Origin of the sequence: Roseateles amylovorans (assembly GCF_025398155.2) — a bacterium.
Taxonomy (GTDB): Bacteria; Pseudomonadota; Gammaproteobacteria; order Burkholderiales; family Burkholderiaceae_C; genus Roseateles; species Roseateles amylovorans.
In genome coordinates this window covers 1,662,395-1,718,526 of sequence record NZ_CP104562.2, presented here as the reverse complement: position 1 = coordinate 1,718,526, position 56,132 = coordinate 1,662,395, and the positions used below count along the sequence as shown (strand labels likewise).

The 56,132-nt window shown below is 67.2% G+C and carries 53 protein-coding genes and 2 pseudogenes (2 of these 55 running past the window's edge); 17 read left to right on the top strand and 38 right to left on the bottom strand.

Translation table 11 applies throughout. The annotated features are described in order from the left end of the window. Nucleotides 1-1,114, top strand: the 3' portion of a protein-coding gene (locus tag N4261_RS07450) for a trypsin-like peptidase domain-containing protein (RefSeq protein ID WP_261759556.1). 56 nt of this gene lie to the left of the window's left edge; only the last 1,114 of its 1,170 coding nucleotides appear in the window; its start codon lies off the left edge, out of view; its stop codon occupies nt 1,112-1,114. Between the two features lie 239 nt (nt 1,115-1,353). Here N4261_RS07450 and tatC read toward each other — a convergent pair whose 3' ends face one another. The 14 genes and pseudogenes from tatC to argB all read right to left on the bottom strand — a co-directional run bounded on the left by tatC (nt 1,354) and on the right by argB (nt 10,253). Further along, nucleotides 1,354-2,151 carry a twin-arginine translocase subunit TatC gene (gene tatC, locus N4261_RS07445; protein WP_261759555.1) on the bottom strand — a complete coding sequence of 266 codons (798 nt, stop codon included), beginning with the start codon at nt 2,149-2,151 and terminating at the stop codon, nt 1,354-1,356. Beyond that, a pseudogene (gene tatB / locus N4261_RS26225) lies at nt 2,148-2,294 on the bottom strand (Sec-independent protein translocase protein TatB); the annotation flags it as partial. The gene tatC and the pseudogene tatB (N4261_RS26225), both read right to left, overlap by 4 nt. A 140-nt stretch (nt 2,295-2,434) precedes the next feature. After that, nucleotides 2,435-2,636: pseudogene (gene tatB, locus N4261_RS26220) on the bottom strand (Sec-independent protein translocase protein TatB); the annotation flags it as partial. Between the two features lie 11 nt (nt 2,637-2,647). Next, entirely contained in the window at nt 2,648-2,875 is a 228-nt protein-coding gene (gene tatA / locus N4261_RS07435; RefSeq protein ID WP_261759553.1) for a Sec-independent protein translocase subunit TatA, read from the bottom strand. 159 nt (nt 2,876-3,034) lie between these two features. Beyond that, entirely contained in the window at nt 3,035-3,382 is a 348-nt protein-coding gene (locus tag N4261_RS07430; RefSeq protein WP_261759552.1) for a histidine triad nucleotide-binding protein, read from the bottom strand. A 67-nt stretch (nt 3,383-3,449) separates the two neighbouring features. Beyond that, the gene (locus N4261_RS07425) at nt 3,450-3,812 is read right to left on the bottom strand and encodes a DUF4870 family protein (RefSeq protein ID WP_261759551.1); all 363 of its coding nucleotides are present in this window, start codon (nt 3,810-3,812) and stop codon (nt 3,450-3,452) included. Nucleotides 3,813-3,905: 93 nt separating this feature from the next. Then, nucleotides 3,906-4,292 carry a phosphoribosyl-ATP diphosphatase gene (locus N4261_RS07420; RefSeq protein WP_435532055.1) on the bottom strand — a complete coding sequence of 129 codons (387 nt, stop codon included), beginning with the start codon at nt 4,290-4,292 and terminating at the stop codon, nt 3,906-3,908. 22 nt (nt 4,293-4,314) lie between these two features. Then, nucleotides 4,315-4,707 carry a phosphoribosyl-AMP cyclohydrolase gene (gene hisI, locus N4261_RS07415; RefSeq protein ID WP_261759549.1) on the bottom strand — a complete coding sequence of 131 codons (393 nt, stop codon included), beginning with the start codon at nt 4,705-4,707 and terminating at the stop codon, nt 4,315-4,317. Between the two features lie 16 nt (nt 4,708-4,723). Then, nucleotides 4,724-5,200, bottom strand: coding sequence for an NUDIX domain-containing protein (locus tag N4261_RS07410; protein ID WP_261759548.1), 477 nt, complete (start codon nt 5,198-5,200; stop codon nt 4,724-4,726). Then, nucleotides 5,193-6,200, bottom strand: a complete 1,008-nt coding sequence (locus N4261_RS07405) for an ATP-binding protein (RefSeq protein WP_261759547.1) — start codon at nt 6,198-6,200, stop codon at nt 5,193-5,195. Before N4261_RS07405 ends, N4261_RS07410 begins: the two co-directional genes overlap by 8 nt. A 406-nt stretch (nt 6,201-6,606) precedes the next feature. After that, complete coding sequence (gene slmA, locus N4261_RS07400) at nt 6,607-7,245, bottom strand: nucleoid occlusion factor SlmA (protein WP_261759546.1); 639 nt, start codon at nt 7,243-7,245, stop codon at nt 6,607-6,609. A 166-nt stretch (nt 7,246-7,411) separates the two neighbouring features. Beyond that, nucleotides 7,412-8,101 (bottom strand): response regulator, encoded by a 690-nt coding sequence (locus N4261_RS07395; RefSeq protein ID WP_261759545.1) that lies wholly within the window; start codon nt 8,099-8,101, stop codon nt 7,412-7,414. 346 nt (nt 8,102-8,447) lie between these two features. Next, nucleotides 8,448-9,173 carry a pyrimidine 5'-nucleotidase gene (locus N4261_RS07390; RefSeq protein WP_261759544.1) on the bottom strand — a complete coding sequence of 242 codons (726 nt, stop codon included), beginning with the start codon at nt 9,171-9,173 and terminating at the stop codon, nt 8,448-8,450. Nucleotides 9,174-9,338: 165 nt separating this feature from the next. Further along, nucleotides 9,339-10,253 (bottom strand): acetylglutamate kinase, encoded by a 915-nt coding sequence (argB, locus tag N4261_RS07385; protein WP_261759543.1) that lies wholly within the window; start codon nt 10,251-10,253, stop codon nt 9,339-9,341. Between the two features lie 128 nt (nt 10,254-10,381). Here argB and N4261_RS07380 point away from each other — a divergent pair, with 128 nt between their 5' ends. From N4261_RS07380 to N4261_RS07370, 3 genes are all read left to right on the top strand, one after another. Further along, nucleotides 10,382-11,395 (top strand): cation diffusion facilitator family transporter, encoded by a 1,014-nt coding sequence (locus N4261_RS07380; protein ID WP_261759542.1) that lies wholly within the window; start codon nt 10,382-10,384, stop codon nt 11,393-11,395. After that, nucleotides 11,392-11,829, top strand: a complete 438-nt coding sequence (gene dtd / locus N4261_RS07375) for a D-aminoacyl-tRNA deacylase (protein WP_261759541.1) — start codon at nt 11,392-11,394, stop codon at nt 11,827-11,829. The genes N4261_RS07380 and dtd overlap by 4 nt, the downstream gene beginning before the upstream one ends. A gap of 103 nt (nt 11,830-11,932) precedes the next feature. Beyond that, nucleotides 11,933-12,316, top strand: coding sequence for a VOC family protein (locus N4261_RS07370; RefSeq protein WP_261759540.1), 384 nt, complete (start codon nt 11,933-11,935; stop codon nt 12,314-12,316). Between the two features lie 264 nt (nt 12,317-12,580). On the opposite strand, the gene N4261_RS07365 is transcribed toward N4261_RS07370, so the two are convergent. The 9 genes from N4261_RS07365 to N4261_RS07325 form a co-directional block, all read right to left on the bottom strand. Beyond that, the gene (locus tag N4261_RS07365) at nt 12,581-13,546 is read right to left on the bottom strand and encodes a tripartite tricarboxylate transporter substrate-binding protein (RefSeq protein ID WP_261759539.1); all 966 of its coding nucleotides are present in this window, start codon (nt 13,544-13,546) and stop codon (nt 12,581-12,583) included. Between the two features lie 315 nt (nt 13,547-13,861). Then, nucleotides 13,862-15,175 carry a phenylacetate--CoA ligase family protein gene (locus tag N4261_RS07360; RefSeq protein WP_261760642.1) on the bottom strand — a complete coding sequence of 438 codons (1,314 nt, stop codon included), beginning with the start codon at nt 15,173-15,175 and terminating at the stop codon, nt 13,862-13,864. Next, the gene (locus N4261_RS07355; RefSeq protein ID WP_261759538.1) at nt 15,175-15,474 is read right to left on the bottom strand and encodes a hypothetical protein; all 300 of its coding nucleotides are present in this window, start codon (nt 15,472-15,474) and stop codon (nt 15,175-15,177) included. The genes N4261_RS07360 and N4261_RS07355 overlap by 1 nt, the downstream gene beginning before the upstream one ends. 526 nt (nt 15,475-16,000) lie before the next feature. Continuing rightward, entirely contained in the window at nt 16,001-16,795 is a 795-nt protein-coding gene (locus N4261_RS07350) for an ABC transporter ATP-binding protein (protein ID WP_261759537.1), read from the bottom strand. A gap of 182 nt (nt 16,796-16,977) precedes the next feature. After that, nucleotides 16,978-18,324: an ABC transporter substrate-binding protein gene (locus N4261_RS07345; protein ID WP_435532021.1), complete on the bottom strand. Its 1,347-nt coding sequence runs from the start codon at nt 18,322-18,324 to the stop codon at nt 16,978-16,980. Nucleotides 18,325-18,491: 167 nt separating this feature from the next. Then, on the bottom strand, nt 18,492-19,556 hold the full coding sequence (locus N4261_RS07340) for a branched-chain amino acid ABC transporter permease (protein ID WP_261759536.1): 1,065 nt from the start codon (nt 19,554-19,556) through the stop codon (nt 18,492-18,494). A gap of 30 nt (nt 19,557-19,586) precedes the next feature. Further along, complete coding sequence (locus tag N4261_RS07335; protein WP_261759535.1) at nt 19,587-20,516, bottom strand: branched-chain amino acid ABC transporter permease; 930 nt, start codon at nt 20,514-20,516, stop codon at nt 19,587-19,589. A gap of 15 nt (nt 20,517-20,531) precedes the next feature. Continuing rightward, nucleotides 20,532-21,344 (bottom strand): ABC transporter ATP-binding protein, encoded by an 813-nt coding sequence (locus tag N4261_RS07330; protein ID WP_261760640.1) that lies wholly within the window; start codon nt 21,342-21,344, stop codon nt 20,532-20,534. A gap of 131 nt (nt 21,345-21,475) precedes the next feature. Next, nucleotides 21,476-23,452 (bottom strand): AMP-dependent synthetase/ligase, encoded by a 1,977-nt coding sequence (locus N4261_RS07325; protein WP_261759534.1) that lies wholly within the window; start codon nt 23,450-23,452, stop codon nt 21,476-21,478. Nucleotides 23,453-23,918: 466 nt separating this feature from the next. Between N4261_RS07325 and N4261_RS07320 the strand changes: the two genes are divergently transcribed. Continuing rightward, nucleotides 23,919-24,608, top strand: a complete 690-nt coding sequence (locus N4261_RS07320; RefSeq protein ID WP_261760639.1) for a Crp/Fnr family transcriptional regulator — start codon at nt 23,919-23,921, stop codon at nt 24,606-24,608. Between the two features lie 15 nt (nt 24,609-24,623). Here the strand turns inward: N4261_RS07320 and N4261_RS07315 are convergent, their stop codons facing one another. Continuing rightward, nucleotides 24,624-25,214, bottom strand: a complete 591-nt coding sequence (locus N4261_RS07315; protein WP_261759533.1) for a GNAT family N-acetyltransferase — start codon at nt 25,212-25,214, stop codon at nt 24,624-24,626. Between the two features lie 171 nt (nt 25,215-25,385). On the opposite strand from N4261_RS07315, the gene imuA reads away from it, so the two are divergent. The 4 genes from imuA (at nt 25,386) to N4261_RS07295 (ending at nt 32,987) form a co-directional block, all read left to right on the top strand. Beyond that, complete coding sequence (imuA, locus tag N4261_RS07310; RefSeq protein ID WP_261759532.1) at nt 25,386-26,531, top strand: translesion DNA synthesis-associated protein ImuA; 1,146 nt, start codon at nt 25,386-25,388, stop codon at nt 26,529-26,531. Next, complete coding sequence (locus N4261_RS07305; RefSeq protein ID WP_261759531.1) at nt 26,479-28,059, top strand: Y-family DNA polymerase; 1,581 nt, start codon at nt 26,479-26,481, stop codon at nt 28,057-28,059. Before imuA ends, N4261_RS07305 begins: the two co-directional genes overlap by 53 nt. A 14-nt stretch (nt 28,060-28,073) precedes the next feature. Further along, on the top strand, nt 28,074-31,412 hold the full coding sequence (locus N4261_RS07300) for an error-prone DNA polymerase (RefSeq protein ID WP_261759530.1): 3,339 nt from the start codon (nt 28,074-28,076) through the stop codon (nt 31,410-31,412). Nucleotides 31,413-31,520: 108 nt separating this feature from the next. Then, entirely contained in the window at nt 31,521-32,987 is a 1,467-nt protein-coding gene (locus N4261_RS07295) for a hypothetical protein (RefSeq protein ID WP_261759529.1), read from the top strand. Nucleotides 32,988-33,177: 190 nt separating this feature from the next. Here N4261_RS07295 and N4261_RS07290 read toward each other — a convergent pair whose 3' ends face one another. Next, nucleotides 33,178-33,378: a hypothetical protein gene (locus N4261_RS07290; RefSeq protein WP_261759528.1), complete on the bottom strand. Its 201-nt coding sequence runs from the start codon at nt 33,376-33,378 to the stop codon at nt 33,178-33,180. Further along, nucleotides 33,378-34,406 carry a hypothetical protein gene (locus N4261_RS07285; RefSeq protein WP_261759527.1) on the bottom strand — a complete coding sequence of 343 codons (1,029 nt, stop codon included), beginning with the start codon at nt 34,404-34,406 and terminating at the stop codon, nt 33,378-33,380. The genes N4261_RS07290 and N4261_RS07285 overlap by 1 nt, the downstream gene beginning before the upstream one ends. 105 nt (nt 34,407-34,511) lie before the next feature. On the opposite strand from N4261_RS07285, the gene N4261_RS07280 reads away from it, so the two are divergent. The 3 genes from N4261_RS07280 (at nt 34,512) to blaOXA (ending at nt 37,732) form a co-directional block, all read left to right on the top strand. Next, the gene (locus N4261_RS07280; RefSeq protein ID WP_261759526.1) at nt 34,512-34,883 is read left to right on the top strand and encodes a hypothetical protein; all 372 of its coding nucleotides are present in this window, start codon (nt 34,512-34,514) and stop codon (nt 34,881-34,883) included. 300 nt (nt 34,884-35,183) lie between these two features. After that, nucleotides 35,184-36,647, top strand: a complete 1,464-nt coding sequence (locus tag N4261_RS07275) for a hypothetical protein (RefSeq protein WP_261759525.1) — start codon at nt 35,184-35,186, stop codon at nt 36,645-36,647. 173 nt (nt 36,648-36,820) lie between these two features. Continuing rightward, nucleotides 36,821-37,732 carry a class D beta-lactamase gene (gene blaOXA, locus N4261_RS07270; protein ID WP_261759524.1) on the top strand — a complete coding sequence of 304 codons (912 nt, stop codon included), beginning with the start codon at nt 36,821-36,823 and terminating at the stop codon, nt 37,730-37,732. A 5-nt stretch (nt 37,733-37,737) separates the two neighbouring features. Here blaOXA and N4261_RS07265 read toward each other — a convergent pair whose 3' ends face one another. Next, nucleotides 37,738-38,169, bottom strand: coding sequence for a VOC family protein (locus tag N4261_RS07265; protein WP_261759523.1), 432 nt, complete (start codon nt 38,167-38,169; stop codon nt 37,738-37,740). Between the two features lie 110 nt (nt 38,170-38,279). On the opposite strand from N4261_RS07265, the gene N4261_RS07260 reads away from it, so the two are divergent. Beyond that, complete coding sequence (locus N4261_RS07260) at nt 38,280-38,762, top strand: copper chaperone PCu(A)C (RefSeq protein WP_261759522.1); 483 nt, start codon at nt 38,280-38,282, stop codon at nt 38,760-38,762. Between the two features lie 179 nt (nt 38,763-38,941). On the opposite strand, the gene N4261_RS07255 is transcribed toward N4261_RS07260, so the two are convergent. Then, nucleotides 38,942-39,898, bottom strand: a complete 957-nt coding sequence (locus tag N4261_RS07255) for a LysR family transcriptional regulator (protein ID WP_261759521.1) — start codon at nt 39,896-39,898, stop codon at nt 38,942-38,944. Nucleotides 39,899-40,247: 349 nt separating this feature from the next. Between N4261_RS07255 and N4261_RS07250 the strand changes: the two genes are divergently transcribed. Together N4261_RS07250 and N4261_RS07245 are read left to right on the top strand one after the other, a co-directional pair. Further along, on the top strand, nt 40,248-41,282 hold the full coding sequence (locus N4261_RS07250) for a zinc-binding alcohol dehydrogenase family protein (protein ID WP_261760638.1): 1,035 nt from the start codon (nt 40,248-40,250) through the stop codon (nt 41,280-41,282). Between the two features lie 794 nt (nt 41,283-42,076). Next, nucleotides 42,077-43,021 carry an ABC transporter substrate-binding protein gene (locus tag N4261_RS07245; protein ID WP_261759520.1) on the top strand — a complete coding sequence of 315 codons (945 nt, stop codon included), beginning with the start codon at nt 42,077-42,079 and terminating at the stop codon, nt 43,019-43,021. A 22-nt stretch (nt 43,022-43,043) separates the two neighbouring features. Here the strand turns inward: N4261_RS07245 and N4261_RS07240 are convergent, their stop codons facing one another. After that, complete coding sequence (locus N4261_RS07240; RefSeq protein WP_261759519.1) at nt 43,044-44,108, bottom strand: zf-TFIIB domain-containing protein; 1,065 nt, start codon at nt 44,106-44,108, stop codon at nt 43,044-43,046. A 415-nt stretch (nt 44,109-44,523) separates the two neighbouring features. On the opposite strand from N4261_RS07240, the gene N4261_RS26140 reads away from it, so the two are divergent. Both N4261_RS26140 and N4261_RS07230 read left to right on the top strand, forming a co-directional pair. Beyond that, on the top strand, nt 44,524-45,495 hold the full coding sequence (locus N4261_RS26140) for a phasin family protein (RefSeq protein WP_354005402.1): 972 nt from the start codon (nt 44,524-44,526) through the stop codon (nt 45,493-45,495). A gap of 306 nt (nt 45,496-45,801) precedes the next feature. Further along, complete coding sequence (locus tag N4261_RS07230) at nt 45,802-46,413, top strand: DUF642 domain-containing protein (RefSeq protein ID WP_261759518.1); 612 nt, start codon at nt 45,802-45,804, stop codon at nt 46,411-46,413. A gap of 219 nt (nt 46,414-46,632) precedes the next feature. Here the strand turns inward: N4261_RS07230 and N4261_RS07225 are convergent, their stop codons facing one another. The 9 genes from N4261_RS07225 to N4261_RS07185 all read right to left on the bottom strand — a co-directional run. Further along, nucleotides 46,633-48,138: a tripartite tricarboxylate transporter permease gene (locus tag N4261_RS07225; RefSeq protein ID WP_261759517.1), complete on the bottom strand. Its 1,506-nt coding sequence runs from the start codon at nt 48,136-48,138 to the stop codon at nt 46,633-46,635. Between the two features lie 13 nt (nt 48,139-48,151). After that, a complete protein-coding gene (locus N4261_RS07220) occupies nt 48,152-48,619 on the bottom strand; it encodes a tripartite tricarboxylate transporter TctB family protein (protein ID WP_261759516.1) in 468 nt (155 codons plus the stop codon). A gap of 159 nt (nt 48,620-48,778) precedes the next feature. Next, nucleotides 48,779-50,689: a type IV pilus assembly ATPase TfpB gene (gene tfpB, locus N4261_RS07215; RefSeq protein ID WP_261759515.1), complete on the bottom strand. Its 1,911-nt coding sequence runs from the start codon at nt 50,687-50,689 to the stop codon at nt 48,779-48,781. 4 nt (nt 50,690-50,693) lie between these two features. Continuing rightward, on the bottom strand, nt 50,694-51,488 hold the full coding sequence (locus tag N4261_RS07210) for a spermine/spermidine synthase domain-containing protein (RefSeq protein WP_261759514.1): 795 nt from the start codon (nt 51,486-51,488) through the stop codon (nt 50,694-50,696). 190 nt (nt 51,489-51,678) lie between these two features. Further along, a complete protein-coding gene (locus N4261_RS07205) occupies nt 51,679-52,248 on the bottom strand; it encodes a DNA-deoxyinosine glycosylase (RefSeq protein ID WP_261759513.1) in 570 nt (189 codons plus the stop codon). A 97-nt stretch (nt 52,249-52,345) separates the two neighbouring features. After that, nucleotides 52,346-53,269 (bottom strand): TatD family hydrolase, encoded by a 924-nt coding sequence (locus N4261_RS07200; protein WP_261759512.1) that lies wholly within the window; start codon nt 53,267-53,269, stop codon nt 52,346-52,348. A 31-nt stretch (nt 53,270-53,300) separates the two neighbouring features. Next, nucleotides 53,301-54,242, bottom strand: a complete 942-nt coding sequence (gene purU / locus N4261_RS07195; protein WP_261759511.1) for a formyltetrahydrofolate deformylase — start codon at nt 54,240-54,242, stop codon at nt 53,301-53,303. 112 nt (nt 54,243-54,354) lie between these two features. After that, on the bottom strand, nt 54,355-55,137 hold the full coding sequence (locus tag N4261_RS07190; protein ID WP_261759510.1) for an ABC transporter ATP-binding protein: 783 nt from the start codon (nt 55,135-55,137) through the stop codon (nt 54,355-54,357). Then, nucleotides 55,130-56,132 carry the 3' portion of a lipoprotein-releasing ABC transporter permease subunit gene (locus N4261_RS07185; RefSeq protein WP_261759509.1) on the bottom strand. 257 nt of this gene lie beyond the right edge of the window, so the window shows 1,003 of its 1,260 coding nt (coding positions 258-1,260); its start codon lies off the right edge, out of view — the gene reads right to left on this strand; the stop codon is at nt 55,130-55,132. The genes N4261_RS07190 and N4261_RS07185 overlap by 8 nt, the downstream gene beginning before the upstream one ends.

The window sequence follows — 56,132 nt, the reverse complement described above, 5'->3', positions numbered from 1 at the left end:
GGCGCTGGCTGCGTATTTTGTGGTGTCCACACTCAAGCCACAGTGGCTGCATCAGGGGCCGGCCGTGCTGGCCACCCTGCCCGCCGCTGCGGGTGCGCCGCCACGCGCCGCTGTGCAGTTCAGCTATGCAGCCGCCGCACAGGCGGCCTCACCGGCGGTCGTGGCCGTGATGGCCAACAAGCCGGCCCTGACCCAGCGTGAAATCGATGCCGACCCCTGGCTGCGGTTTCACTTCGGTCGCCGCGTGCCGCAACGGCAGCAGATGGGGCTGGGGTCCGGCGTGATCGTCTCGCCGGAAGGTTACGTGCTGACCAACAACCATGTGGTCAACGGCGCCTCGGAAATCCGGGTGCAGTTGCCGGACGGTCGAGAGACCGAGGCCAAGCTGGTCGGCACCGATCCGGAAACCGACTTGGCGGTGCTGCGGATCACCGTCGCACCGCCGCTGCCGGTCATCCATCCCGGACGGGCCGAAGACCTGCAGGTGGGCGACGTGGTCCTGGCCATCGGCAATCCGTTCAATGTCGGCCAGACGGTGACCTCCGGCATCGTCAGCGCGCTGGGTCGCACCCAGCTCGGCCTGAGCACTTTCGAGAACTTCATCCAGACCGATGCCGCCATCAATCCCGGCAACTCGGGCGGCGCGCTGGTGGATGCGCAGGGTCGGCTGGTCGGCATCAACACCGCCATCTACTCGCGCACCGGCGGCGGCAGCCTGGGCATCGGCTTCGCGATTCCGGTCGATTCAGCCTATCAGGTGCTCGAAGCCCTGATCAAGGACGGCAAGGTCTCGCGCGGCTGGATCGGCGTCATCACCGGCGACATCAATGCAGAGGTCGTCGAGACGCTGAAGCTGAGCGTCGACCACGGCGTATTGGTGAAGGAGGTCTTCAAGGGCAGCCCCGCCGCCAAGGCCGGACTGGAAGCGGGCGATGTGGTGACCGAAGTCGAGGGCCGGCAGGTGCGCAACCCGCGCGAGCTGATCAATGTGGTGGCCGGCCTGAAGCCGGAGAGCCAGACCGTGGTTCAGGTGCAACGGGGCGGACAGACGCTCAAGCTGCCGCTGCAGGTGGGACTGCGCAGGCCTCAGACGGAAGACGGCGCGCCGGAATAAGCGGGCCGGCGAACGGTGCGGCGACACGTCGATCGCTGCACCGCTCCGTTCCGGGCATGGTCAGACTCACGGGGAGGCGCGCTTCCTGCACGCCGGGCCAACTCGGGGCGGTCAGATCGATCCAATCCATCAGACCTGTGAGATGCATCGGGCCCGCCAGCTCCATCAGTCAGATCCATCAGTCAGAGCCGACACCAGCGAGCCGATTTGGCCGATGAGGCCGATGAGGCCGAAGGCGATCAGGTCGAGCTCTTGCTGCTTTCTTCTGCGGGGTCCGCATCCGGCGGCCGCGAATATCGCGCGAACGCCCCTGCAGCCCAGATCCCCACCTCGTAAAGCAGGCACATCGGCACCGCCAGCGCGAGCTGGGAGACGACGTCCGGCGGTGTGATCACGGCGGCAATCACGAAGGCCAGCACGATGAAGTAGCCGCGGAACTGCTTGAGCTGCGGCACCGTCACCAGGCCCATGCGGGCGAGCACCACCACCACCACCGGCACCTCGAAGGCCGCACCGAAGGCAATGAACATGTTCATCACGAAGCCGAGATAGGCCTCGATGTCCGGCGCGGCGGTGATGCTCTTCGGCGCGAAGCTCTGGATGAAGGTGAACACCTTGCCGAAGACGAAGAAGTAGCAGAACGCCACCCCTGCAAAGAACAGCAAGGTGCTGGACACCACCAGCGGCATCACCAGACGCTTCTCGTGGGAATACAGGCCCGGCGCCACGAAGGCCCAGACCTGATAGAGCACCACTGGCAGCGCCAGCAGGAAGGCCGCCAGCAGCGTGATCTTCAGCGGCACGAGGAAGGGCGACAGCACATTGGTCGCGATCATCGACGAGCCCTGCGGCAGGTGCGACACCAACGGCACCGCCAGCAGGTCGAACAAACCGCCGGGACCGGGATAGAAGCACAGCAGACCGAACGCCACGCCGACGGCCAGCAGCGCCCGGATCAACCGGTCGCGCAACTCCATCAGGTGGGACACAAAGGGCTGTTCGGTACCGGCCAGTTCGTCGTCTTGGGGGCTGCTCATGAAGCTCGGCGTGGGGGACGGAAGCGCGCCACACGGGCGGCGCCGGATTGGGCATGTCGACGCACGCCCTGCCGCTGCTTGTACCAGAGCGGGGTGGCGCCGCGCTTGAGGCGCCAGTTCTTGCCGGGATGGGCGTAGGTGGGTGTCGGTGCGGTCAGGTCGCCGTAGGCGTCGGACGACGAGGACGAGCCCTCCACCGACAGGTCGGACCAGGTGGAGTGCAGGGTCTGGTTGGCGGAATCCACGCCTTCCCGGACGCTGTTGTGCACGTCGTTGACGGCGGTCTCGAACTGGCCCTTCATCTTCTGGAGTTCTTCCAGTTCGATGGACCGGTTCACTTCCGCCTTCACATCGGCCACATAACGCTGCGCCTTGCCCAACAGGTGACCCACGGTGCGGGCCACGCGCGGCAGGCGCTCAGGGCCGAGCACGACCAGCGCGACCGCGCCGATCAGTGCCAGCTTGTCGAAGCCGAAATCGAGCATGCGCGACGCGCTCAGCTACGGGTCTTGGCGTCAACGTCGACCGTGTTCGGGTCTGCGGCCTTGTTGCTGTTGGACACCTGTTGAGGGGTGTCGGTCGAACCACCGTCCTTGACGCCGTCCTTGAAACCCTTGACCGCCGCGCCGAGGTCGGAACCCACGTTGCGCAGCTTCTTGGTGCCGAACACGGCGATCACCACCACCAGCACGATCAGCCAGTGCCAGATGCTCAAACTTCCCATGACAATCTCCAGAGTCGATGCCGAAATTCTAGTGGGCCCGCATGACAAGCATGGGATGAATCACCCTCATCCCCTGCCCGCATGAGCGCCTTATGCCTCCAAGGAGGCAGAAAACCGTCCCGGGAACCTCGCCCGGTGGCCGGCATATGGGGTCAAGGCTCAGCCTTTCAACCAGGGGCGCGGGCCGCCCATCGCATGCATGTGCAGATGGAACACCTCCTGGCCGCCATCCGAACCGGTGTTGATGACCGTGCGAAAGCCGTTTGTCACGCCCAGTTCCTTCATCAGTCGGGGCACCAGGATAGACATCTTGCCTAGCACCGCCGCATGTTCGGGCTGCAGGTCGGCCATGCTGGCGATGTGCAGCTTGGGAATCAGCAGGAAATGAACCGGGGCCCAGGGGTGGATGTCGTGGAAGGCCAGGACCTCGTCGTCCTCATAGACCTTTTTGGACGGGATCTGGCCCTGGATGATCTTGCAGAAGAGGCAATTCGGATCGTGGCTCATGGTCAAACCTGTTGAGGCGCAAGGCCGGCGACGGACGGCAAGCAGCGGGAGATGAGCGGCTGCCGGATCAGACCGGCATCGGCTTGTTGTCGTTCCAGTTGAGGATGCCCTTCACCAGACGGTAGATCACCCAGATCGAGTCGACGATCAGGATCACGAAACCGACGCCCACGATGACCAGCAAGCCACCCAGGACGAACCACAGCAGGCTCCACCAGAAGGTGCGGATCTGCCAGGTGAAGTGGCTGGCGTAGATCGTCCCGGCCGTGTCTTCACGCTTGATGTAGTTGATGATCACCGCCACGATGCCGGTGAACCCGGTGAAGAAGCTCAGGGCATACAGGATGTAGGTGATCAGCGTCAGCTGCTTCAGGCTGGCGAGCTGCTCCGCGGGCATGGGGCTGGCGGTCACGGTGAGATCGTCATTCATGTCGGGCTTCTCCCTGCGTTTTGATGGTGATGGTGATGGTGATGGTGGCAATCCACAGGCTGACGCCGGCACGATGCACCGGCGCCACACCCGTCACCTGGTGGACGGCACGCCCTCGATCCCCTGATCGGGACGACTCGCCGGCGCGGACCGTGCGGCGAACTCCTCGAGGCCGGACAATCCCTCGCGCCGGGCCAGCTCCGCCAGCACCTGTTCGGGGCGGACATCCAGCGCCGCCAGGGCGACGATCGAATGAAACCACAGGTCGGCCACCTCATAGACCAGCTTCTGGGGGTCGCCATCCTTGGCGGCGATGACCACCTCGGTGGCTTCCTCGCCGACCTTCTTCAGGATCTGGTCCAGGCCCTTGGCGAACAGCTTGGCCACATAGCTCTTGTCGGGGTCGCCCTGGTCGCGGCGCTGGGCGACGACCTCACCCAGTTGGGCCAGGATGTCGTTGCCGGTCAGCGGGGCGTTCATGGTGTTGCTCATGGACGGGCGCTCATGCCTTGTAGATGGTGGCCGGATCCTTGATCACCGGCTCGACGGCGGACCACTGACCATCCCGCAGCGCCTGGAAGAAGCAGCTGTGCCGGCCGGTGTGGCAGGCAATGCCGGGCTCGTGGCCGTGCTGGGTGATGGTGAGCAGCAGCACATCGTTGTCGCAGTCCATGCGGATCTCATGCACCTGCTGGATGTGGCCGGATTCCTCGCCCTTGTGCCAGAGCTTCTGGCGCGAACGGCTCCAGTACACCGCCTCGCCGCGCTCGGCGGTGCGGGCGAGTGCGTCGCGGTTCATCCAGGCGAACATGAGGATGTCGCCGGAGCCGAGTTCCTGGGCGATGACGGGCACCAGCCCATCGCGGTCCCACTTGATCTGATCCAACCATTGCATGGCGGCAGTGTAGCCCTCAGCCCACATGGGTGGCCCCGACATGGGCCCGCTCCACCGCGAACCACTGCAGCACCGGAATGGTCCCCGGCAGCACCGGCTGCACCTGCACCGGCAACTGCTGCCAGCTCATGGCCTGCTGCTCGCGCATCTCGAACTCGCCCTGCCAGTCGTACACCTTGCAGAAGTGCAGACGCACCTTCGCATGCGGGTACTCCATCAGTTCGATCTTCCAGGGATGCGCGGCACCAATGGTGATGCCCAGCTCTTCCTGCAACTCTCGACGCAGCGCCTGCTCCACCGTCTCGCCGGACTCGAGTTTGCCGCCGGGAAACTCCCAATAACCGGCATAGACCTTCCCTTCTGGGCGGGAGGTCAACAGGAACTCGGTGTCACGCCCGTGCGCGTCGCGTCGCACCAGCACGCCGACGGCCACCTCCACCGGGACCCGATCCGTATTGCCCACCGGGCTGTGGGCGTTCGCGGTCTCAGACATGGTCCAGGCCCTCCGGGGCGTTGTCGTCGGAAGAAGTCGATGGGGGCTGTGGCGTTGTTGCGGTCGATGCCCCCGCCAATGTCGCGGACGGTGACGTCGAGGCGGCGGCGTCCTGGGGACCGGCGCCGGCACCACGTCCGGCCAGATCGCGAGCGAACTGATAGGCCACTCGGCCTGAACGTGAGCCGCGTTCCAGCGCCCAGACCAACGCGGGCTGCCGGGCGGCATCGATCTGGGTGGAGGTCAGTCCGAAATGGGTGAGCCACTGGGCGACGATGGCCAGGTATTCCTGCTGGCTGAAGCTGTAGAAGCTGATCCACAGGCCGAAGCGTTCGGACAACGAGATCTTTTCTTCCACCGCTTCACCGGGATGGACCTCGACATTGCCGTCGCGTTCGCTATGGGTGTAGGCGAGGTTGTCCTTCATCTGTTCGGGCAACAGATGGCGGCGGTTGCTGGTGGCGTAGATCAGCAGGTTGTCGGTGGCGGCGGCGACGGAGCCGTCCAGCATGGATTTGAGTGCCTTGTAGCCGGCTTCGCCCTCGTCGAAGCTGAGGTCGTCGCAGAAGATCACGAAGCGTTCGGGGCGGTCGGCGACCAGGTCGGCGAGATCGGGCAGGTCGACCAGATCGGATTTATCGACCTCGATCAGGCGCAGACCCTGGCTGGCGAACTCATTGAGACAGGCCTTGATCAGCGAGCTTTTGCCGGTGCCGCGGGCGCCGGTCAGCAGCACGTTGTTGGCGGGTTGGCCGTGCACGAACTGGCGGGTGTTCTGCAGCAGACGCTCCTTCTGCGGCTCCACCTCTTTCAGATCGGCCAGCCGGATCGACGACAGATGTCGCACCGGCTCCAGCCGGGCGCTGGCGCCGCGTTTGCGATAGCGAAAGGCGACGGCGGCACTCCAATCGGGCGCGACCAGCGGCTGGGGCAACACGGCCTCCAGGCGATTGAGCAGCGCATCAGCGCGCCGCAGCAAGGCATCAAGGGCTTCGGACATCCGCGAAGTGTAGAAGCAGCCGACCTCCTCAGTCAGGGCGCCCAATCACACGAAAGTCGAGCGCCAGCCCACCGACTGATCAAGCGGAGCCCAGCGACCGGCTCTGGGCGCTCGGACTCGCCCCCTTGAAGGGGCAACCAAAGACGGTAGGGGTAGGCCCGCCCCACCAGAGGTGCGCCCCAGCGCCACCGACCTATCAAGCGGAGCCTAGCGATCCGGCTCTGCCGGGCGCTCGGGCTCGCCCCCTTGAGAGGGGCGACCGACGACGGTAGGGGTAGGCGCCCGCCCCACGAGAGGTGCGCCCCAGCGCCACCGACCTATCAAGCGGAGCCCAGCGATCCGGCTCTGCCGGGCGCTCGGGCTCGCCCCCTGAGGGGGCCGCCGAAGGCGGTAGGGGGGGAGCCAGTCAGGCCAACATCCGCATCGCGGCTTCGAGCTGCTCCGTCGGCAACCGCTTGAAGCCCGAGCGCGCGTAGCGCTGCAGTCGACCGATGATGAAGCTCACCAGCACCGAGGCCTGCGCCTGGGCTTCAACCGTCGGCGTGCTTGAACCAGACGCCTCGGCCGCCGTGCGCAAACCCTGGCGCAGCGACGACTCGACCTTGTCGAAGAACTGATTCATCCGCGCCACCAGGCGCTCGTTCTCATAGACCAGCGCATCGCCGACCATGACCCGCGCCATGCCCGGGTTGCGCTCGCCAAACTGCAGCAGCACCGCGACGATGCGCTGGGCCTGCGCCAGGCCCGACGGCTCGCGCTCGGCGATCTGGTTGAGCAGGGAGAAGATGCTGGTCTCGATGAACTCGATCAGCCCTTCGAACATCTGCGCCTTGCTGGCGAAATGGCGGTACAGGGCCGCCTCGCTGACCTCCAGCCGGGCGGCGAGCGCGGCGGTGGTCACCCGCTCCGCGCCGGGCTGCTCCAGCATGCTGGCCAAGGTCTGCAGGATCTGCACCCGTCGTTCGCCCGGCTTCAGTCGCTTGCGCGGCAGTTCGGCGGGCTTGGTCGGTGCGGGTTCCGTGGCGTCAGGAGGGCTGGTGTGCATAGAGGGGGCCGGGGATGTGCGCGCGATTCTGTCACACCCAGGTGACACCCTCGACAAGGCTGTCGGACAGCGTCACCCATCCGCCTCATCGGATGGTCCTGCACCCGGTTCGATTCGGCTCGCTGCGGAGCGCTTGGCCAGGCGCCTTGCAGGGCCCGCACAGCCCTCAGTCGCGCAGCCAGCCCAGGCGCCGAGCCTCGTAGATCGCCTCAACCTTGGAGCGCACCTGCAGCTTGCGATAGGTGCGCTTCACATAAGTCATGATGGTGTGCGGCGACACATTCATGAACTGCGCGATCTCATCGAAGGTGAAGCCCTTGGCAGCCAGATGCAGCACCCGTGATTCCTGTTCGGACAGGGCGACCACCTGCTCATCCACCAGCGGCATCGGCGCGGAGTCCCCGAAGCCACGCGGCGCATGGCCGCTGCCCTGCGGCGCCAGGCGCATCAGCAGACGGCGCGCGATGACAGGGCTGATCGGACTGCCGCCCGCGCGCAGCGAGCGCAACTGTCCCGGCAGATCCAGCGCCAGCGAATCCTTCAGCAGGTAGCCGGTGGCACCCGCCTCGATGCTGGACAGCACATGCTGCTCGTCGCCGAACACCGAGATCACCATGACCTCGCATTCCGGCGCCACATGCGCGGCATGGCGAATCAGCTCGATGCCGCTGCCGCCGGGCAGGTCGAGGTCGACCAGCAGCACATCCGGCCGCGTCTGGTCGAACATCTTCCGACCCTGTGGCAGGTCCGTGGCCATACCGACCAAGCGGATGTCAGGCGCTTTTTCAAGCGCATGGGCAAATGCTTCGCGGAACCGAAGCTGATCTTCGACGATCAAGACGCTGAACAGTGACATGCATTCCCTCACGGCTTCGGAGCCGTCGAGCACATTCTGTGGGGCCGCACAAGCGACCCGCAATCCCCAGCTTGCAGTGGGGTGACCAAAGACAGTCAGTGCAAACCCCAAGGGACAAACAGGGCAAACGGCAGGCCCGCCAACTCCGCTGAACAGGCGTCCGGCCCGCGTCAAGTCACCGCAGAACGGTCGCACGCGCGGCCAATCACCGTGGCCATCGGAGATCTCTCACTGATGGTCCATTGCTGGCCGACGGTCGAAAAACCTCACCGCCGCCAATCGCTGTCCGGTCAATGCCGAGACAGTCGCCCGCTCACCGCCGAAAGGAGGTGACACACCGTTGCAATCAAGTCTTCAGATGTCGCAATCGACTGACTCGTTGATCCACAAACTGCGGACGCCGTTGCACCGACACCGGCATCCACCCCCGCATCCAGATGGTCCGCATGCCCAATCCGCGCGCGGCCTTCAGGTTCTGTGGACTGTCCTCCACCAGGGTGCAGCGCGACGGCGCGATGCGAAGCTGTGCACACAGATGGCGAAACATCCGGATGTCGGGCTTGGGTCGGTACTGGCCGAACATGCGCATGTGCTCCACCGCGAGCACGCGCTCGAAATGCACACCGATGCCCAAGGCCTTCAGCACCCGTTTCGCATAATGTTCCGGCGCATTGGTGAGCAGCACCTTGCGGCCCCGCAGGCGCTTGAGCCATTCCAGGTCCGGCCGCGCGGCGCGCAGCGACGCCTCCAGCTGCGGCAGCGCATGGGTCTGCGCCAGGAAGTGGGACGCCGATACCCCATGATGCCGCACCAGCCCCAGCAGCGTGGCGCCATACCGGCGCCAATACCGATGCCGGAGCAACTTGGCGGACACCGCATCCAGGCCGAGGTGGGTCACCATGTAGTCGTTCATCGACGCGCCGATGTCGGCGAACACACTGCCGCTGGCATGGTGCAGGGTGTCGTCGAGGTCGAACAGCCAGACGCCATCACCCCGTCGGCGCACGCCTGCAGCCGGCGCTTCACGACGGTGACGACGCTCACGACGGGTACGGGGCGGCAGTCGGGCCAAGGGAGATCGGGTGGTGGAGGTGGGTGGTGGGGGCCGGGCGTCCTGGGGCGACAGCCGAAACGCGACCCGCTCGGTGCCAGAGCCGCAAGACCGGCCGGACCGCGCAGACCCCGCAGACCGCGTAGGCCGGTCTGATCGGTCTGATCGGTCTGACCAGGCGCGCGTTCAGTGCGACCGGATCATCGTGCCGTAGGCCTTCTCGGAGAGGATCTCCAGCAGCATCGCATGCGGCACGCGGCCATCGATGATGTGCACCGCCTTGACCCCGCTGCGGGCGGCGTCCAGCGCCGAAGCGATCTTGGGCAGCATGCCGCCGGACAAGGTGCCGTCGGCAAACAGCTCATCGATCTCGCGGGCGGAGAGGTCGGTCAGCAGGTTGCCCTGCTTGTCCAGCACGCCCGGGGTGTTGGTCAACAGCACCAGCTTCTCGGCTTTGAGCACTTCGGCCAGCTTGCCGGCGACGACGTCGGCATTGATGTTGTAGCTCTCGTTGCTTTCGCCGAAACCGATGGGGCTGATGACCGGAATGAACTGGTCGTCCTGCAGGGCCTTCACCACGCTCGGGTCGATGGCGACGATGTCGCCCACCGAGCCGACGTCATGCTCCTTGGTCGGATCGTCCTTGTCGATCAGCTTGAGCTTCTTGGCGCGGATCATGCCGCCGTCGCGACCGGTCAGGCCGACCGCCTTGCCGCCGGCGACATTGATCAGACCCACGATGTCTTGCTGCACCTCACCGGCCAGCACCCATTCGACCACGCTCATGGTCTCTTCATCGGTCACCCGCATGCCCTGGATGAAGTGGCCCTTCTTGCCGAGCTTGTTGAGCGCGTCCTCGATCTGCGGCCCTCCACCGTGCACCACCACCGGGTTCAGGCCCACCAGCTTGAGCAGCACCACGTCTTCGGCGAAGTCCTGCTGCAGCGCGGGGTCGGTCATCGCATTGCCACCGTACTTGATGACGATGGTCTTGCCGTGGTACTTCCTGATGTAGGGCAGCGCCTGGGACAGCAGCTCGGCCTTGTCGCGCGGGGAGATGTGGCCGAGATCGGCATCGTGAACGGGGAGGTCTTGCTTCATGGTGCTGTCCGTGGTCGGCGGGAGGCCAAGGGGATGACGGATGGGGTGGAATGCGCCAGGCGGCATCCGATCCACCGGAGCCGCAAACTTTGGCGCGAAGCGATTGTAGGACCGGCAAAATCACCGCCATGCAAGTACAGCACTACCTGAAGCTCTCGGTGGTCGTCGCCCTGGTGACGATCGCCTTGAAGACGGCCGCCTGGTGGTGGACCGGCTCGGTCGGCCTGCTGTCGGACGCGCTGGAATCGCTGGTCAACCTGGCCGGCGCGCTGTTCGGTCTGGCCATGGTCACCATCGCCCGTCGGCCGCCGGACGAGGACCATCCCTACGGCCATCACAAGGCGGAATATTTCTCCAGCGCCTTCGAAGGCGCCCTCATCCTGATCGCCGCCCTGGGCATCGGCTGGACCGCAATCGACCACTTCCGCACGCCGCAGCCGCTGGAACAGCTCGGGCTGGGCATGGCGCTGTCCCTGATCAGCACCGTGATCAACGGTGCACTGGCCTGGTCGATGCTCAAGGCGTCACGCGCCCATCGCTCCATCGCGCTGGAGGCGGATGCGCGACACCTGTTCACCGATGTCTGGACCTCGGTGGGCGTGGTCGCCGGCCTGGTCGGTGTGATGTTGACCGGCTGGACCTGGCTGGATCCGCTGCTGGCGCTGCTGGTGGCGGTCAACATCCTGCGGGAGGCGGTGCACCTGATGAGCCGGTCCACCGGCGGGCTGATGGACCAGGCGCTGTCGTCCGAAGAACAGCAGTCGATTGCCGGCGTGCTGGCCGGCTTCAGCGGCCCGGAGCTGCGGTTCGACCATGTCGCGACCCGCGTCGCCGGCCAGCGCCGGTATGTCGATCTGCATCTGCATCTGCCGGCGCGATGGACACTGGGCCAGGCCGCCGCGCTGCGCGGCGATGTGGAACGCGCGCTCATGCGCACCCTGCCCGGCTTGCGCGCCAGCATTCAGCTGCTGCCGATCAATGTCGAGACGCGCTTTGAAGAGGTGGAGCGTGAAATGGAGCGCGAAGTCGAACGGGAAGTCGAACGAAAACGCGAAGTGAATCGCCAGTCGGATCCCGACGAATCCCGCGCACAGGCGCCAGCCATGCAGACCTCCCAACCGAATTCATCCTCCGCCCCATGATCGCCCTGCTCCAACGCGTGAAGGAAGCCCGGGTCGATGTCGGCGATCGCTGCACCGGCCGCATCGGCCCGGGTCTGCTCCTGCTGCTGTGCGCGGAACCACAGGACGACGAAGGCACGGCCGACAAGCTCATCCAGAAGGTGCTCAAGCTGCGGATCTTCAGCGACGACGCCGGCAAGATGAACCGCAGCGTGCAGGACATCAACGGCGGTCTGCTGATCGTCTCCCAGTTCACCCTGGCCGCGGACACCCGCAGCGGCAACCGCCCCAGCTTCACCGGCGCCGCACCGGCCGATCAAGGCCAGCGGCTCTACGACCACGCGGTGCGGTGCGCGCGGGCGCACCATCCCGAGGTGCAGACCGGCGAGTTCGGCGCCGACATGCAGGTCAGCCTGATCAACGACGGACCGGTCACCATCCCGATCCGGATGTGAATAGCCTCCACGTCTTCGAAAGCTCGGCATCGCCGTCTCTCTCCATCGCTCGAACCCTTCAATTACAGCCATCCCGCATCGCGGGACCCACAAGGAACTCCTCATGATCAGCTACGTCACGCTGGGCAGCAACGACCGGGTCAAGGCCAAGGCCTTCTATGACCGCGTCCTGGCCCCGTTGGGTTTGACTCCGGGTTATGCCGATGACGAGATGGTGGGTTACGGCCCGTCGGGTGGTGAGGTGCAACTCTGGATCGTGCAGCCGTACAACGGCCTGGATGCCAGCGTGGGCAACGGCGTGATGCTGGGGCTGGCCGCCTCCACCCGCGCACAGGTGGACGCGGTTCACGCTGCGGCGCTGGCCCACGGCGGGCGCGACGAGGGCCAGCCCGGCCCGCGCGAGATCTACGGCCCCAATGTGTATGTCGCGTACTTCCGGGATCTCGATGGCAACAAGCTGTCGGTGACCTGCAAGGCGCCCGCCTGACCGGAAGAGCAGCCACCAAGGATCGACCGACCGTCGGGTCCTGTCGGGCACAGTCAGATCCAGTCGGGTCCAGTCGGATCTAGTCGGATCTAGTCGGGTCCAACAGAGCTCGGAGGGCCCGAGAAGCCATGCGTCAGTCGCGCGCACCCGTCCCGGAATGACAAAGACCCGCCGAGGCGGGTCTTTGTCATTGGAGGTGCCGAAGGCGGCACCTTACGGGGCGCTCATCAGAACGATCCCCAGCGCATCCGCGCTGTGCGCTGATCAATCCGCGTACTGGCCGGCGGCCTTGATCACCGGGCCCCACTTGTTGATTTCGGCTTCGACGAACTTCTTGTGTTCAGCCGGATTCACGCGGTTGTCGGTCACGATCACCGCGCCCAGGGCCTCCTCGCGCTTCTGGAACTCGGCGTCTTTGAGGGCGGTCTTCAGCGCGGCGTTGATCTTGTCCAGCACCGGCTTGGGCGTGCTCTTCGGTGCATACAGGCCGTGCCAGATCGTGACGTTGAAGCCCTTCATGCCGGACTCGTCCAGGGTCGGGTACTTGGCCAGGCCGCCGCCCAGGCGCTTGGTGGTGGTCACCGCATAGGCCTTGACCTTGCCACTGTCGATCTGGCTGGTGGTGTTGGTGGTCTGGTCGCACATGAAGTCCACCTGACCGCCGATCAGGTCGGTCATGGCCGGCCCGGTGCCCTTGTACGGCACGGTGGTCATGTCCACCTTCAGGGTGCTCTGGTAGATCAGGCCGCAGAGGTGGGAGGCAGAACCCAGGCCGGCATTGGCCAGGTTGATCTTGCCCTTGTTGGCCTCGATCCATTTCAGGAATTCGGCGTAGTTGTTTGCGGGCAGCGACGGACGCGCAATCAGCGTCATCGGCACTTCATTGATCAGGCCGAGGTACTCGAAGTCATCCAGCGTCTTGTATTGCAGGTTGCGATACAGCGCGGGAGACGTGGACATCCCGATGTGATGGAGCAGCAGGGTGTAGCCATCCGGAGAAGCCTTGGACACCTTGGTGGCACCCAGCGTGCCGCCGGCGCCGCCGACGTTCTCGATCACGATGGTGGCATTCAGCGGCTTACGCAATGCCTCGGCCAAGTCACGCGCGACCTTGTCGGTCGGGCCGCCTGCGGCGAACGGCACCACGATGGTGACGGGCTTGTCGGGATACTCGGCCCAGGCGGCACCCACACTCAACGCTGCAACACAGGCGAGCAAGGTCTTCTTCATGGCTGTCTCTTCCTCAGGAGTGGTGTTGATGGCGAGGATGCTAGAGCCAGAGCCGTTGGTGCGACTAGCGGAAACTACGTAAGGGCCGCCCCCTGCATGCGCCAAGGCGCGCATTTTTCGAGACACTGCGTTCGTAGCAGCCGACGGTTCTCATTGACCCCCGATGGAATCGTTGTGAACGCGGGATAGACGCATGAGCCTGGCTCAGTTCATGACCGCGTTCGATTGCCGCCTCCGATTACCGGGTTCGATTGCCGCGATCGTTCCATGGCGGCGTGGCCTAGCCGCGCGGATCGCAATGTCGCATGGCCGGTTTCACTCGTAGCGCCGCAGATCCTCGATCACCTTGCCGTCATTGGGCAGGCCATTCAAAGGCAACAGCACCACCTCTCCCCGCAGCTTGGTCACGTCCCGCAACGCCTCGGCCAGGCGTTGCGGCAAACCTTCGGGCCCTTCGCCATCGACCTCCACCTGCAGCGTCATGCGGTCCTGTGCCATCTCGCCTTCGATGACCAGGCGGCCGCGGACGACTTCCGGAAAGCGTTTCAAGACCTCGGCGACCTGGCTTGCATGGACGAACATTCCGCGCACCTTGGCGCTCTGGTCGGCCCGACCCATCCAGCCGCGGATGCGGGTGTTGGTCCGACCGCTGGGACAGCGGCCGGGCAGCAGCGCCGACAGGTCGCCGGTGCCGAAACGGATCAGCGGATAGTCGGAAGTGAGCGTGGTCACCACCAGCTCGCCGACCTCGCCTTCGGCAACCGGATCGCCGGTGCCGGGGCGGACGATTTCGACGATCACCGATTCGTCCAGCACCAAGCCTTCACGGGCCTGGGTTTCGTAGGCGATCAGTCCGAGGTCGGCGGTGGCATAGCACTGGAAGGCGGCCACGCCGCGCTCGATCAGCCAATCCCGGAGCGAGGGCGGAAAGGCTTCACCGCTGACCAGCGCCTTGCGCAACGGGAGGGACAGGCCTTGCTGCTGCGCCCGATCCACCAGGATCTTGAGAAAGCTGGGCGTGCCGACATAGGCCTGTGGTTGCAGATCGACCATGGCCTGCAACTGCAGTTCGGTGTTGCCCACGCCGCCGGGAAAGACGGTGCAGCCCAGGGCCTCGGCGCCGCATTCCATCATTGCGCCAGCGGGGGTGAGGTGATAGCTGAAGCTGTTGTGGACCAGTTCTCCGCTGCGCACGCCGGCGGCGTGCAGGGCCCGGGCCATGCGCCAGCCGTCGCGGCCCCAGCCTTGCGGCTCGTAGATCGGGCCGGGGGACTGGAACACGCGGCGGGCGCCGAGACTGCGCCGCAGCCCGGACCATCCGATGGCAGACAGACCGCCGAAGGGATCGGGGGGCTGCTGATCACGTGCAGCGTGCTGGCGATGGGCCAGGTCGGCCTTGCGGAGCACCGGGAGCGTGGCCAGCGCGGCGCGGCTGTTGATGCGGGCGGGATCGATCGAGGCGAGGAGCTCGCGGAAGGCGTCGGTGGAGGCGCGGGCATGGGCCACCTGCTGCGGCAAGGCGGCCATCAGGCGGGATTCGCGCACGGTGGGATCTTGCGCTTCGAGGCCATCGAAATGGGCGAAGAACTGGGCGTCGGCGCCCGGCGAGGACGAGGTGGCGGCGGGCATCAGTCGTCCGTCCATTGCGCCAGACGGCGCTTCAGATCGTCCTGGAGCTTGCGCACATCTGCGGCGCTGCTGCATTCGCGGGTATCCCACTCGGGGCTGCGTGCGGGCTTGCGCGCCAGCTTGGCGATGATGCGACCGTCACTGGTGTCGAGCTTCAACACCTCCTGTCCATCGAAGCCATAGGCGCCGCTGCGCTCCGTCAGGCCTTGCAGATCGCGCAGCGCGCGACGCAACTGCACCAAGGCGTCATCGGCCTTGAACGGCGGCAACGCAAAGAAATCATTGGCTTCACTGCTCATCGCGTCTCCTGATTCCGTCATTGACATCAACGTCCGTCCACCACCATGGTCCCCCAGGCCCCGGGGACACCAAGCGACGACGACGGAACTCGCTTCGCCCGTCCGCTAAGCGTGCCCCATTGAGCGAGCGGCCGCAAGGCCGATGAAGAGGTCCCCCCCACCACGGGCCCCCTGGGCCACGTGGCCGTCCAGCGACGCGCGCGGAACTGGCTCCGCCAAGCCGCTGAGCGTGCCCCCTTGAGAGGGCGGCAGTCAGGCCGTAGGGGGTAGGTCTATCTCCAGGCCGCTGAGCGTGCCCCATTGAGCGAGCGGCAGCAAGGCCGATGAAGAGGTGCCCCCCACCACGGGCCCCCTGGGCCACGTGGCCATCCAGCGACGCGCGCGGAACTGGCTCCGCCAGGCCGCTGAGCGTGCCCCCTATGAGGGGGCGGCCGTCAGGCCGTAGGGGGTGGGTCTATCTCCAGGCCGCTGAGCGTGCCCCCTTGAGGGGGCGGCCGTCAGGCCGTAGGGGGTGGGCCCATCCCCACTAGCCAACCCAACGCTTGCGGCGCCGGTAGCTTTTGACGTCCCGGAAGCTCTTGCGGTCGCTGCCGCCCATGCCGAGGTAGAACTCCCGCACATCCTCGTTCTCCCGCAGCGATTGCGCCGCCCCATCCATCACCACCCGACCGTTCTCCAGGATGTACCCATAGTCGGCATAGCGCAAGGCCATCCGAGTGTTCTGCTCGGCCACCAGAAACGTGGTGCGCTCCTTCTGGTTGAGGTCCCGCACGATCTCGAACACCTCCTCCACAATCTGCGGCGCCAGACCCATCGACGGCTCGTCCAGCAGCACCATCGTCGGATTGGCCATCAGCGCCCGCCCGATCGCGCACATCTGCTGCTCTCCCCCCGACGTATAGGCCGCCTGCGAACGCCGTCGCGTCTTCAAACGCGGAAAGTACGCATAGACCTTCTCCAGCGTCTGGGCGATCGCCGCCTTGCCGTCGGTGCGGGTGTAGGCGCCGGTGAGCAGGTTCTCCTCGATCGACAGATGGGCGAAGCAATGGCGGCCCTCCATCACCTGCACCACGCCCCGGCGCACCAGGTCCGCCGGGGTGAGCCGCTCGATCCGCTCGCCGCGCAGGGCAATGTGGCCCTTGGTCACCTCGCCCCGTTCACCGGCCAGCAGATTCGACACCGCCCGCAGGGTGGTGGTTTTTCCCGCGCCGTTGCCGCCCAGCAAGGCCACCACCGCGCCGTCGGGCACCTGCAGCGACACGCCTTTGAGCACCAGGATCACATGGTGATAGATGACCTCGATGCCATTCACGTCCAGCAAGGCGGGACGCGTCGCCGTTGCCGCCGCCGATTCCTCGCCCGCACCCGCGCCAGGAGACGGAAATGGACTTGAGGTCGTTGAAGGCGCGGACGGTAGGGAAGGCGCCCCAGTCGGCAATGAAGCCGCGGGCTGCGCGGCCCGCGACGGCGAGCGATCAGCATCCTGCATCAGCAGCCTCCCGTTCAACCGCAGCTGCGCGGCTTGAGGTTCTTGTCCTTGGCGTACTTGGCCGCGTATTCCTTGACCATCGGATCGATGTGCGTCTTGTCGGCCTGGTACCAGTCGGAGACGATGTTCCACTTCGCGCCGTCCCACTGGACGATGCGGGCCCAATCGGTCCCCATGTGATTGGCGCAGCTGGTCTGCACCGGGCGCATCACCTCGCCGAAGCCCAAGGCCTTGAGGCGGTCCGCTGTGAGGTTGAGGTTCTCGAAGCCCCAGCGCACCTGCTCGGGTGTCATCACCTTGCCCTTGCCGAACTTCTCCTGTGCGGTGCGGATCGCCTCCACCTGCAGCATCGAGATCATCATGCCCCGGGTATGGGCCAGGGTGCCCACGCCGGTGGCCGGTCCGGTGCCCTGGTTCTTGTCGTAGACGAACTTGCGCAGCTCGTCATGCACCTTGTCCTTCGCGGCGCTGTTGTGCAGGGTGATGGCGTTGTAGCCCTTTGCGCCGGCGCCGATGTCCTTGACATCGTGATCGGAGCCGGCCCACCAGATCGCATAGATCTTCTCGCGCGGGTAGCCGCTGGCCTGCGCCTCACGGATGCCTGCCGGCGTCATCACGCCGGCCGACCAGAACAGCACGTAATCGGGCCGCTGCTGACGGATCTGCAACCAGGTCGACTTCTGCTCCACGCCCGGCGGGGTGACCGGATACAGCAGCAGCTCGAAGCCGTCCACCGATGCGCGCTTTTGCAGCAGCGGAATCGGCTCCTTGCCATACGGGCTGTCGTGATAGACCAGTGCGATCTTCCTGCCCTTGAGACGGCCCTTCTCCTTCTTCGCGATGTCCTGCAGCATCACGTCGGCGGCAGTCCAGTAGGTGCCGAGCAATGGGAAATTCCATTCGAAGACGGTGCCGTCGGCCGACTGGGACAGTCCGTAGCCCGGCGTCTCCACCACCACCCGGTCGGCGAAGGCCTTGTCGGTGACGGCGAAGGTGATGCCGGTCGATTGGGTGTCAAACCCAGATGCGCCACCGCCCTTGCCCTTCAGACGTTCATAGCACTCCACACCCTTCGCGGCGTCGTAGGCGGTTTCGCATTCTTCAAAGGCGAGCTTGACGCCATTGACCCCGCCGTCCCGGGCATTCACCAGCTTCAGATAGTCCTGTTTGCCATCGGCCCAGGGCATGCCCAACGGGGCGAACTGGCCGGTTCGATAGACCAGCAGCGGAATGAACTGCTCGGTCGCCGCCTGGGCCTGAGCCGCCGACGGCATCGCCGCAGCACCCAGTCCGCCCAACGCGGCCAGCAGCGACAGCCGACCGCGCCGGAGCACAGCGGTGGCAAGAGTCTTGAGCGTCATGGACTTGTCTCCTGTGGAGGGCACTTCGGTGGTGCCCGGTGCTCGGGGATCGAGCGAATGACTTCGAGCGAATGACTGAACGACTGAATCAGCGGGAACGCGTGAAGGTCCGGCGCTTTGGATGCTCTGGAGCCTATGAACATCACGAGCGGCCACAGCGCCGGGCCTCAATGGGGGAAGGGCCATAGCCGCAGCTTCTGACGCGCCGTCGACCACAGCCGCGCCAGGCCGTGCGGCTCGACGATCAGGAAGAACACGATCAACGCACCGAAGATCATGTGTTCCAGATGCGAGGCCGTCGCCGTCGACAAGGGCAGTCCCAGCCAATGCGGCACATGGTTGAGCAGCAGCGGCAGCAGCACGATGAACGCGGCGCCGAAGAAGGCCCCGGCGATCGAGCCCAGTCCGCCGATGATGATCATGAACAGCAACTGGAACGACTTGTCGATGCCGAAGGCCGCCGGCTCCCAGGCGCCGAGATGCACAAAGCCCCACAGCGCGCCCGCCACGCCCACGATGAAGCTGCTCACCGCGAATGCGGTGAGCTTGGCATGCACCGGCCGGATGCCGATCACGGCGGCGGCCACATCCATGTCGCGCATCGCCATCCATTCCCGACCGATGGCCCCGCGCACCAGATTGCGGGTCAGCACCGCGAACAGCACCACCAGGCTCAGGCACAGCAGATAGCGCTGCACCGGTGCGTCCAGGCTGATGCCGAACAGCTGCAGCGCCCCGACACTGACCGAGCCGGACGATGAGTCGTTGGTGACCCAGCGCACCCGGTTGGTGAACCAATCGATGAAGAACTGGGCCGCCAACGTGGCCACCGCCAGATACAGACCGCGGATGCGCAGGCTGGGCAAGCCGAACAGCACACCGCAAGCGGTGGCGGCCAGTCCGCCGCCGAGCAAAACCAGCGGCAGCGGCAGGCCCTCGATGCGGGCCTGCAGGTTGAAGGCCGCATAGGCCCCCACCGCCATGAAGGCCCCGGTCCCCAGCGAGATCTGCCCGCAATACCCCACCAGCACGTTCAGGCCCAGCGCCGCCAGCGACAGCACCAGGAACGGAATCAGCACCGCGCGAAAGAGATAGTCGCTGCCCACACCGGGCACCACCACGAACGCCACCAGGGCCAGCACCAGCATCGCCCATCGGTCCTGCGCCACCGGGAACATCGCCAGATCGGCGCGATAGCTTGTCTTGAACTGTCCGTTTTCACGATAGAGCACCGAGGGTCTCCTTTCGAGGGTTCACCGGCGTCAGACGCGGTCGATGATCTTGTCGCCGAACAAGCCCTGCGGCCGCACCAGCAGCAGCGCCAGCGCCAGCACATAGGCGAACCAGTTCTCGATGCCGCCCCCGATGGCCGGCCCGAGATAGATCTCCGACAGCTTCTCGCCCACGCCGATGATCAAGCCGCCGACGATCGCCCCCGGCACCGAGGTCAGCCCGCCGAGGATCACCACCGGAAAGGCCTTCAAGGCCACCAGCGAGATGGAGAACTGCACCCCGAGCTTGCTGCCCCAGATGATCCCAGCCACCAGCGCCACCAGGCCGCCGACCGACCAGACGATGACCCAGATCCGCGACAACGCAATGCCGACCGACTGCGCCGCCTGATGGTCGTCCGCCACCGCCCGCAGGGCCCGACCGGTGCGCGTCTTCTGGAAGAACAGCGTCAGCACGCCCACCAGCATCGCGGCGATGACCGCCGAAACCAGGTCCTCCTTGTTGAGCAGCAAGCCGCCGGGGAAGGTGCCTTCCAGGACGAACATCGGGTCCTTGGGCAGGCCGACGTCGATCTTGTAGGCGGCGCTGCCGAACAGCAGCTGGCCCGCACCATCCAGGAAGTAGCTGATGCCCAGCGTGGCCATCAACAGCGTGATCGCCGGCTGATTGACCAGGCCACGCAGCGCCCAGCGCTCCACCAGCCAGGCCACCGCCACCATGCAGGCCATGCTGGCTACCAGCGCCAAGCCGTTGGCCAGCCAGAGGTTGTCGAATCCGAACCAGATCGGGAACCATTCGGAGAAACGTGCCATCGCAAGCGCGGCGAACAGCACCATCGCGCCCTGCGCGAAATTGAAGACGCCGGAGGCCTTGAAGATCAGCACGAAGCCGAGCGCCACCAGCGCATACAGCATGCCGGTCATCAGGCCGCCGATCAGGGTTTCGAGGAAGAAGGCCATGTCGTCATGCTCCGTTCAGTGACCGGGGCCGAGGTAGGCGCGGACCACCTCCTCGCTGGCCCGCACCTCGTCCGGTGTGCCGTCACCGATCTTGCGTCCATAGTCCAGCACCACCACCCGGTCGCTGATGTCCATCACCACGCCCATGTCGTGCTCGATCAGCACGATGGTGGTGCCGAATTCATCGTTGACGTCCAGGATGAAGCGGCACATGTCCTGCTTCTCCTCGACATTCATGCCGGCCATCGGTTCATCCAGCAGCAGCACCCGGGGCTCCATGGCCAGCGCGCGCCCCAGGTCCACCCGCTTCTGCAGGCCATACGGCAGACCGCCGACGGGCGTGTGGCGGTAGGGCTGAATTTCCAGGAAGTCGATCAGGCGCTCGACCTGCTCGCGGTGCTCGATCTCCTCGTGCAGCGCGGGGCCCAGCCGCAAGGCCTGCCACAGCAGGTTGCGCTTCATGTGCAGGCCTCGGCCCGCCATGATGTTGTCCAGCACGCTCATGCCCTTGAACAGGGCCAGATTCTGGAAGGTGCGGGCCACGCCGCGCTCGGCCATGCGACGCTGGCGATGGCGCGGACTGAAGCGGCCCATGTCTTCGCCGCGAAGGCGGATCTCGCCCTGCTGCGGTTGATAGACCCCGTTGATGCAGTTGAGCATCGAACTCTTGCCCGCGCCGTTGGGGCCGATGATGGCGCGGATCTCATGCTCGCGGACATCGAAGCTGATGTCGCTCAAGGCTTTCACCCCGCCGAAGGACAAGGAGATGTTGCGCACATCCAGCAGGACGTCGCCGATCTCGGCCCGTCGCCCCGGCGGGTCGGTCATGTCGGCGATGTCTGCGGTGTCTGCGGTTTTTGCAATGTCGGCCTCGGCCGTGACAGCGGCCGACGGTGCCGAAGTCATCGTGCCCGCGCCGGGATCGGACGGACGGGCCAGGCGATCGGTCATCGCATTCATCAGGCGGCCCTCCGCAGTGCAGGCACCGGGGCCTCACCCTCGGGCGCCGCGGGGAAGGTGCGCGCGTCTTCGATGCGCAACTCGGCGGCCGCACGGCCGGTGCGGCCATCCTCGAATCTCACGGCCGTCTCGATGTATTGCGAGGACAACCCGCCATAGAGCGCTTCCATGAGCACCTGGTACTTGTCGGCGATCGCCCCGCGCCGCACCTTGCGGGTGCGGGTCAATTCGCCATCGTCCGCATCCAGCTCCTTGTGCAGGATCAGGAAGCGGGTGACCTGGCTGCCGGCCAGTCGCTGGTCCTGCGCGAGGTCGGCATTGACCTGCTCGATGCCCTCGCGGATCAGCGCATAGACCTCCGGCTTGGCCGCCAGGTCGGCGTAGCCGGCATAGGGCAGATGGCGCCGTTCAGCCCAGTGGCCAACGGCCTCCATGTCGATGTTGATGAATGCGCAGACCTGGTCGCGTCCATCGCCGAAGGCCACCGCCTCCTTGATGAAGGCGAAGAACTTCAGCTTGTTCTCGACATACTTGGGCGCAAAGATCGCGCCGTCGAAGGCGCCGCCGGCCAGGCGGCCGACATCCTTGGCGCGGTCGATGATCTTCAGGTGTCCGCCCGCGTCCAGGAAGCCCGCATCGCCGGTCCGGTACCAGCCGTCCCTGCTCAGCACCTCGGCGGTGGCTTCGGGATTCTTGTAATAGCCCTGCAGCAGGCCCGGGGACCGAACCAGGATCTCGCCCCGGTCAGAGAGCCGGATCTCGACGCCCTCGATCGGCACGCCCACGGTGTCGGCCTTGGCTTCGTGGTCGGGCTGCAGGCAGACGAAGACCGCGGTCTCGGTCGATCCATACAACTGCTTCAGGTTGATGCCGATCGAGCGGTAGAAGCGGAACAGGTCCGGCCCGATGGCCTCGCCCGCGGTGTAGGCCACCCGCACCCGCGAGAAGCCCAAGGTGTTGCGCAGCGGGCCGTAGATGAGCAGGTCGCCCAGTCGATAGCGCCATCGGTCCCACGGGCGCACCGGTCGGCCGTCCATCAACGCGGGGCCCACCCGGCGAGCCAATGCCATGCACCGCGAGAACAGCCACCGCTTGACCGCACCGGCATCTTCCATGCGGATCATCACGCTGGTGAGCAGACCCTCGAACACCCGCGGCGGCGCGAAGTAGTAGGTCGGGCCGATCTCCTTGAGGTCGATGCTGACGGTATCGGCCGACTCGGGACAGTTGACGACATAGCCGCAGGTCAGCCACTGCGCATAGCTGAAGATGTTCTGCCCGATCCAGGCGCAGGGCAGATAGGCGAGCACCTCTTCCTCCGGACCCAGCCGATCGAACCGGGCGCCGGCGCTGGCGCGATCGATCAGCGAGGCATGGGTGTGGACCACGCCCTTGGGATGACCGGTGGTGCCGGAGGTGAAGAACATCGCCGCGACATCGCCGGTGCGGCCGGCGTCGACCTCGGCCTCGAAGAAGCCGGGATGGCGCATCGCATGGGCGCGACCTTCGGCGCAGAGATCGTCCAGCGAGGCCAGGCCGGGCGCGGTGTAGCGGCGCAGCCCGCGCGGATCATCGAACCACAGACGCTGCAGCGCCGGGCATTGGTCCTGGATCTCCAGCAGCTTGTCGACTTGTTCCTGGTCCTCGACCACCGCGAAGGCGATGTCGGCGTTCTGCAGCGGATAGACGAATTCCTGGGCGACTGCATCCTGATAGAGCGGCACCGGGACGGCGCCGAGCGCCTGCGCCGCCAACATGCAGGCATACAGCCGAGGCCGGTTCTCGCCCACCACGACCAGGTGCTGACCGCGCGTCAGCCCGGCAGCGGCCAGTCCGTGCGCCAGCTCGCGCACCAGTGCCGCCAGCGCCGCCCAGTCGAGCGTCTGCCAGATGCCGAGCTGCTTCTCTCGCAGCGCCGGCGCATGAGGGCGCTGTCGGGCATGCGTGAGCAGCCATCGGGGGAAGGTCTGTTCCACCGTCGTCTCCTTGTGCATCTCACGCCGCCCGAAGGACCACGTGGTGCGGTTTGAGCGCGATCGTAGGCTGCGGCTTTGACGTCGTGTTGTCATTGCAACGACATTCCTAGGGAGAGTTCGGGGGCACGTTTTCCCGTAGGGATGAGGGGGAGGGTCGGGCGCAGCGGGGCCCTGGTCCAGGGGGTATCGTCAGCGTCATGTCATGCAGCGGCGCGATGAAGCGAGGATGGACAAGCCCGCCCTTCCCGTCAGCACCGCGCCCACCGCGGTGCCGCCCCCGGCCCTCACCGCGGCGCCGGGCGCCGCCATTGAGGACGGGGCACATGCGGCAGTGACGATGCCGATCGCGACGACGGTCACGACGGCTGCGGCAACGTCTGCAGCTTCTGCGGCTTCTGCAGCTTCTGCGGCCTCTGCGGTCTTTGGGAGCTCCCCGCCCTCAGGCGCCTCCGCGACCGCCCCGCCATTGCGTCAGCGTGCCCGTGGCGCTTCCGCGCAGGAACTGGCCGCCATCCCCTGGCTGCGGACGCTCGAGTCGCCGCTGCGCGAGCGCATCGAGGCCAGCCTGCAGGTGGTGGAGGTGGAGGTGGGGGAGCGCATCTGCCGCATCGGCCGTGAAGCCAATTACTGGTTCGGCGTCATCGACGGCTTGCTGAAGATGAGCAACGACGATGCCGCCGCTCGGCCGGTGACCTTCACCGGCGTGCCGCCGGGCGGCTGGTTCGGGGAGGGCACGCTGCTCAAGCGCGAGGTCTATCGCTACAACATCCAGGCCCTGCGGCGCAGTGTGGTCGCCGGGCTGCCGCTGGCGGGCTTCGATGAGTTGCTGGAGACCAGCATCGCCTTCAACCGGTATGTGCTGAACCAGCTCAATGAGCGGCTGGGCCAGTTCATCGCCGCGCGCGAAATCGACCGCCAGAGCGATCCCGACCTGCGGGTGGCGCGCAACCTGGCGGCGCTTTTCCATCCGCAGCTCTATCCCGGCGTCGGCGGACTGCTGCGCATCACGCAGCAGGAGCTGGGTCATCTGGTGGGATTGTCTCGGCAGCGCGTGAATGAGGCACTGCGGCATCTGCAGGACCGGCAGCTTATCGTCGTCGAATACGGCGGGGTGCGGGTGCTGGATCTGGAAGGGTTGCGAACCTATCCGCAGTAGGCGGAGCGTCCGGGCTCAGGCACCGAACGGCGTCGGCTCAGGCTGTTGCGGTGGCCGTTCGCTGAATTGGGCGACGTTGATCTCGTAGAGCAGGCTGGCGGCCTCGCCGGGATGATCGGCCACCGAGCCCTTGAGCCGCAGGCCCAGCCGCTCCACCGTCTTGCGGGCGGCCGTGTTGCCGGGCGGCAGCAGGGACTGCACCGCCCCCGCTTTCAGGCGGTCGAAGGCCAGGCGCAAGGCGGTGAGGGACATCTCCGCCGCATAGCCGCAGCCCCAGAAGTCCGAACGGAAGTGGAACTCCAGCAGCAACGCCGGCACACCGGCTACCAAGCCTCGGCTCAGTCCGCCGAAACCGATCGCGCCATGCTGGGGTCGGTCCTGCAATTGCACCGCCCAGGGGCCGATGGCGTCCCGCGCCCAGAGCGCCTGCCAATGGCTCAGCCGCGCGCTGGCGCAGGCGCCGTCCGCGCCGAACCGGCGATTGGCGGGATCGCTCAGCGCCTGATGCAGCAGCGAGAGATCGGCATCCTCCGGCGGGCGGAGCGTCAGGCGCGCCGTCTGCAGGAGGTCGTCACCAGCGGGAGGAGTGGGGGACAACATCAACATAGGGTTTACCCGGCCATTATGCGCTCCGATGAGTTTTCAGGGTGGGGAGTGATGTCTATACGCAAGAAGGGAGGACTTGCATCACGGGCCGACCCATCGAAGTTGTAACCACCCCTTCAGGCCATAAGTCGCCGCCTATACTGTGCTTTCATACAGTATTTGCTTTGCGCCATGACATCCCTGTCTGCCAGGGAGGACGGCCTGTCCCCGCCTGCCGGACAGCCCCCGCTCCCCAGCCCCAGCCCCAGCCCCACCGAGCCCGATCCCGAGCCCGATCTCGAGGCCCTCGTGTCGCCTTCGCAGAATGCGGCGCGCCCAGCCCTCACGCCCCTGCCTTCGGCCATTGCCGACGTGCTGTGGCGCGGCGATGCGCTGGGCCGCACCTCCACCCTCACCTGGTCGAGCGGCTTTCCCGCGCTGGATGCCGAGTTGCCGGGCGGCGGCTGGCCGGCGCAGCAGATCACCGAAGTGCTGCAGACCCAGTTCTCGCTGGCTGAATGGCGGCTGGTGGGGCCCGCGCTGCGGACCCTCGTGAAGCGCGGGACCGCAGTCGTGCTGGTCGGCCCGCCCAAGCGCCCTCACCTGCCCGGCCTGAGGCACCTGGGGCTGGACGAACGCCATCTGGTCTGGATCCAGGCCCAGGCACCGTCGGAGCGGCTGTGGTGCACCGAGCAGTTGATCAAGTCCAATGCCGCCGGTGCGGTGATGGCCTGGATGCCGCAGGCCGCTCCGGAGCAATTGCGGCGCTTGCAGGTGCTGGCGCAATCCTTCGAAGGTCCGATCTTTCTGTTCCGGCCGCTGGAAGCGCGTCACGATCCATCGCCCGCGCCCTTGCGCCTGCAAGTGACGATCGATGTGGATTGGGCGCTGCAGGTGCAGATCCTCAAGCGCAAGGGGCCCGCCCAGGAAACCCCGCTGCGTCTGCCCTCCATCCCCGGCGGACTGGACACGGTGCTGACGCCTCGGGTGATGCGCCCCAGCCATCTGCGGCCTCAACCCGCCACCACGCCGGCGCCGGTGCGCGAGCGGGTGTCCACGGTGCAGCGGCCATCCCGCCGTTCATCGGTCGCCGTGTCGCCGGTCTCGGCAGTCACCGCATCGGCCACCGCTTCAGCCACCGTTTCAGCCACCTCGACGGCTTCCTCGGCGGTCCTGTCGACGACCCTGTCCGCCTTGGTCCCGACCTGGCAGGCCGACCACGCCGACCACGCCGACGCCACCTCGGCCCGGACCGTTCCCGACTCTTCTTTCCCGGAGCGCCACGATGTTGTGGGTCGCCCTGATCCTGTCGCCTCGAGCACCGACGCCGTCCGATGATCCGAAGGCGCCTCCCGGCATCTGTCCGGAGGCGCAGTCCGGATTGGCGGTGTGGTGCCTGCAGTTCACGCCCCGGGTGGCGAGGATGGAGGACGCCGTGGTGATGGAGGTCGCGGCCAGCCTGCGCCTGTTCCGCGGGCTGGGCGCGCTCCAGCAGCGGATCAGCGACGAGGCGCCGGACCTCGGCGTGATCGGCATCGGTTGGGCACCGACCGCCACCGCCGCGCTGACCCTGGCGCGTTGCGGCGTGCCGGACCTGGGCGGCCGGCTGCTGCAGGTGGTCCTGGATCCGCTGCCGCTGAGGGCACTCAGCGCGGCCGCCGCCCATGCCGAAGCGCTCACCCGGGCCGGCATCAACACGCTGGGCCAGTTGCGGTTGTTGCCGCGCGGCGGCATCAGTCGACGCTTCGGTGCGGCGCTGCTGACCCAGTTGGACCAGGCCTACGCGCTGCGGCCCGAGGCCCATCGCTGGCAAACACTGCCGGAGGACTTCCTCGCGCGTGTCGAGCTGCCCAGTCGCGAGGACCATGCGCCTGCCCTGCTGCTGAGCGCCCGGCCGCTGCTCATGCGCCTGTGCGGCTGGCTGGCGGCCCGCCATGCGGGCGCCACCGGCGTGACGCTGCACTGGGTGCATGACTCCATGCGGGCCAAGGACGCGGGCGATGGCGGCAGCCTGACCCTGCGCACCGCCGAGCCGATCCGCGAGCTGGAACATTTCTGCCGCCTGCTGGCCGAGCATCTGGCCAAGACGACCCTGCTGGCGCCCGTCGGTGAACTGCGGCTGCAAGCGCTGGGAGTGCAGGTCCTCACCGAGGAAAGCGCCTCGCTGCTGCCCGATACGGTGCGCACCGGCGAGACGCTCTACCTGACGCTGGAGCGCATCGCCGCCCGGCTGGGGCCGGAGCGGGTGCTGCAGCCGGCCACCGGCGATGACCATCGACCGGAATGGATGACCCGGTGGCAGCCCTGCGCGCAGGCCGTCAGCGCCGGCACCGGCCGCGGCGGCCGCAGCCGGGGGACGGGCCCGGCCCGGGGCGCGGTCGAGCCGCCCGGCGCGCCCGCGCCCGTCTTCTTGCTGGAGCCGCCGCTGCGGCTGGCCCTGCGCGACGGCGGTCCGCATTACCAGGGACCGCTGACGCTGCTGATCGGTCCGGATCGGATCGAGGGCGGCTGGTGGGACCGACTGCCGCGCGAGGCGACGACGCCGGACGCCGCCCCAGACGCCGAGACGTCCGGCGCGGCCGGCGCTGCCGTCCTGCCGGGCTCAGCAGGCTCACCGGGCTCACCGGGCTCATGGGGCTCACGGGACTCAAAGGCTTCACGGGCTTCTCCGTCCACCCCGCCCTTCACCCAGCTCAAGCCGGGGGACAACGCCACCGTGCAGGCCGCCGGCCATCGCCAGGTGGTGCGTGACTACTGGATTGCGGTCAATGACAACGCCGGGGTGCTCGCCATCTTCCAGCAGCCGCCCGGCAAGGACGACGATCCGGACAGCGGCGCCTGGTTCCTGCACGGCGTCTACGCCTGAGACGGGCCCGAACCATGGCCTCCGATCCCCAGACCGATCGCGCTCGCGACCGCCGTCCCGGCGGTGCCTGCGGTGGTGCCGGCAGCACGCCACTGCCGGCCTATGCCGAGCTGCGCTGCCTCAGCAACTTCAGTTTCCTGCAAGGGGCGAGCTGGCCGGAGGAGCTGGTCGATCGCGCGCTGGAACTGGGCTATCAGGCGCTCGCTATCACCGATGAATGCACCATGGCCGGCATGGTGCGGGCCCATGTCGCGGCCAAGGCCAAGGGCCTCAAGCTGCTGGTCGGCAGCCAGTTCCAGATCCAGGGCGACTGGCCTTTCACCCTGGTCGTGCTGGTCTGCAATCTCAACGGCTACGGCAACCTCTGCCAGTTGATCTCGCGGCTTCGGCGCGCCAGCGAGAAAGGCACCTACCACTGCACCCTGGACGACATCGGCCCGCAGGCGCTGGACGACTGCGTGGTCATCGCCTGTCCGGACCGCCATGCCAGCCCGGCGCAATTGCTGGCGCTGTCACGCTGGCTGCTGTCGCGCTTCATGGGGCGCTGCTGGCTGGGCGTGGACCTGCCGCGGCGGGTGGATGACGAAATCCGCCTGATGCGACTGCGCGAGGTCCATGCGCTGACCGAAATCCCGCTGGTGGCCGTGGGGGATGTGCTCATGCATGTGCGCAGCCGCAAGCCGCTGCAGGATGTGCTGACCGCCACCCGGCTGTGCCAGCCGCTGACCGAGTGCGGTCAGGCGCTGGACCGCAATGCCGAACGCCATCTGCGTCATCGCCAACGGCTGGCGCTGTGCTTCCCCGCCGATCTGCTGGCCGAGACGCTGCGGGTGGCGGCCGCCTGTGACTTCACGCTGGATGAACTGCGCTATCGCTATCCGTCGGAGGTGGTGCCCGAGGGCCAGACCCCCAGCAGCCATCTGCGTCGACTGACCTACGAGGGCGCGGGCCGACGCTGGCCCGACGGCATTCCCGCCACGGTGAGCGAGCAGATCGAACGCGAACTCAGCCTGATCGAGGAACTGCACTATGAGCACTACTTCCTCACCGTGGCCGACATCGTCCAGTTCGCGCGCTCGCAGGGCATCCTCTGCCAGGGACGCGGCAGCGCGGCCAACTCGGTGGTCTGCTATTGCAACGGCGTGACCGAGGTCGACCCGTCGCGGCTGCAGGTGCTGTTCGAGCGCTTCATCAGCAAGGAACGCAACGAGCCGCCGGACATCGACATCGACTTCGAGCACGAGCGCCGCGAGGAGGTCATCCAGTACCTCTACCGCAAGTACACCCGCGAGCGGGCCGCGCTGGCGGCCGTGGTCATCTCCTACCGGGTCAAGAGCGCGCTGCGCGACGTCGGCAAGGCATTGGGTTTCGATCCCGAGGCGCTGGATGCGCTGTGCAGCAACCACCAGTGGTGGGACGGCGATGAGATCGATGCGGACCGGCTGCGCGAGGTCGGCCTGGACCTGCAGGACCTCGCAGTGCGCCAGTTGCTGAGCCTGACCAAGGAGCTGCTGGGATTCCCGCGCCATCTGTCGCAGCATCCGGGCGGCTTTGTGCTGACGCAGGGCCCGCTGACACGCATGGTGCCGGTGGAGAACGCCTCGATGCCGGACCGCACCGTGATCGAATGGGACAAGGACGATCTGGATGCGGTCGGTCTGCTGAAGGTGGATGTGCTGGGACTGGGCATGCTCACCGCAATCCGCAAGACGCTGGACCTCATCAGCAAGCGGCAGCGCTATCCGTTCGAGATGCAGGACATTCCGAAGGAGGACCGGGCCACCTACAAGATGATCCAGAGCGCCGACACCATTGGCGTCTTCCAGATTGAGAGCCGCGCTCAGCGCAGCATGCTGCCGCGACTCAAGCCCGAGTGTTTCTACGACCTGGTGATCGAGGTGGCGATCGTGCGGCCCGGACCGATCCAGGGCGGCATGGTGCATCCCTATCTGCAACGCCGGCAGAAGCTCGAGCCGGTGGTCTATCCCAGTGCGGCCTTGAAGGTGGTGCTGGAGCGCACGCTGGGGGTGCCGGTGTTCCAGGAACAGGTGATGCAGATCGCGATGGTGGCCGCCGGGTTCAGCGGCGGCGAGGCGGACGATCTGCGGCGCTCGATGGCGGCCTGGAAGCGCAAGGGCGGCCTGCAGAAGTACTACGACAAGATCGTCGACGGCATGACCTCGCGCGGCTACGACAAGGCCTTTGCCGAACAGATCTTCGAGCAGATCAAGGGCTTCTCGGAGTACGGTTTTCCGGAATCCCATGCCGCCTCTTTCGCCCTGCTGGTCTACACCAGCTGCTGGCTCAAATGCCACCGGCCGGCGGAGTTCCTGGCCGGCATGCTGAATTCACAGCCGCTGGGCTTCTACTCCCCCAGCCAACTGGTGCAGGACGCCCGACGCCACCGCGTGATCGTTCGCCCCCCCGATGTGATGCACAGCGATTGGGACTGCACGCTGGAACGCGAGGATGGCCGCATCATCCGCAGCACGCGGCGTGGTGCGGATGCGGATGTCGCTGCCGGTTCGGGTTCAGCTTCGGGTGCGGGTACGGATGCCGCCGAGGACATCCCCGAAGAAATCCCCGAAGACATCGACGACCCGTTCCTGGAGGCCGATGCGGCGGTCGATCCCGAAGCGCCGCCGACGGTCGCGGTGCGCCTCGGTCTTCGACTGATCAAGGGACTGCAGCGACAGTCTGCGGCACTGATCTGCGAGGCGCGACGGCAAGGACCGTTCAATGATTCCGAAGACCTGGCCCGCCGCACCGGCCTGAACCAGCAGCAGATGACGATGCTGGCCGCCGGGGATGCGCTGGCCAGCATCAGCGGTCATCGACGCCAGCAGATGTGGGACGCGGCCGCCCAGCATGCGCCCCCGCCGCTGCTGCGCCATGCGCCGGTGCAGGAGGACTTCCTGGAGCTGCCGCATGCCCCGGAGGGTGAGGAGATTGTGTTCGACTATGCCTCGCTGGGGCTGACGCTGCGCAGCCATCCGCTGGCGCTGTTGCGCCCCTGGCTGCGCGAGCACCGCTGGATGAGCGCGGCGGAACTGGACGATTCGCCGGACGGCCGACCGGTGCGAGGCTGCGGCATCGTCACCGTCAAGCAGCAGCCGGCCACGGCGAAGGGCACCGTCTTCATCTCGCTGGAGGATGAGAGCGGGGACATCCAGGTCATCGTGCATCGCGCGCTGTGGCAGCGGCAACGCCAGGTGATGTTGAATGCGCGCCTGATGGGCGTTCGGGGACGATGGCAGCGTCACGGCGAGGTGCGCAACCTCATCGCCGGACACCTGGAAGACCTGACCCCGCTGCTGGGGCGATTGAGGACGGAGAGTCGGGATTTCCATTGAGGTCAGCGTAGGAAGCCATCCGCCCCTGCACGGAAGGTCATGCTGTTCGCCGCCGAACAGCACAGCCCAACCTCTCACTGACATCGCTCCCTCGCATCGGAGCTCACCGTGCCGCGTCTCAACGACATCCCTGGTTTCACCGAAACAAACCGTGCAGAAGCCTTCTTGATCAGCGCAAACGGCCATGCCGAAATTGCCTATGACCCAGGCTGCGCAGCCGCAGAACAAGAGGCCGCCCAGCACATCTTCTGTCCGCCGCTGCCGTCCCATGCCGTGGGTTGCAGTCTCTACATCGGCACCTGCCTGCGCTTTCTGGAGCAGCACCGCGCGCTGGCAAAGACCGAAATTTCTCCGGACCTGGAAGCGCGCTGCGCCTACCTGAGGGACCGCGCCGGCAGTGCGCATGATCTGGGGCTTGCGCAGCAGTGCGCCGAGGAAGCGCGGTCGCTGGTCGCCTCGTTGGTCGTCCGCTTCGGCACTCCTGGCAAGGTGAAGATCAATGGCTACAACGCGAGGCCTGGCAACATGGTCGAAATGCTCAGTGATTCCGGCGTGAAGTGCCTGGCCGAGCGAGCACGTCCGATCCACCTGAATGACCCGGACGGCTTGGCCAAGGCGACCGTGCTGTTCGACCAGGCTTGGAAGCCACGCGGCGGATGGGGAAGTCCGATCAGCCCTATGCTCGACGGCGACCGCAGTCCCTGCCCGGACGCGCTCATTGACGCGGCGTGCAAGAAGATTCCCTTTGATGAGGTACGCAAACAGATGCTCGCTGAGACGCCCGTCGTCCCCAGTCCAGTGGCCGTTCCGATCTCGCCACCTCGTCACGCCGCAGCCTGGAGCACCCGTCTGTATCCCTCATCGCGTCAGCAGACGGTCATCGATCCGACAACCCACCGGCAACTGCCGCGAGTGTCCTCCGGGCTCGCCCGTCCACTTGATTACGGGCCGGACGGTCTCCCTCCGACGGCCGTTTCGTCCCGGCCTCCAGCAGGTCGCACGCAGGATGAAGCCCTGGCCGTCCAAAAGTTCTTCCTTCCCGACCTGCCAACGACGCAGCGCGACTGCACCGCCTACATCGACGACTGCCTGCGCTTCATCAGAGATCGGCGCGAGTTCGTCGACAGCTGGATCGGCGAAGCACTGGAGGAGCGCTGCGGTCATCTGAAGCGCTTTGCCGCCGATGAGCGGCATCGGAACAACGCACAGGACCACGCCGCAGAGGCTCGCTCGCTGATCGCCTCTTTGGTCATTCGCTTCGGCGGGCCTGTCCCAGGAAGGAAAAAGCGCTACGACACGAGACCTGGCAACGTGGTTGAAATGGTGGATGACCTTCGGCGGTCCCCGTTCATGAAAAACGAGATCGGGTGGATCGCCTGGGACGATCCGAAAGCCATGCAAACGGCCATGCACATTTACGACAAGGGCCGCAAACCTCAAAACGGCTGGGGCGTTCCAGAGGATCTACCTCGGCCTATTGACGCCATTCCCCGCGGTCCCTGCCCGGATGCATTGATCCACGCCGCGCGCAACAACAGCTCCTTCGACGCCATCCGGAGAGACATGGTGTACTGAGCCCTGCCAGACGCCGCGCTGTCCGATAGCGCGGTCTCAAGACCACCCGACCTGTCAACGCCCCCCGCGTCAAACCCAAGCAAGGGGCTCCAGCGCAGCGACGGCACTCTTGCGGAGATGGCCGGCTTGCCGGCCTCCTTCCGAGCGACCGGTGAAGAGACGACCGAGCGGCGCCCGTCGTCCGGTCGGATCAGCGGAACAAGGCAATCAGGATGATGATCGGAATGGGCACGCCCAGCATGTAAAGCAGGATGGATCGCATCTGAATCTCCTTGGATCGGTGAAAATTTCTGCCTCTGTCGGGCTGACCGCGTGCCATCGCCTGCACCAGGTCGCCCCCCTTTAGCGCCAAGAAAAAGCGGAGATCGACGATGCAATCTCCGCCGTCCATCACTCGACGCGGTCCCGCTGCCGCCCGCCCACGGTGGCGAACCAACTGGCGGAGAACGCGCCGATCAGCAGCGCCACGAACATCCACAGCGCCGTCTGCAACGCGGCCTTGCGGGCCGCGTCAGCCGCCTCGCGGGCCTTGGCTTGCGCCGCTTGCAACTCGGTCCGGGCACGGGTGAGGCCGTCGGTCACGCGCTTCTCAGCCTCGGCCTGCGACAGGCCGGTCCGCTGGGACACGATGGCCCCGGCCTGGCGCGTGTCCTCCGGCGACAGCACACCGTCCTGTCGCAGCGCCCGGGCCACCAGACGGCCCAGCTCCGACGCAGTCGCGCCCGTGGCGACATCCGGCGCCGCGCGCAGCGTGTCGGGATTCGGCGCCACCGCGTTCCCGTTGGAGGCGGCGGGTGCGGTGGATGCATTCCCCGTGGCGCCGGTGGCCGCCGGGTCACGACGCAACATGCCGTCGACGAAATAGCCCAGGTCCGCGAAGTCACCCGCCCCTGTGGAAGACGAGGTGCCAAGGCCTGCCCCCTCCTTCGATGGCATGCCCGTGGTCACCGCGCCCGCAGCGGCAGCGGTGCCGCCGGCCACGACGGCCGCCGCCTGCGTGCCGATCTTCGCAATGCCAGCCACCGAGGCACTCAGCACCGCCGCGGTCGCCAAGGTCGCCACCGCCCAGGTCAGCAGACCGTGCGCGGTGTCGCGGAAATGGACCTCATCGGCCGCCGTGTCCCGCCAGCGCACCCGAAGCCGGCCGGCCAGGTAGCCGCCCAACCCGGACGCCGCGATCTGGGTGAACGCCAGCCAGACGATGCCGGTGACGCCCATGGCCGCTGCGCCCATGCCCTCGCCGGCCCACGGCGACGTGGCCGACAGGCCCAGCCCCGCGCCGAGCAACAACAGGATCAGCGACAACGCCGCCGCCGCTGCAGCCCCCGCGAAGATCGCCGCCCATGACACCGCCGACGGCGTGCCGAGCGACCGAGCGCCGCCCGCGTCACCGCCGTACCAGGCTTCGTTTGACACCATCACCGTCTCCCTTGCAGTTGGATCCCCCGGTCATGGCAAGCCGCGCACCTGAAAACCCAGCACGGTGGCTCGACGCTACCGAACGCCGACGCACAATCGACGACCATGGTCACCGCATTCATCTATCTGAAGCTGCCCACCCATGCGCTGCCCCGCGATCACCAATGGGAGGATCGACTGGACGGCGCCCTGCGCCAGGCCGGCGCCGGCACGGTGATCGGCTGGGGCGAGTCCCTGGGCGATGCGCCGCCCGGCCAGATGCGCCCCCTGGCCTTCCTGCGGGTTGACATCGAGACGAACGACCTCGCCAGCGCCCGACAGTTGCTGCACGACTGGCTCCCCGTTGCCGGCGTTCCGCAGGGAACCGAGCTGCACTACACCCTGGACCGACGGGCGCTGCAGGACCGGCTGGAGGCCACCGGTTGGCGCCTGGCCCTCGACGGCCACCCCACCGCACGTCGCGCACCCCCCAGATGAGCCAAGCAGGAGGCCGCGCGCGCAATCAATGCCCTCCGGCACCGCCTTCCCAGCCTCCGTCAGGTGCCCCGTCATGGGCGTCGGCAGGCGCATCGCATGACTCGCATCGAATGAGTCGCATCGTGCTCGTCCGTCAGGCTGGGCCCGAAGGACTGGGCGACCTGATTGGGGTGAAGGCCTGATCGTGAGGCTGGGTCGCAACGTCTGGTCGCAACGTCTGGTCGTAACGCCTGGCCGTAACGCGCGTTACGCCAACTGCACGAAGATCTCGGATTCACCCGCGCGCACAATCGGCCGCCGATGGCTTCCCGAATCCCCTCTGCCCCCGCCGCCTTCCGGGTCGTCCTGTCCCCGGCGGGCGTGCTTGTCGACGGCGGCGCGCTGCTGCGAAGCCGTCTGCTCCCGCGTCTGCTCGGCGCCTTGCTTCAGGCCCACGAGCAAGGCCTGGCACGGGTGGACAGTCCCTGCACCCGCGCCGATCTCTGCGCCCGGATGGTCGGCATGGCGGAGCTGCATCGCACCCAGGTGTGGCGCGCCCTGGCCTTGCTCGAGGCCAGCCCGCTGGACGGCCTGATCGCTGCCCGCGCACGCAGCAGCGGACCCTTCTGGCTGGCAGCCGATCCGCTGAGCGCCTGTCACTTTGAACTGGAGAACGGTCGCCCGGCGCAAGGCCCGGCCCTGGCCGAATGGCTGGGCCAGCAGCGCGCCGTGCAGCCGCGGGTGGCCAGTGCCCTGTTGCCGCTCGCTTATGCGGAGGCACTGGCCCGCGCCGATTTCCTCCTCGACCGCGGCGAGCTCTATCCCGCCCGACTGGCCCTGCAGCAGGCCTCGGCGCATGTGCCGGCCGAGGATCTCGTGGCGGCGGCAGCGCTGGCACTGCGCCGCGCCCGCATTGCCCGTCGACTGGGCGACTGGGCGGCCCTCCAGGACGAACTGCGCGAGCTGGCGCAGACCGTCAATGACGCACGGCTGCCCGCCACGGAACGCCCGCCGTTGCGGGCCAAGCTGGCCATCCTCGGCGCCTGGCATTGGTACGGCAGCCTGGGCCAGCCCGCCGCCGCGCTGGCCAAGCTCGACGAGATCCCACCCGCGGCCTTGGCCCAGGACCCGACGCTGCGCGGCGATCACGGCAACCTGCGCGGCATCGTGCTGCGCGAGCTCGCCGTCACCCGCGGCGACGCTGCCCTGGCGGCGCAGTCCATTGCCAGCCTGGGTGACGCGCTGCGCGCCGCCTCGCTCGCGGGTTTGCCGGATGCGCTGCAAGTGTGTGCGGCCAACCTGTCCAACACCCTGGGCCAACTGGCCGAGGCCGGCCTGCTCAGCGCCGAGGGCCCCGGCGTGCCCGACGCCCTGCGATGGCTGCTGCTGAGCGACGCCATCTGCGCCCGCTGGCAACTCGGCCGGAGCTCCCTGCTCAACACCATCTTCCTGCTGCGTCTGGCGGCGCTCGGCGGACTTCGCTTCGAGGCCTTGCAGCGCCTGGCCACCGAGCAGGGCCTGCCGCTGCCTGCGGATTCCTATGCGGACCTGGCGGCACAGCGCTGGGCGGGCTGCCGCGCCCGGCAGTCGCAGATTCCGGCGGACCAGCGCTGCGCCTTCCTGCTGCTCTGGGCCCGCCATGCGCTCGACGAAGGCGATGCCTTCAGCGCCACCGACCTGATCCGGCAGGCCCGGCTGCAGACCCGCAAGCTGCGCGACGAGCAGGCCCGGCGCCGCTACCAGGCCGAAGCCGATGCGTTGAGCCCGGATCAGCGCAGGGCCTGAGCGTCGGCCAGGGTGGCGACCCACGCTGCGGTCGCTACGGTCGCGAGGATCGCAACGGTCACAACGGTCACGAGGGTCGCAACGCCCGTAACGCGATTTCGAACCTCGCCGCGGGGCTCGACTTCGGACACTGGTCGCGTCATCCACCTCGTCGAGCTCATCGACCGAACACCATGAACACACGTTCCATTGCCCGCCATGCCTTGCTGATTGCCAGCATTCTCCTGACGGCCTGCCGCGCCGCCACGGCCCAGGCGGCGCCGCCGGCCGAGCCCGCCCCACAGGCAGCGACTGCCCGCTCCACGGAGGCCATCCCCATGACGTCGCGGGTTGCCGCCGCCTCGCGCGAGCGCTGGGAAACCCGGCCGCAGTGGCAACGCGGGTTCAGCGAACTCGACACCCAGGGCACCCTGGTGCTGCTGGACACCCGACAGCACCGCTGGCTGGCCTCGGACGCCCGCCGCGCCTTCGAAGGTTTCCTGCCGGCCTCGACCTTCAAGATTCCGATGTCGCTGATCGCGCTGGAGACCGGCATCGCCCAGGACGAGACCGCCGCCTTCACCTGGGACGGCAAGAAGCGCTCGCTGTCCGCCTGGAACCAGGACCAGACGCTGGCCTCGGCCTACCAGGTGTCCGCCGTCTGGGTGTTTCAGCATCTGGCGCGTCAGGTGGGGCAGACGACGGTCCAGCAGTTCCTCTACGACTTCCGCTATGGCAACGCCATCGCCGGACCGGTCGGAGACAGCTTCTGGCTGGACGGCCACCTGCGCATCTCCGCCGTCGGCCAGATCGAGTTCCTGCGCCGGCTGCATGACCGCGCCTTGCCACTCTCCGACCGCACCTATGACATCGCCCGCAAGGTCATGCTGCGTGACCAGGGCCCGGGCTGGAAGATCTTCGCCAAAACCGGGTGGGCGGCAGACACGACGCCGGCGATCGGCTGGTTCGTGGGTTGGGTGGAGCAGGACAAGGATCCGCGCCCGGTCTACTTCGCGCTCAACATGAACATGTCGCGGTCGGACCTGGCGCGTCAGCGCGAGGAGATCGTCAAGCGCACCTTGCGCGAACTGAGCGTGCTGGAATGAGCCGTTCAGGCCCCGTCTGATCGCGGCGTGACGACGACCGAGGCGGCCGACGCGTCGAAGGGACCGTGATAGACCGCTTCGATGTTGTTGCCGTCGGGGTCCAGCGCGAAAGCGGCGTAGTAGCCGGCATGGTAGGGGCGCTCGCCCGGGGCCCCGTTGTCCCGCCCGCCGGCGGCCAGCACCGCGCGGTGGAAGGCGTCCACCTGGGCCCGGTCCTTTGCGCGAAACGCCAGGTGGACATGCGAGACCGGCTGGGCCGGCGCGTCGTCCGCAGCATCGATCCACAGTTCGTCGGCGGCGAAGTATCGAGCCTCTTCACGGATCGCCTGCGCGTGGCCCAGCGCCTCGAGCGCCGCACGGTAGAAGCGCTTGCTGGCGGCCAGGTCGCGCGTTCGAAGATGAAGGTGGTCGATCAGACGGCCAAGATGGTGTTGCATGAGTCCTCCACGGATTGCAGGGGGGCGGAGCCATCGCTGGAAGGGCAGGCGGGATGCCCGATACTTGCCGCTCCAGATCCGTGTTTTTCGGAGAACCTCAGGTGTTGACCATGAAGCTTCGCTCCCTCGCCCTGCCCGCCCTGTTGCTGTCCGTCGCCGGACTCGCCCAGGCCCAGGTCACCGTCACCGCGCCCTGGGTGCGCGCCACCGTCGCGCAGCAAAAGGCCACCGGCGCCTTCATGCAGCTGCAGTCAGCCAAGGCGGTGAAGCTGGTCTCGGTCAGTTCGCCGGCCGCCGGCATCGTCGAAGTGCATGAGATGGCGATGGATGGCCAGGTCATGCGCATGCGCGCCGTGCCCGCACTGGACCTGCCCGCAGGGCAGTCCGTGGAACTCAAGCCCGGCAGCTTCCATGTGATGCTGATGGACCTGAAGGCCCCGATCAAGGACGGCGACCAGGTCCCGCTGACCCTGGTCTTCGAAGGCGCGGACAAGAAGCGCGAAACCGTGCAGGTCAACGCCGCCGCCAAGGCCTTGAACAGCGCCGCCCAGCCGGCGAAGGATGAGCATCAGGGCCACGGCCACAAGCATTGAGATCGAGGGGCGCCGCCTAGTGGCGCCTGACATGCGCGGCGTTGATGTGCGGCGTTGATGCGCGGCGTTAATTCGCGGCGTTGATGCGCGGCATCAAGGCGCGGCATCAAGGCGCGGCATCAAGGCGCGGCATCAAAACGCGGCGTCGAGCCGCCTCAAGCGCGCCGCCGCGGCCCGCCTCAGCCGCGGCGGGGCTGGCGCCCGAGTCGATCCGCCAAATGGTCGACCAGCGATTTCACCCGCTGCGGCAGGAAGCGATGGCTGGGCATCAACGCATGCAGCGGCATCGGTTTGCCGACCCAGTCCGGCAGCACATTCACCAGCGCGCCGCTGGCCAGGCTGCCGCGCACATCCAGCTCGCTCTTGTAGGTCAGGCCTCTGCCTTCCAGGGCCCACTGGTGGGCGATGCCGCCGTCATCCGCGCTGCGCCGTCCGCTCACCGCAATCTCGACCGGTGCGGCCTGCAGCGCATCCTGACGCCAGAAGCGCCAATCGCGCTCCAGCCGATCGCCGATCTTGAAGCGGATGCATTCATGCTGGGTCAATTCGTCGGGATGCGTCGGATGGCCGTGCCGCTTCAGGTAGTCGGGCGAGGCCACCAGCAGCCGGCGGCCGTCATACAACCGGCGCGCCACCAGGCGCGAATCGGCCAGTTCGCCATAGCGCAGCGCCAGGTCGACTTCGTCGCGCACCACGTCCTGCAGCAGGTCGCCGACATTCAGATGCAGCTCCACGCCGGGATGACGGTCGATGAACTCATCCAGCAGCGGCAGCACCACCCGTCGGGTCAGATCGCTAGACGCGCTGATCCGTATCCGTCCCCGCAAAGCGGCTGCTCCCCGTGACTTCGCCCCGCCGTCACCGGCCTCACCGCCATCGCTCACCAGCGCCACGCCCTCTTCCAGCAGCTCCAGCGCCCGCTGCGCATAGTCCCGCAGGCGCTCGCCGGCGGCGGTCAGCCGAAGCGCCCGGGTGCTGCGCTCCACCAGACGGACACCGAGCCGGGCCTCCAGCTTCTTGAGCATCGCGCTGGCCGCCGCCGGCGTGATGCCCATCACCTTGGACGCCGCCGTCAGGCTGCCGCCGCGCGCGCATTCGATGAGCAGTCGAAGTTCCGAGGTATTTTCAATGTCCATTTGAAACTCATAGCAATTGATCCATCTTCATTCATTCTGCCGAACGGCGCAGCATCCCCACCATCGTTTGTTCGTGTCATCGTCCGTGCTGTGAGACAACGCGCCACCGTTCCCGTCATTCCCGCCGTTCCCTCGGCACCCGCGGCTGCCAGCAGCGCCCCGCGCCGGCAGCCGCGTTCAACGGTCCAGCCGGTGTCTCACCACGGTCCCTGCCCCGCAAGCGTCATCCACACCACCATGTCCGCCTGCCGTTTCTCGCACACTGACCCGTCAGCCGGTGGGCGATGACTGTCCATCGGCACCGCGATTCCGTTTCACCTTTCATCTCACCAGGAGTTTCACCATGACCATGAAAGCCGTCGGCTACTTCAAGACCCTTCCGATCACCGAAAACGAATCGCTGATCGACCTCGATCTGCCGCTGCCCTCGCCCGGCGCGAAGGACCTGCTGGTGGAGATCAGCGCCATTGCAGTCAATCCGGTCGACACCAAGATCCGCGTGCGTCGCGCCAGTGCCGATGGCAAGACCCCGGTGATCCTCGGCTGGGACGCGGTGGGTGTGGTGCGGGCGATGGGGCCTGAGGTCAGCGGTTTCGCCGTCGGCGACCGCATCTGGTATGCGGGCGACATCACCCGCCCCGGCAGCAATGCCCAGTTCCAATGCGTGGATCACCGCATCGCGGCCAAGGCACCGACCTCGCTCAGCGATGCCGAAGCCGCCGCGCTGCCGCTGACCGCGATCACCGCCTGGGAAATGCTGTTCGACCGTCTGGAGGTGCAGCAGCGTCCCGAGCGTCCGGTCAGCCTGCTGGTGACGGGCGCCGCCGGGGGCGTGGGCTCGATCCTGCTGCAACTGGCTCGTCGCCACGCGCACCTGACGCTGATCGGCACCAGTTCCGATCCCGAGGGCGAAGGCGGCAAGTGGCTGCGCAGCCTGGGCGCGCACCATGTGATCAACCACCGCGAACCGATCGCACCGCAGATCGCCAAGCTGCGCGATGCCGGCGCCCCGCCGCTGCGCTATGTGACCAGCCTCACCCACACGCCTCAGCACATTGCCGGCATCATCGAAGCGATGGAGCCGCAGGGCCGACTGGCGCTGATCGATGACTTCGGGCCGACCGATGTCGATGTGATGGCGCTCAAGGGCAAGTCGCTGTCGCTGCACTGGGAGCTGATGTTCACGCGCAGCATGCACGCGACCCACGACATCGCGGCCCAAGGCAAGCTGCTGACCGACGTGGCCGCCCTGGTGGATGCCGGCGAGATCCGGACCACGCTGTCGGAAGTGGTCGGCCCGATCAATGCTGCCAACCTCAAGCGCGCCCACGCGCTGCAGGAAAGCCAGCGCACCCGCGGCAAGCTCGTCCTGCAAGGCTTCTAAGCCGCACGCCTCACAAGCGCCCACACTGGGTTGGCGCAGAGCGGGCGATCTCGCCCCTTCACGGCTGGATCGCTCCCCTCGCCCCGTACCGCCTCGCGCGGACGGGGCGTTGTTCATCTGGCCTCGCGCAAACAGCGTGCTGACCGGGTTGCGGCCGTGCTCCTGCTGCAGCGCTGTCGCTGTCCTGTGGTGATCTTGTCGATGTCCTGCGGCTGTCCTGCGGCTGTCCTGCCGGTGTCCTGCTGCTGTCTTGTGTGCGGCTGCTGTGTTGCCGGTGTGCGGCGACTGTCCTGTCGGTGGGCTGCGGCTATCTTTTCGGTGTGCTGCGGCTATCTCGTCGGTGAGCTGCGGCCATCTTTTCGGTGTGCTGCGGCTGTCTTGTCGATGTCTTGCCGATGTCTTGTTGTTGTCTCGTCGGTGTCCTGCGTCTGTCCCGCGATGGTCAAGTCAGCGTGGCGGAGGCTCAAGCTGTGGCGCCGTTGCGGCAAACGTCACATCTCGACTACGGACCATCCCTGATTTTCGGGAAAACCTGAGTTCGCCCATCACGGATCGCAGGCGATACCACGTCCCTCGCCACAACAACGTCACAACAGCGACGAGAGGGAAACCGGATGAATGCTCGACACCTTGATCTTCGCCACGACCGCCCGGTCCAGCATCGTCTCGGCCGAGGCGGCCGCTGCGACGGCGCCCACACCGCCCGCGGTGACGCCGACCTGACAGTCCGCGAACTCCGCCGCAGGGGTGCCGGTGGTCGCCTGGCGTCTGTGCTGGCACTCGGCGTCCTCACCGTGGCGACCGGACTGGGACTGGTGAACCAGGCCCGCGCCGCCACCATCGGCGTGATCCTGCCGGGCAGTTGGCCCAGTGCCCAGCAGGCGGAAGAACTGAAACTCGGCATGACCCTGGCCTTGAAGACCTGGCCGGGCGATGCCGCCCCCACGCTGCTGATCAAGGACAGCGCCTGCGACGCGAAGAAGGCGCAGACGGCCGTCCAGGAGCTCATCCAGGCCAAGGTGGACGTGGTGCTGGGCAACTGGTGCGAGATCGGCGGCGGTGCCGACCAACTGCGCAGCGCCGGCATTCCGCTGGTCTCCAGCAATGCCGAGCGGCTCAAGGACCAGGAGCTGCAGCTTCAGCTGGGGCGCATCGAGCTCTATGCCGCCGAGCGCATCGCCACCGACCTGCGCCGGGAGACCGGCCTGCGCATCAGCGCCCGCACCTCCTGCTGGCTGGACTTCCAGGCTTCGCTGAACGAGCGGGTCGACGCGGTGCTCTGCCCGGTCCTGATGGTCGACAAGAGCCGCTGGGATCAGGTGGCCAACACCTACGGCGCGGCCTTCCGCAAGCCGTTCACCGCCTCGGCGGCGCGCGGCTATGCCGCGATGGAAGTGGCGTTGAACTACTTGCGCCGCGCCAAGGGCACCAAGCCGGCCTCGGCCCTCAAGGACCTGCAGTCGATGACCACGCTGCTCGGCCCGGTGCCTGCGGCGGATGCGCCGGCCCCCTCGACCGCGCTGCAACTGGTGTTCTCGCCGCAACTGCCCAAGCTCAGCCCGCAGCAGGCAAAGACCGTGGACAAGCTGGTGAAGACCAAGGGATGCGCCTGCCCCGGCGGCACGCTGCGCAGCGGCTGCCCGAAGGAGTCCGGCCCGTGGGGCGAGTTGCCCTTCGTCGTGCGCGGTGGCGGCACGCCGGCATCCTGCTCGGCGCCGATCAGCGTGCTGGAGCTCTGAGCCGACGCCGCCCGGCGGCAGGTCAGCCGTAGAACAGCCAGAGGAAGAACGCGAAGATCAGCAGCACGACGAGCACCTGTCGCCAGGACAGTTCGTCGTGGTCGCGGCCATGCGTGTCGTCGCTTTCGCCGCCCAAGGCCCAGCCGATCGCCCAGTTCAGCTTGTCCTGCCGCGCCTGTGCGGCGTCCTCCTCCCTGGAGGACGCGGCATCGCCCGTCATCACCGTGCCGGGCGCCTCGCCGTCCCGGCGCGACGGGGCGCGATAGGACGCCTTCCGCTCGGCGCGTGAGCGCTCGCGAAGGGCGCGGTCGTCGCGCCACTCGCGCTCGAGCGCGTCGAGCGTCGGCAACAGGTCGATCAGCGACGGCACCACCACCGCATGGTCGCAACGGCCGCAGCTGGTTTCCCGGGCCGGGTCCATCGGCGCACCGCAACCTCGGCAGGCCCAGGCCAGCGGACGGCCGTCCGAAGGCGACAGCAGCGGCTCGTCGCGCTGCCGCACCCGCAAGGCATGGTGCAGCCGCGGCAGATCGATCATCACCAGCGGCGCGGTGCAATAACTGCAGGTGTCGCCTTGGCCATCACTGGGGGCGCCGCAACTGAAGCACAGCAGTTGCCGCTGCTCCTGTTTCAGCGCGCCACGCTCGGCCGGCAACAAGGGCCGGACCAGGCCGCGCTCGGCCAGCATGCCGGCCTGCCGATGCAAATGTCCGCAGCAGCTGGGGCATTCCAGCGTCGGGAACCGGCCGAAGCGGGTGCGGTTGTGGACTGCCTTCAAGGAAAGGCGGCACAGCGGGCAGGTCAGCCGTACGGCGGGTTGGTCATGCAGCGCGACCGGCAGGCCCAACTGCAGTTCCCGCAGCAACTGCACCCAGCCCAGGCCCGACAGATGCACCGACTCCATCGCATCGAACCACACCAGGCCGCAGGGACGGCAATGGTCCAGATCGACGTGGGCGCCTTGGTGGCCCGGCAGTCGCAGGTGATGCATCGCCGCCGCGCATTGCGGGCAATCGATGCTGGCGCCACTGCGTAGCAGCGGCAGGGTGGGGCGGGAATGGACGGGAGATTCGGTCAGTGCAGTCATGGAACGCGGTCAGCCGAGACTCGGCATGCGCGGATTCTGCAGTCCGCCGAGCCGATTCAGCGCATCTCCCCCAAAGGAAGGTGGGCAGCCTCGCACGGAATTGCAGGGCGTGCCTCAGGCACGCCGGCTGCTGCTTGCTGCTTGCTGCTTGCTGCTTGCTGCTTGCTGCTTGACGTGCGGCGTCGGACAAGCTGATCCGACGGATGTCGTCATGCCATCCATTCACGATGCAGGCGAGACCCGCGAGCCCCATTGGCGTCGTCGACGTCATCGATGCGCCGTGATCGCGGCGCGGTGAGGAGCGCACGCTCGCGCGGATAGAGCACCGGACCTAGGATTCGTCAGCTCTGCGCGGGGGAGGCCCCCTATAGTTCGACCATTCATCTGCGCCCATCGCACTGCACGAGGAACGTCCATGGTCAAGAAGGTTCAGAAAACGGCCGACTTCAAGAAGGCGGCCAAGACCGACGCCACCGGCCCGGCCAGCGGCGCCACGCCCGCCAGCCTGCTGGACGGACAATTCGCGCAACTGGTCAAGGACTCGGCCCAGCAGATCTGGTCGGCGGGCCTGGCGGCCTTTGCCAAGGCCCAAGGCAACGGCGGCAAGGTGTTCGACCATCTGGCCGCTGAAGGCGCGAAGCTGCAGAAGACCACGCAGCAAGCCCAGGCCAGTGCAGAGGACAAACTGGGCGCCGTCGCCAGCCGCATGACCGACATGGCCGGCGAAGTCGGCACGCGGGCCGGTCAGCATTGGGACAAGCTGGAATCGATCTTCGAGGACCGCGTCGCCCGCGCACTGCACCGGCTGGGCGTTCCGAGCGCTCAGGACCTCGCGGCCCTGTCTGCCCGGTTGGATGCCTTGAACGCGGCCTTGGCCTCCACCGGCGGGCCAGGCGCCGAGCGCAGCGCCGGCGCGGTCGCAGCACCCATCAAGCGTCCGGGGGGCGCATCGAAGGCCAGGCCGTCGATCACGGTGCCATCCGCCGAGCCAGAGGCAACGCGGAAGGTGAAAGCGAAGGATCAGGCCGGGAAAGCGACCAAACCCGCCAAAGCATCGAAGGCAGCGAAGACAGCCAAGGCATCGAAACCAGCGAATCCAGCCAAGGCGGCCAAGACGGGCAAGGCGGCTGCCGCAGTGAAACAGCCCACCGCTGGCGGCGCACACACATCGAGCACCGCTTCCGCATCGCGAAGCAAGGCTGCCGCGAAGGCCGGCGGCGCTGGCAAACCCGCCACCTCCGCCAAGGCGTCTCCGGGCACCTCGGCGACCGGCAGGAAATCCAAGGCGGCGTCCGTCCCCACGCCGGCCACCGTGCCGGTGCGGGTGGCAGCCACCAAGCCATCCACCGCGCCGGCCAAGTCCCGGGCGCGCACCAAGACCGCCTGAGCCCGCCCTGGAGGCTCACTGAAGGCCCCGCGTTGCGGGGCTTTCTTCATGTCGATGCGCCTAGCCTGATCCTGATGATCGGCGGCCGGCCAATCGGGCGATTGCCGCCCCGCTGGACGTCGCGCATGGGGCAGCCATCGGTAGCCGACTTCGGTGGCCGTCGTCGCCGCGTGGACTGGTTCACGAAACATCTCGTCACCCCCACTGCCCAGGGGATGCCCGGCAATGCCTGACCCCGAACAATCCGCAGGCTGCGCGGAAGTCTCTGCGCCCACCTGATTGTTCGAACTCTCGATCCCACCCGATATGAAGCGCCTGATCGCCACCGCCCTGCTCGTCACCCCTGTGTTCGCCTTCGCCGCAGAGGGCGACAACCTGCTGAACAACGGCAGCTTCGAGTCCACGGCGCTGCGCAGCGGGGGCTGGCATGTCTACAGCGGCATCGACGGTTGGACTGTCGGCCGCAACGGCGTGGAAGTGCGCAACAACGTGTCGGGCAGCGCCGTGGACGGTCACAACTTCGTCGAGCTGGACACCTCCGCCAACAGCAGCATCAGCCAGAGCTTCGCCACCGTGGCCGGCGCGACCTACGCGCTGAGCTTCTCCTATGCCAACCGTGGCGACAACCGCGGCGCCGCCAGCAACGGGCTCGGCTGGACCGTGGGCGGCCTGACGGGCGTGGTCGGCAACAACACCTCGACGACTTGGGCGACCTACTCGACCGAGTTCATCGGTACCGGCCAGACGATGACCCTGAGCTTTGCCGCCCTGGGTCGCAGCGACTCCTTCGGCACGTCGCTGGACGGCGTGAGCGTGCGCATGCTGTCGGCCGTGCCGGAACCGCAAAGCATGGCGCTGATGCTGGCCGGCCTGGCCGCGCTGGGCGTGGTGGCCCGTCGTCGTCGTCGCCAGGACTGAGATCCTCCGCACGGCGAGGGCCACAGGCTGCTCGCAACGATCCCGATCAAGAACGCCCTGCAGCTCATCCCTGCGGGGCGTTGTTCATTCGTCCAGGACCGGCGGTCCAGGGAGAAGGATCCTCAGCGTTGCAATGGTCTGCGCCCCGTCGCGAAGACCCGAAGCAGAAGCGCCCCGCAGTTCATCACTGCGGGGCGCTTTTCATAGAGGCCGTGGCGCTCAGTCTTCCTGGAACGCTTCCTCGCGCTTGTTCTTGATCGACGGCAGCATCACCACCACCACCATCAGCGCGGCCGCGATCAGCAGGCCGGCGGACAGCGGACGGGTCATGAAGGTGCCCCAATCACCGCGCGACAGCAGCAGCGCGCGACGCAGGTTCTCTTCCATCATCGGACCGAGGATGAAGCCCAGCAGCAGCGGCGCGGGCTCGCAGCTCAGCTTGTAGAACACATAACCGATCACCGCGAACCCGGCCGTCATGTAGACGTCGAAGTTGTTGTTGTTCAGCGTGTAGGTGCCGATGCAGCAGAACACCGCGATCGCCGGGAACAGGAAGCGGTAAGGCACCGTCAGCAGCTTGATCCAGATGCCGATCAGCGGCAGGTTCAGGATCACCAGCATCAGGTTGCCGATCCACATCGAGGCGATCAGGCCCCAGAACAGCTCGGGGTTGCTGGTCATGACCTGCGGGCCGGGCTGGATGCCCTTGATGGTCATCGCACCGACCATCAGCGCCATCACCGCGTTGGGCGGAATGCCCAGCGTCAGCATCGGGATGAACGAGGTCTGCGCGCCGGCATTGTTGGCCGCCTCAGGACCGGCCACCCCCTGGATGGCACCCTTGCCGAACCGGCTCGGATCCTTCGAGACCTTCTTTTCCAAGGTGTACGCCGCGAACGAGGCCAGCAGCGCCCCGCCGCCGGGCAACACGCCCAGCAAGGAACCCAGCGTCGTGCCGCGCAGCACCGCCGGCCAGGCTTCCTGGAAGTCCTGCTTGGTCGGCCACAGGCCCTTCACGCTCTTAGTGAAGACCTCGCGATGCTCGGCCGGCTGGCCCAGGTTCGCGATGATTTCACCGAAGCCGAAGATGCCCATCGCGATCACGACGAAGTTGATGCCGTCGGTCAGCTCGGGGATGTCGAACGAGAAGCGGGGCGTGCCCGAGATCACATCGGTGTTGACCTGTCCGAGCAGCAGGCCCAGCACGATCATCGAGATCGCCTTGAGCAGCGAGCCCGAAGCCAGCACCACCGCACCGATCAGGCCCAGCACCATCAGCGAGAAATACTCGGCCGGGCCGAACTTGAAGGCCAGCTCGGTCAGCGGCGGCGCGAAGGCCGCGATGATGACCGTGCCCACGCAACCGGCGAAGAACGAGCCCAGGCCGGCAGCAGCCAGCGCCGGGCCGGCGCGGCCTTGGCGGGCCATCTGGTAGCCGTCGATGGCGGTCACCACCGAGGACGACTCGCCCGGGACGTTGATCAGGATGGCGGTGGTCGACCCGCCGTACTGCGCGCCGTAGTAGATGCCGGCCAGCATGATCAGCGCGGGCGTGGCGTCCAGCGCATAGATCGAGGGCAGCAGCATCGCGATCGTCGCGACCGGGCCCAGGCCCGGCAGCACGCCGATCAGCGTGCCCAGCACCGCGCCGCCGAAGGCGTAGAGGAGGTTCTGCAGCGTTGCCGCTGTCTGGAACCCCAGCATGAGGTTGTTCAGCAGATCCATGTGGCTTGTCTCCTCAAAGGCCCAGGAATGGCGGCCACACAGGGATCACCAGATTCAGGCCCCAGACGAAGATCGCCCAGCTGCCGATGGTCAGGATGACACTGCTCAGAATGGCGTCACGCCAGCGGAACTCGTCGCTGGCGAACGAGGCGGTGATGATCAGCAGCGGCAGGGTGATCGCCATGCCCAGACGGGGCAGCGCCACGCCGAACAGCGCGATCGCGCCCACGACGATCAGCAAGGGCCGCCAGGCCACCGGACCGATGGGCTGCCCGCCCTCCGATTCGATGGTCAGCGCCTTGAAGAGCACGGTGCCCCCGAGGATGGCGAGCAACACGCCCAGACCAAAGGGGAAGTAACCAGGCCCGGGACGGGCCGAAGTGCCAAAGCTGTAGTTGCTGATGGAGCCCCACGCGAACGCGACGCCGACGATCACAAACAACAGCCCTGACCAGAAGTCGCGTTGACTCTTGATCTTCATCGAGGAAACCTCTTGCGGCTTGAATGGCGGCGATTCTAGGCAGCGGTCCCCATGGCTCGTCTGTGGTTTCCACGTAAAACTACCGCCCGGGCCCGCCGCTTGACCAAATGGCCTCCGCATCGTGGCGAAATACCGGAAGGTCGCTAGCGCAAACCCCGATCAGCTCTCCCAGGTCGGCGTGCTACGCAGCACCTCGTCCATCGTGGTCACCCCTTCGGCGACCTTCATCGCACCGGCCAGGCGCAACGGGCGCAAACCGTCCTGCACCGCCAGACGACGCAGCGCCGGGATGTCGGTGTGCGGATGCAGCTGCTTGCGCACCGAGTCGCTCAGCATCAGCAGCTCATACAGGCCGGAGCGGCCCCGGTAGCCGGTATTGCGGCAGTCCAGGCAGCCCACCGGCTTGTACGGCTTGACCGCACCGTTGAGCCGCCAGGGCTTGAACATCTCGTCCAGCGATTCCCGCGAGATGTCCGGATCCGGCTGCTTGCAGCTGGGGCACAGGGTGCGCACCAGGCGCTGCGCCAGCACGCCGATGACGGTGGCATCGATCAGGTAGTTCGGCACGCCCAGGTCGGTCAGCCGGGTGATGGCCGAGACCGAATCATTGGTGTGCAGCGTGGAGAACACCAGGTGGCCGGTCAACGAGGCCTGGATGGCCATCTCGGCGGTTTCCAGGTCGCGGATCTCGCCCACCATGATGATGTCGGGATCCTGGCGCATCAGCGCGCGCAGGCCTTCGGCAAAATTGAAGTCCAGCACCGACTGCACCTGCGACTGGTTGAACGCCGGCTCGATCATTTCGATCGGGTCCTCGATGGTGCAGACGTTCACTTCCTCGGTCGCCAGCCGCTTGAGCGTGGAATACAGCGTGGAGGTCTTGCCGCTGCCGGTCGGCCCGGTGACCAGGATGATGCCGTGGGCGCGGCTGGTGAGCCGGTTCCAGCGCTCGGCATCGTGGTTGGAGAAGCCGAGCTGCGCCAGGTCCTTCACCGCGGTGTCGGGATCGAAGATCCGCATCACCATCTTCTCGCCGAAGGCGGTGGGCAGCGTCGACAGCCGCATTTCGACTTCCTCGCCGGCGGGATTGCGGGTCTTGATGCGGCCGTCGAGCGGGCGGCGCTTCTCCACCACATCCATCCGACCCAGCAGCTTGATCCGCGAGGTCATGGCGCTCATCACCGACGGCGGCAGCTGATAGACGGTGTGCAGCACGCCGTCGATCCGGAAGCGGATCACGCCCATCTCGCGGCGGGGTTCCAGGTGGATGTCGCTGGCGCGTTGGTCAAAGGCGTACTGCCAGAGCCAGTCGACCACCTGCACCACGCCCTGGTCGTTGGCGTCGAGCTGCCGGTTGCTGCGGCCGAGTTCGACCAGTTGCTCGAAGCTCGCCGGCTGGTTGACTTCGCCCGAAGACTTGGTGGCGGCCCGCACCGACCGTGCGAGGGTGAAGAACTCGGTGGTGAAGCGCGCAATTTCCTGCGGACTGGCCAAGGCCAGCTTCACCCGCTTGCGGGTGTGCGATTCGATCTGTGCGACCCAGCCGGTGTCCAGCGGTTCGGCGGTGGCGATGGTGACCTCGGTCAGGCCGACCTGGATGGGCAGGCAGCGTCGTGCCTCGGCATAGCTGGCGGACATCACATCCGCCACCCGACCCACATCCACCTTGAGCGGGTCGATGCGCACATAGCCGAGCTTGAGCCGTCCGGCCAGCCATTCGGTCAGCGCTTCGACATCCATCGGGCGCTGGCTGTCCTTGCGCAGGAGACCGGCATTGGCCAGGCGCACCAGCGGATGCAAGGCACTGTGGCCGGCGGCGAAGCGGGTCTCGGTCTGCTGCGACTGCTCGGCGTCGATCACGCCGTCTTCCACCAACCAGCGCAGCAGTTGGCGCCACTCCAGACGCTGGCCGGTGCCGGCATCGGCGGGCCGCTTCGAGCCGCCCGCACCGGCGGTGGTGCTGGGCGCCGTGGCGCTCGCGGCCGTGCCGCCGGCGCTGGCCACCGCGCCGGCCGGCTGGCCAGCGCCGCCCTTGAAGCCGGGTTCGATCTTGGTCGTGGGAGTCTTCATGGGCTCAATCCCGGATCTGGTTGATGATGTTCATCGGCAGCGGACGCACCAGCTTCAGCCACTTCTGCGCGGGCAGCTCATAGCGCGATTCGATCGTTGCGGCGCGTTGTTCCAGCACCTCGCGCTCCGGCACGCTGACGCCGCGGCCGGCGACCACCACGGTGTTGCCCTCGCGGGTCGGGGTCAGATGCCAGACCTGGTCAGACCCGAACGCCAGCGCAATGCGGGCGGCACTGCGGGCGAAGCTCGCGCTGCGGCCGAACAGGTTGACCGTCATCAGGCCGCCATCGGCCAGCACGGCGCGGCAGTGGCGATAGAACTGCTCGTCGTCCAGCACCGGGGCGGCGGCGTCATGGTCATAGAGGTCGACATTCAGGACCTGTGCCGTGCCCCAGTGGTCGGCATCGGCCACCCAGGCGCCGGCGTCGGCATTGACGACCTGGAAGCGCTCGTCATCGTCGGGCAGGTGAAACCAGTGGCGGCAGGCGCTGATCACCGTCGGATTGATCTCCACGGCGGTGGTCTTCATCTTGAGCTGCTTGCGGCAGAAGCGGCTGAGCGCACCCGCGCCCAGGCCGAGCTGCACCGCCTGGCCCTGGTTCAGTTCACGACTGTCTCGCCACAACATCCACACCATCATGCGCTGGATGTATTCCAGCTCCAACCGCTCGGGCTTCTTCACCCGCATGGCGCCCTGCACCCAGATGGAGTCGAGGTGCAGGTAGCGCACGCCGTCGAATTCGCTCAGCGTGGCGTCGACCCAGTCCACCTTCTTGTTGTTGTCGCGTTTGTTGCTCAAGGTGTGATTCCGTGGTTCGGTGTCGGGTCAAATCCCGTGGGGTGCCCGGCCAGGCCCGTCGCGGCGCGGCGTCCCGTCTGCGCCCGTTGCAGAGTAGGCGGGTTCCGGCGCCAACGCTGACCGAGGTTCCGGGTCGAGGCGGGCGCCGGTGGCCAGGTTCCGACAGTCGCGGCGGACGTGGCGGCGAGACTCAGGGCGCCGCCGAGCGGGCAGATCCCGCAGGCGCCGCCAGCTGTCGCCAGGCACGAAGCTTCTCATCGTAGGGCATCGTGTAGGCGGGGCTGGAGGACGGCAGCGCCAGGATTCGGTAAACCTTTGCAAGCGGGCCGAGTTGTCGCACGCCGAAGCGCGCGGCGGTGCCGCCGTTGAAGCCGATGGTCTGCAAGGCGGGCAAGCGGGCGATCAGGCTGGCCAGGTCGCTCGCGGCCGGATGGCGGATCGCGCTGTCCAGGCTGCCCGCGCGCTCGGTCTCGGTGATCACATCCCAGACTGCGACGCGCTGCTGGCGCAGGGCGTCGAGGCGGTCCGCGTAGGCCAGGCCCGCCAGTTCGACCCCCAGCACATCGCCCAGCAAACGCCAGAACTGATTGCGCGGATGGCCGTAGTACTGCTGCGCACGCAGCGAGGCCACGCCGGGAAAGCTGCCCAGCAGCAGCCAGCGCGCGTCCGGCGCATGCACCGGCGCCAGACCCTGCCAGCGGGGTGCGAGCGACGCCTCGTCGGCGGCACCGGCAGCGGGCGCGCCGAGGGGGCGGGGCACGGAGGGATCGGCGTGCTCCGCGGGCATCGTCGCGTCGGCGGTGCCGGAGCCGGATCCGGTCTGATCGACAGCCGGCGACCGGCGGGATCCGCGCGACTCAGGCATGGCGGGGCGCAAGCGAGGGCGGCGTGACCTCGGTCGCGGGATCGCCCGCGCTGCCGGACGTCTGAAGGCCTTCGGAAGCCACGAGGTCAGGCACCGTGCGCTCGGCCAATCCCGCCAGTCGGGGCAGCGCGGCGAGCGCATTGCGGTGGGTCACCGCCCGGGTCTCATCCTCGGTCCAACCGCGCAGCGCGGCCAAGCTGGCGCCGATGCGCGGCAGTTCAGCGGGCTCGTTGCGCATGGTGGCGCCTTGGGCGCGTTCCTCGGCGGTCTTGTAGAGCCACTGGGGCGGGATGTCGGGGGCGTCGGTCTCGGTGACCAGGGCGTCGGCGGGCAGTTCGGCGGCCAGCCGGCGGATCTGCAGCGAGCGGTCGAAGGTCACCGTGCCGCCGAAGCCCAGCCGAAAGCCCAGGTCGATGAAGGCCTGCGCCTGTTGCCGGCTGCCGTTGAAGGCATGACCGATGCCGCCGGTCGTCAGGCCGACGCGGCGCAGGCCGGCCAGCAACTGGTCGGCGCTGCGTCGCACATGCAGGATCACCGGCAGGTTGTGGCGCTTGGCCAGCTTCAGCTGCGCCAGGTAGACATGCTGCTGCCGGGCGGCGTCCAGTTCCTTGACGAAGAAATCAAGCCCGATCTCGCCGATGCCGACCAGCCGCGGATCATCGCGATGTGCGTGCAGCGCCTCGTCCAGACGCGTCAGGTCCTCGTCGGTCGCCGACATCACATAGAGCGGATGAATGCCGAGCGCATAGGCGAAGCCGTGCCGATGGGCAAGCTCGCGCACGGTGTCGAAGTTCCAGGCCGCCACCGCCGGAATCACCACCTGCGACACGCCTGCTGCGCGGGCGCGAGCCACCACGGCGTCGCGGTCCTCATCGAACTCGGCGGCGTCGAGGTGGCAGTGGGTATCGATCCACATCGAGGGCGATCCGATCTATCGGCGGCGGGGCTTAGCGGAACACCACCGTGCGATGGCCGTTGAGCAGCACCCGATGCTCGGCATGCCATTGGATGGCACGGGCCAGGGTGACGCATTCCACGTCGCGCCCGATGGCCACGAGCTGATCGGGCGTCATGCTGTGGTCGATGCGGGCGACGTCCTGCTCGATGATCGGGCCTTCGTCCAGATCGGAGGTCACATAGTGCGCGGTGGCGCCGATCAGCTTCACGCCGCGCTCATGTGCCTGGTGGTAGGGGCGTGCGCCCTTGAAGCTGGGCAGGAAGCTGTGATGGATGTTGATCGCGCGCGCCTGCAGGAACTCGCACATCTGCGGCGACAGGATCTGCATGTAGCGGGCCAGCACGACCAGGTCGATCTGCTGCTCCTCGATCAGCTCGCGGATCTTGCGTTCCTGGGCCTGCTTCTGGGCCTCGTCGGCCTGCAGCAGCGGCAGGTGATGGAAGGGAATGTCGTGCGAGGCGGCGAGTTGGTAGAAGTCCCGGTGGTTGGACACGATGGCCGGGATCTCGATCGCCAGATGGCCGGTCTGCACCCGGAACAGCAGGTCGTTCAGGCAGTGGCCGAGCTTGGACACCAGCAGCAGGACGCGCGTCTTGCGCCGTGCATCGACCAATTCCCAATCCATGGCCAGGCGCTGGGCCAAGGGCGCGAAGGCCTCGCGCAGCGTGTGCACCGAAGTGGACCCGGCGCATTCGAACTCGATGCGCATGAAGAAGCGGCGGTGGTCCGCATCACCATGCTGGGCGGAGGTCAGGATGTTGCCGCCCTGCTCCAGCAGCACGCCAGTGACGGCATGCACGATGCCGGCCTGATCGGGGCAACTGAGCTTGAGGATGAAGCGCGAGGCCGCAGCCGCGGAGGCGGCGGTCGTGGCCGCGGAGACGGAGGACGCAGCCGAAGGTGCGTGGGACGGGGCGTGGCGGACGGTCATGATGGTCCGATCGTAAAGCAGGCCTGCGCGCGCGCCCGGGCCGCACCGGGCACCGCGCCTCGTCATCGGACAAGCCTGGGTCGCGGGCCGGTGAATGCTGCGGGCGGCGGGATCAGCCCAGCGTCTGCAGCGTGCCGGCGACCAGCCGGCGCTGGTGCTCGCAGCGCATCGCCAGATCCTGGTCATGGGTGACCATGACGAAGGCGGTGCCGGACTCCCGGGCCATTTCCAGCATCAGATCGAAGACGGTGCCGGCGGTGGTGCGGTCCAGGTTGCCGGTGGGCTCATCGGCGAGCACACAGGCCGGTCGGGTGACCAGGGCGCGGGCAATGGCCACGCGCTGACGCTCGCCGCCGGACAGCTCACCGGGCCGATGGTCCACCCGCTGGCCCAGTCCGACCCGCGTCAGCACCTCGGCGGCCTGCGCGCGGGCCTGTTCCTGCGGCATGCGGCGGATGCGCAGCGGCATGGCCACGTTGTCCAGCGCGCTGAATTCCGGCAGCAGATGGTGGAACTGGTAGATGAAGCCCAGATGCTGGTTGCGCCATTGGCCGCGGGCGGCTTCGCCCAGCGACGACAGTTCCCGGCCCATCAGCTCGATCCGGCCGGTGGAGGGCTTGTCCAAGCCACCGAGCAGGTGCAGCAAGGTGCTCTTGCCGGAACCGGAGGCGCCGAGGATGGCCAGCGTCTCGCCGGCCTTCACCGTCACGTCCAGGCCCTGGAAGACCTGCACATTGAGCGGCCCTTCCTTGAAGCGCTTGCTCAGGCCCTGGCCCTGCAACACCACCTGACCGTGCGCGGCGCGGCCGGTCGTGGTGGGAGCGCTCGTCGTCGCCGGTGTTGCGGAAGGGGTGGCGGTGGCGGCAGCGGCGTTCATCGCGTTCTGGTCATTCATAGCGCAGCGCCTCCGCGGGCTGAACCCAACTGGCGCGCATGCTCGGATAGATGGTGGCGGCAAAGGCCAGCAGCAGCGAGATCACCGTGATCGGGATGATGTCCGCCCATTGCGGGTCGCTGGGCATGCTGCTGATCACATAGATGCTGGGCGGCAGGAAGGTGGTGTGCAGCACCTTCTCGATAAAGGGCACGATCACATCGAGGTTGTGCGCCACCAGCAGCCCCAGGCCGAGGCCACCGAGCGTGCCCATCACGCCCGCCAGCGCGCCCTGGATCATGAACACCCCCATGATCGAGCCGGGGCTGGCGCCGAGGGTGCGGAGGATGGCGATGTCGGCCTGCTTGTCGGTCACCGTCATCACCAGCGTCGACACCAGGTTGAAGGCGGCCACCGCCACGATCAGCGTCAGGATGATGCCCATCATCCGCTTCTCGACCTGCACCGCATCGAACCAATTGGCATTGGTGCGGGTCCAGTCGCGGATGTAGACCGACGGGCCCAAAGTGCGCTGAAGCTCGGCGCTGACCTCGCGGGCGCGCTGCACATCCTGCAGGCGCAACTGCACGCCGCTGGGCGTGACGGTGCGGAACAGCTTGGCGGCGTCCTCCACATCGATCAGGGCCAGGCCGCTGTCGTACTCGTAATGACCGGCCTGGAACACGCCGACCAGGGTGAACTGCTTGAGCGTGGGCAGCACGCCCACCGGCGTCACCTTGCCTGCGGGCGCGACCAGGGTGATCTTGTCGCCCTTCTGCACGCCCAGCTGGCGCGCCAGTTCGACGCCCAGGATCATGTTCCACTCGCCCGGCTTGAGCTGCTGGAGCAGCCCCTCCTTGGCCAGTTGGGCGGCGATGGGGGTCACCGAGGGCTCATAGGCGGGATCCACGCCACGGACGATCGCACCGCGCATGTCCTCGCCCCGGGCGATCAGGGCCTGGGCGGAGACGAACGGCGCGGCACCGGTCACGGCGGGGTTCTGCTTGGCCTGGGCG

Excerpts from the sequence above, each read along its gene's own strand:
- N4261_RS07190 (WP_261759510.1), bottom strand. The coding sequence starts at position 55,137 with ATGAATGACCAGAACGCGATGAACGCCGCTGCCGCCACCGCCACCCCT.
- N4261_RS07365 (WP_261759539.1), bottom strand. The coding sequence starts at position 13,546 with ATGAAGAAGACCTTGCTCGCCTGTGTTGCAGCGTTGAGTGTGGGTGCC.
- N4261_RS07360 (WP_261760642.1), bottom strand. The coding sequence starts at position 15,175 with ATGCCCGCCGCCACCTCGTCCTCGCCGGGCGCCGACGCCCAGTTCTTC.
- N4261_RS07220 (WP_261759516.1), bottom strand. The coding sequence starts at position 48,619 with ATGAAGATCAAGAGTCAACGCGACTTCTGGTCAGGGCTGTTGTTTGTG.
- slmA (WP_261759546.1), bottom strand. The coding sequence starts at position 7,245 with ATGCACACCAGCCCTCCTGACGCCACGGAACCCGCACCGACCAAGCCC.
- N4261_RS07345 (WP_435532021.1), bottom strand. The coding sequence starts at position 18,324 with ATGACGCTCAAGACTCTTGCCACCGCTGTGCTCCGGCGCGGTCGGCTG.
- dtd (WP_261759541.1), top strand. The coding sequence starts at position 11,392 with ATGATCGCCCTGCTCCAACGCGTGAAGGAAGCCCGGGTCGATGTCGGC.
- tatC (WP_261759555.1), bottom strand. The coding sequence starts at position 2,151 with ATGAGCAGCCCCCAAGACGACGAACTGGCCGGTACCGAACAGCCCTTT.
- N4261_RS07335 (WP_261759535.1), bottom strand. The coding sequence starts at position 20,516 with ATGGCCTTCTTCCTCGAAACCCTGATCGGCGGCCTGATGACCGGCATG.
- N4261_RS07355 (WP_261759538.1), bottom strand. The coding sequence starts at position 15,474 with ATGAGCAGTGAAGCCAATGATTTCTTTGCGTTGCCGCCGTTCAAGGCC.
- N4261_RS07265 (WP_261759523.1), bottom strand. The coding sequence starts at position 38,169 with ATGCAACACCATCTTGGCCGTCTGATCGACCACCTTCATCTTCGAACG.
- N4261_RS07395 (WP_261759545.1), bottom strand. The coding sequence starts at position 8,101 with ATGTCACTGTTCAGCGTCTTGATCGTCGAAGATCAGCTTCGGTTCCGC.
- N4261_RS07405 (WP_261759547.1), bottom strand. The coding sequence starts at position 6,200 with ATGTCCGAAGCCCTTGATGCCTTGCTGCGGCGCGCTGATGCGCTGCTC.
- N4261_RS07255 (WP_261759521.1), bottom strand. The coding sequence starts at position 39,898 with ATGGACATTGAAAATACCTCGGAACTTCGACTGCTCATCGAATGCGCG.
- blaOXA (WP_261759524.1), top strand. The coding sequence starts at position 36,821 with ATGAACACACGTTCCATTGCCCGCCATGCCTTGCTGATTGCCAGCATT.
- N4261_RS07290 (WP_261759528.1), bottom strand. The coding sequence starts at position 33,378 with ATGGACGGCGGAGATTGCATCGTCGATCTCCGCTTTTTCTTGGCGCTA.
- N4261_RS07315 (WP_261759533.1), bottom strand. The coding sequence starts at position 25,214 with ATGTTGATGTTGTCCCCCACTCCTCCCGCTGGTGACGACCTCCTGCAG.
- tatA (WP_261759553.1), bottom strand. The coding sequence starts at position 2,875 with ATGGGAAGTTTGAGCATCTGGCACTGGCTGATCGTGCTGGTGGTGGTG.
- N4261_RS07370 (WP_261759540.1), top strand. The coding sequence starts at position 11,933 with ATGATCAGCTACGTCACGCTGGGCAGCAACGACCGGGTCAAGGCCAAG.
- N4261_RS07300 (WP_261759530.1), top strand. The coding sequence starts at position 28,074 with ATGGCCTCCGATCCCCAGACCGATCGCGCTCGCGACCGCCGTCCCGGC.
- N4261_RS07240 (WP_261759519.1), bottom strand. The coding sequence starts at position 44,108 with ATGACTGCACTGACCGAATCTCCCGTCCATTCCCGCCCCACCCTGCCG.
- N4261_RS07260 (WP_261759522.1), top strand. The coding sequence starts at position 38,280 with ATGAAGCTTCGCTCCCTCGCCCTGCCCGCCCTGTTGCTGTCCGTCGCC.
- N4261_RS26140 (WP_354005402.1), top strand. The coding sequence starts at position 44,524 with ATGGTCAAGAAGGTTCAGAAAACGGCCGACTTCAAGAAGGCGGCCAAG.
- N4261_RS07250 (WP_261760638.1), top strand. The coding sequence starts at position 40,248 with ATGAAAGCCGTCGGCTACTTCAAGACCCTTCCGATCACCGAAAACGAA.
- N4261_RS07425 (WP_261759551.1), bottom strand. The coding sequence starts at position 3,812 with ATGAATGACGATCTCACCGTGACCGCCAGCCCCATGCCCGCGGAGCAG.
- purU (WP_261759511.1), bottom strand. The coding sequence starts at position 54,242 with ATGACCGTCCGCCACGCCCCGTCCCACGCACCTTCGGCTGCGTCCTCC.
- N4261_RS07225 (WP_261759517.1), bottom strand. The coding sequence starts at position 48,138 with ATGGATCTGCTGAACAACCTCATGCTGGGGTTCCAGACAGCGGCAACG.
- N4261_RS07280 (WP_261759526.1), top strand. The coding sequence starts at position 34,512 with ATGGTCACCGCATTCATCTATCTGAAGCTGCCCACCCATGCGCTGCCC.
- N4261_RS07330 (WP_261760640.1), bottom strand. The coding sequence starts at position 21,344 with ATGACCGACCCGCCGGGGCGACGGGCCGAGATCGGCGACGTCCTGCTG.
- N4261_RS07410 (WP_261759548.1), bottom strand. The coding sequence starts at position 5,200 with ATGTCTGAGACCGCGAACGCCCACAGCCCGGTGGGCAATACGGATCGG.
- N4261_RS07275 (WP_261759525.1), top strand. The coding sequence starts at position 35,184 with ATGGCTTCCCGAATCCCCTCTGCCCCCGCCGCCTTCCGGGTCGTCCTG.
- imuA (WP_261759532.1), top strand. The coding sequence starts at position 25,386 with ATGACATCCCTGTCTGCCAGGGAGGACGGCCTGTCCCCGCCTGCCGGA.
- argB (WP_261759543.1), bottom strand. The coding sequence starts at position 10,253 with ATGAAGCAAGACCTCCCCGTTCACGATGCCGATCTCGGCCACATCTCC.
- hisI (WP_261759549.1), bottom strand. The coding sequence starts at position 4,707 with ATGCAATGGTTGGATCAGATCAAGTGGGACCGCGATGGGCTGGTGCCC.
- N4261_RS07305 (WP_261759531.1), top strand. The coding sequence starts at position 26,479 with ATGTTGTGGGTCGCCCTGATCCTGTCGCCTCGAGCACCGACGCCGTCC.
- N4261_RS07200 (WP_261759512.1), bottom strand. The coding sequence starts at position 53,269 with ATGTGGATCGATACCCACTGCCACCTCGACGCCGCCGAGTTCGATGAG.
- N4261_RS07230 (WP_261759518.1), top strand. The coding sequence starts at position 45,802 with ATGAAGCGCCTGATCGCCACCGCCCTGCTCGTCACCCCTGTGTTCGCC.
- N4261_RS07420 (WP_435532055.1), bottom strand. The coding sequence starts at position 4,292 with ATGAACGCCCCGCTGACCGGCAACGACATCCTGGCCCAACTGGGTGAG.
- tfpB (WP_261759515.1), bottom strand. The coding sequence starts at position 50,689 with ATGAAGACTCCCACGACCAAGATCGAACCCGGCTTCAAGGGCGGCGCT.
- N4261_RS07285 (WP_261759527.1), bottom strand. The coding sequence starts at position 34,406 with ATGGTGTCAAACGAAGCCTGGTACGGCGGTGACGCGGGCGGCGCTCGG.
- N4261_RS07430 (WP_261759552.1), bottom strand. The coding sequence starts at position 3,382 with ATGAGCCACGATCCGAATTGCCTCTTCTGCAAGATCATCCAGGGCCAG.
- N4261_RS07380 (WP_261759542.1), top strand. The coding sequence starts at position 10,382 with ATGCAAGTACAGCACTACCTGAAGCTCTCGGTGGTCGTCGCCCTGGTG.